This is a genomic window from Streptomyces populi (assembly GCF_002911015.1).
Lineage (GTDB): Bacteria > Actinomycetota > Actinomycetes > Streptomycetales > Streptomycetaceae > Streptomyces > Streptomyces populi.
In genome coordinates this window covers 1-43,286 of record NZ_KZ626913.1, presented here as the reverse complement: position 1 = coordinate 43,286, position 43,286 = coordinate 1, and the positions used below count along the sequence as shown (strand labels likewise).

The 43,286-nt window shown below is 72.6% G+C and carries 40 protein-coding genes and 1 tRNA gene; 19 read left to right on the top strand and 22 right to left on the bottom strand.

Going from position 1 to position 43,286, the window contains the following annotated elements:
- On the bottom strand, nt 1-876 hold an 876-nt coding region (locus CW362_RS29595), incomplete at its 3' end, for a methyltransferase domain-containing protein (protein ID WP_103552672.1).
- Between the two features lie 131 nt (nt 877-1,007).
- On the opposite strand from CW362_RS29595, the gene CW362_RS29590 reads away from it, so the two are divergent.
- Nucleotides 1,008-1,412, top strand: a complete 405-nt coding sequence (locus CW362_RS29590) for a globin (RefSeq protein WP_037618889.1) — start codon at nt 1,008-1,010, stop codon at nt 1,410-1,412.
- A gap of 57 nt (nt 1,413-1,469) precedes the next feature.
- Here CW362_RS29590 and CW362_RS29585 read toward each other — a convergent pair whose 3' ends face one another.
- The 3 genes from CW362_RS29585 to ettA are packed head-to-tail and all read right to left on the bottom strand — an operon-like array spanning nt 1,470 to nt 4,291.
- Entirely contained in the window at nt 1,470-2,213 is a 744-nt protein-coding gene (locus CW362_RS29585) for a DUF8010 domain-containing protein (RefSeq protein WP_103552671.1), read from the bottom strand.
- Nucleotides 2,210-2,620 carry an acyl-CoA thioesterase gene (locus CW362_RS29580; protein ID WP_103552670.1) on the bottom strand — a complete coding sequence of 137 codons (411 nt, stop codon included), beginning with the start codon at nt 2,618-2,620 and terminating at the stop codon, nt 2,210-2,212. Before CW362_RS29580 ends, CW362_RS29585 begins: the two co-directional genes overlap by 4 nt.
- Nucleotides 2,621-2,626: 6 nt before the next feature.
- The gene (ettA, locus tag CW362_RS29575; RefSeq protein ID WP_103552669.1) at nt 2,627-4,291 is read right to left on the bottom strand and encodes an energy-dependent translational throttle protein EttA; all 1,665 of its coding nucleotides are present in this window, start codon (nt 4,289-4,291) and stop codon (nt 2,627-2,629) included.
- A gap of 284 nt (nt 4,292-4,575) precedes the next feature.
- Here ettA and CW362_RS29570 point away from each other — a divergent pair, with 284 nt between their 5' ends.
- Nucleotides 4,576-5,253: a DUF6928 family protein gene (locus CW362_RS29570; protein ID WP_103552668.1), complete on the top strand. Its 678-nt coding sequence runs from the start codon at nt 4,576-4,578 to the stop codon at nt 5,251-5,253.
- A gap of 672 nt (nt 5,254-5,925) precedes the next feature.
- Here the strand turns inward: CW362_RS29570 and CW362_RS29565 are convergent.
- Nucleotides 5,926-6,462, bottom strand: coding sequence for a hypothetical protein (locus CW362_RS29565; protein ID WP_103552667.1), 537 nt, complete (start codon nt 6,460-6,462; stop codon nt 5,926-5,928).
- 219 nt (nt 6,463-6,681) lie between these two features.
- Between CW362_RS29565 and CW362_RS29560 the strand changes: the two genes are divergently transcribed.
- Together CW362_RS29560 and gcvH are read left to right on the top strand one after the other, a co-directional pair.
- Nucleotides 6,682-6,966: a DUF1876 domain-containing protein gene (locus tag CW362_RS29560; protein WP_103552675.1), complete on the top strand. Its 285-nt coding sequence runs from the start codon at nt 6,682-6,684 to the stop codon at nt 6,964-6,966.
- Nucleotides 6,967-7,325: 359 nt separating this feature from the next.
- Nucleotides 7,326-7,709 (top strand): glycine cleavage system protein GcvH, encoded by a 384-nt coding sequence (gcvH, locus tag CW362_RS29555; protein ID WP_103552674.1) that lies wholly within the window; start codon nt 7,326-7,328, stop codon nt 7,707-7,709.
- A 365-nt stretch (nt 7,710-8,074) separates the two neighbouring features.
- Here gcvH and CW362_RS29550 read toward each other — a convergent pair.
- Nucleotides 8,075-8,150 (bottom strand) — tRNA-Arg (locus CW362_RS29550).
- Nucleotides 8,151-8,460: 310 nt separating this feature from the next.
- Here CW362_RS29550 and CW362_RS29545 point away from each other — a divergent pair.
- The 4 genes from CW362_RS29545 to CW362_RS29530 all read left to right on the top strand — a co-directional run bounded on the left by CW362_RS29545 (nt 8,461) and on the right by CW362_RS29530 (nt 14,517).
- Nucleotides 8,461-10,068, top strand: coding sequence for a dynamin family protein (locus CW362_RS29545; RefSeq protein ID WP_103552666.1), 1,608 nt, complete (start codon nt 8,461-8,463; stop codon nt 10,066-10,068).
- Nucleotides 10,065-12,251 (top strand): YfjP family GTPase, encoded by a 2,187-nt coding sequence (locus tag CW362_RS29540; protein WP_103552665.1) that lies wholly within the window; start codon nt 10,065-10,067, stop codon nt 12,249-12,251. The genes CW362_RS29545 and CW362_RS29540 overlap by 4 nt, the downstream gene beginning before the upstream one ends.
- A gap of 132 nt (nt 12,252-12,383) precedes the next feature.
- Nucleotides 12,384-12,851 carry a single-stranded DNA-binding protein gene (locus CW362_RS29535; RefSeq protein WP_103552664.1) on the top strand — a complete coding sequence of 156 codons (468 nt, stop codon included), beginning with the start codon at nt 12,384-12,386 and terminating at the stop codon, nt 12,849-12,851.
- 259 nt (nt 12,852-13,110) lie between these two features.
- Complete coding sequence (locus tag CW362_RS29530) at nt 13,111-14,517, top strand: Cys-Gln thioester bond-forming surface protein (protein ID WP_240658102.1); 1,407 nt, start codon at nt 13,111-13,113, stop codon at nt 14,515-14,517.
- A 185-nt stretch (nt 14,518-14,702) separates the two neighbouring features.
- On the opposite strand, the gene CW362_RS29525 is transcribed toward CW362_RS29530, so the two are convergent.
- Nucleotides 14,703-15,482, bottom strand: coding sequence for a YcnI family protein (locus CW362_RS29525; RefSeq protein WP_103552662.1), 780 nt, complete (start codon nt 15,480-15,482; stop codon nt 14,703-14,705).
- Between the two features lie 30 nt (nt 15,483-15,512).
- Nucleotides 15,513-16,100, bottom strand: coding sequence for a hypothetical protein (locus CW362_RS29520; RefSeq protein WP_103552661.1), 588 nt, complete (start codon nt 16,098-16,100; stop codon nt 15,513-15,515).
- A 236-nt stretch (nt 16,101-16,336) separates the two neighbouring features.
- On the opposite strand from CW362_RS29520, the gene CW362_RS29515 reads away from it, so the two are divergent.
- A complete protein-coding gene (locus tag CW362_RS29515; RefSeq protein WP_103552660.1) occupies nt 16,337-16,684 on the top strand; it encodes a chaplin in 348 nt (115 codons plus the stop codon).
- A gap of 69 nt (nt 16,685-16,753) precedes the next feature.
- Here the strand turns inward: CW362_RS29515 and CW362_RS29510 are convergent, their stop codons facing one another.
- From CW362_RS29510 to CW362_RS29485, 6 genes are all read right to left on the bottom strand, one after another.
- A complete protein-coding gene (locus CW362_RS29510) occupies nt 16,754-17,620 on the bottom strand; it encodes a tyrosinase family protein (protein ID WP_103552659.1) in 867 nt (288 codons plus the stop codon).
- Complete coding sequence (locus CW362_RS29505; RefSeq protein WP_103552658.1) at nt 17,604-18,062, bottom strand: tyrosinase cofactor; 459 nt, start codon at nt 18,060-18,062, stop codon at nt 17,604-17,606. The genes CW362_RS29510 and CW362_RS29505 overlap by 17 nt, the downstream gene beginning before the upstream one ends.
- A 429-nt stretch (nt 18,063-18,491) precedes the next feature.
- Nucleotides 18,492-19,121: a vitamin K epoxide reductase family protein gene (locus CW362_RS29500; RefSeq protein WP_103552657.1), complete on the bottom strand. Its 630-nt coding sequence runs from the start codon at nt 19,119-19,121 to the stop codon at nt 18,492-18,494.
- Nucleotides 19,121-19,618: a DUF5949 family protein gene (locus tag CW362_RS29495; RefSeq protein WP_103552656.1), complete on the bottom strand. Its 498-nt coding sequence runs from the start codon at nt 19,616-19,618 to the stop codon at nt 19,121-19,123. The genes CW362_RS29500 and CW362_RS29495 overlap by 1 nt, the downstream gene beginning before the upstream one ends.
- A 307-nt stretch (nt 19,619-19,925) precedes the next feature.
- Entirely contained in the window at nt 19,926-20,228 is a 303-nt protein-coding gene (locus tag CW362_RS29490) for a hypothetical protein (protein ID WP_103552655.1), read from the bottom strand.
- 249 nt (nt 20,229-20,477) lie between these two features.
- Nucleotides 20,478-20,717 carry a chaplin gene (locus tag CW362_RS29485; protein WP_103552654.1) on the bottom strand — a complete coding sequence of 80 codons (240 nt, stop codon included), beginning with the start codon at nt 20,715-20,717 and terminating at the stop codon, nt 20,478-20,480.
- A gap of 315 nt (nt 20,718-21,032) precedes the next feature.
- On the opposite strand from CW362_RS29485, the gene CW362_RS44855 reads away from it, so the two are divergent.
- From CW362_RS44855 to CW362_RS29440, 9 genes are read left to right on the top strand one after another with little or no spacing between them, the layout of a single operon-like run.
- Nucleotides 21,033-21,401, top strand: a complete 369-nt coding sequence (locus tag CW362_RS44855; RefSeq protein ID WP_240658101.1) for a hypothetical protein — start codon at nt 21,033-21,035, stop codon at nt 21,399-21,401.
- A 40-nt stretch (nt 21,402-21,441) separates the two neighbouring features.
- Nucleotides 21,442-22,641, top strand: coding sequence for a glycosyltransferase family 4 protein (locus CW362_RS29475; RefSeq protein WP_103552653.1), 1,200 nt, complete (start codon nt 21,442-21,444; stop codon nt 22,639-22,641).
- On the top strand, nt 22,638-24,074 hold the full coding sequence (locus CW362_RS29470; RefSeq protein ID WP_103552652.1) for a sugar transferase: 1,437 nt from the start codon (nt 22,638-22,640) through the stop codon (nt 24,072-24,074). The genes CW362_RS29475 and CW362_RS29470 overlap by 4 nt, the downstream gene beginning before the upstream one ends.
- Nucleotides 24,075-24,078: 4 nt before the next feature.
- Nucleotides 24,079-25,491 (top strand): O-antigen ligase family protein, encoded by a 1,413-nt coding sequence (locus CW362_RS29465; protein ID WP_376450502.1) that lies wholly within the window; start codon nt 24,079-24,081, stop codon nt 25,489-25,491.
- Nucleotides 25,488-27,443 (top strand): murein biosynthesis integral membrane protein MurJ, encoded by a 1,956-nt coding sequence (gene murJ, locus CW362_RS29460; protein WP_103552651.1) that lies wholly within the window; start codon nt 25,488-25,490, stop codon nt 27,441-27,443. The genes CW362_RS29465 and murJ overlap by 4 nt, the downstream gene beginning before the upstream one ends.
- The gene (locus CW362_RS29455) at nt 27,427-28,191 is read left to right on the top strand and encodes a polysaccharide deacetylase family protein (RefSeq protein WP_240658100.1); all 765 of its coding nucleotides are present in this window, start codon (nt 27,427-27,429) and stop codon (nt 28,189-28,191) included. Before murJ ends, CW362_RS29455 begins: the two co-directional genes overlap by 17 nt.
- Nucleotides 28,188-29,285, top strand: coding sequence for a glycosyltransferase (locus tag CW362_RS29450; protein WP_103552649.1), 1,098 nt, complete (start codon nt 28,188-28,190; stop codon nt 29,283-29,285). Before CW362_RS29455 ends, CW362_RS29450 begins: the two co-directional genes overlap by 4 nt.
- A gap of 16 nt (nt 29,286-29,301) precedes the next feature.
- The gene (locus CW362_RS29445) at nt 29,302-29,958 is read left to right on the top strand and encodes a YveK family protein (RefSeq protein ID WP_103552648.1); all 657 of its coding nucleotides are present in this window, start codon (nt 29,302-29,304) and stop codon (nt 29,956-29,958) included.
- A complete protein-coding gene (locus CW362_RS29440; protein WP_103552647.1) occupies nt 29,955-31,082 on the top strand; it encodes a GNAT family N-acetyltransferase in 1,128 nt (375 codons plus the stop codon). Before CW362_RS29445 ends, CW362_RS29440 begins: the two co-directional genes overlap by 4 nt.
- Nucleotides 31,083-31,106: 24 nt before the next feature.
- On the opposite strand, the gene CW362_RS29430 is transcribed toward CW362_RS29440, so the two are convergent.
- From CW362_RS29430 to CW362_RS29405, 6 genes are all read right to left on the bottom strand, one after another.
- A complete protein-coding gene (locus CW362_RS29430) occupies nt 31,107-32,711 on the bottom strand; it encodes a glycoside hydrolase family 26 protein (RefSeq protein ID WP_206301088.1) in 1,605 nt (534 codons plus the stop codon).
- A 456-nt stretch (nt 32,712-33,167) separates the two neighbouring features.
- Nucleotides 33,168-34,052 (bottom strand): chaplin, encoded by an 885-nt coding sequence (locus tag CW362_RS29425; protein WP_103552646.1) that lies wholly within the window; start codon nt 34,050-34,052, stop codon nt 33,168-33,170.
- 106 nt (nt 34,053-34,158) lie between these two features.
- The gene (locus CW362_RS29420; RefSeq protein ID WP_162684262.1) at nt 34,159-34,416 is read right to left on the bottom strand and encodes a chaplin; all 258 of its coding nucleotides are present in this window, start codon (nt 34,414-34,416) and stop codon (nt 34,159-34,161) included.
- A 411-nt stretch (nt 34,417-34,827) separates the two neighbouring features.
- Nucleotides 34,828-36,453: a vWA domain-containing protein gene (locus CW362_RS29415; protein WP_103552644.1), complete on the bottom strand. Its 1,626-nt coding sequence runs from the start codon at nt 36,451-36,453 to the stop codon at nt 34,828-34,830.
- A gap of 265 nt (nt 36,454-36,718) precedes the next feature.
- Entirely contained in the window at nt 36,719-37,582 is an 864-nt protein-coding gene (locus CW362_RS29410) for an ABC transporter permease (RefSeq protein ID WP_103552643.1), read from the bottom strand.
- On the bottom strand, nt 37,579-40,254 hold the full coding sequence (locus tag CW362_RS29405) for an alpha/beta fold hydrolase (RefSeq protein ID WP_103552642.1): 2,676 nt from the start codon (nt 40,252-40,254) through the stop codon (nt 37,579-37,581). The genes CW362_RS29410 and CW362_RS29405 overlap by 4 nt, the downstream gene beginning before the upstream one ends.
- A 116-nt stretch (nt 40,255-40,370) precedes the next feature.
- On the opposite strand from CW362_RS29405, the gene CW362_RS29400 reads away from it, so the two are divergent.
- Nucleotides 40,371-40,781, top strand: a complete 411-nt coding sequence (locus tag CW362_RS29400; RefSeq protein WP_103552641.1) for a GNAT family N-acetyltransferase — start codon at nt 40,371-40,373, stop codon at nt 40,779-40,781.
- Between the two features lie 53 nt (nt 40,782-40,834).
- On the opposite strand, the gene CW362_RS29395 is transcribed toward CW362_RS29400, so the two are convergent.
- Nucleotides 40,835-42,244, bottom strand: a complete 1,410-nt coding sequence (locus CW362_RS29395) for an APC family permease (RefSeq protein ID WP_103552640.1) — start codon at nt 42,242-42,244, stop codon at nt 40,835-40,837.
- A 387-nt stretch (nt 42,245-42,631) separates the two neighbouring features.
- The coding region (locus CW362_RS29390; protein ID WP_162684261.1) for an aldehyde dehydrogenase family protein at nt 42,632-43,286 on the bottom strand (655 nt) is incomplete at its 5' end.

The following is a 43,286-nucleotide window of genomic DNA, read 5'->3' as shown; positions in this document are numbered from 1 at the left end:
CGTGTAGGCGTCGTGCGGATCCAGGCGGTCCGCCGTCAGGGCGAGCAGGAAGCGGAACAGGTCGTCGCTCCGGGCCCGGCGCGGCACCCCGCCGGTCCGGACCGGCTCCGGCCCCGGTCCGGACCGGGTGGAACCCCGCAGCGGCACGAAGAAGGCCGAGGTGTGCAGGAAGTGCCCCTCGGCGTGATCGGGGCCCCGGACCTCCAGCGCGATCAGACCGGTGGCCAGCGGCGCCAGGACACGGGCTCCGGGAGCGCATTGGGCGAGCCAGGGGCGGGGGATCGTGGTCAGCGTGCAGGTGGCGATGATCCGGTCGAAGGGGGCCCGCTCGGGAACCCCGCGGGCCCCGTCGCCGGTGACGACGGTCGGGTGGTACCCGGCGGCGGCCAGGTGCTGCCGAGCGGCCTCGGTGATCTCCGGCTCGAGGTCGACGGTGGTCACCAGGCCGTCGCCGAGGCGGTACGCGAGCAGGGCCGCGTTGTAGCCGGTCCCGGCGCCGATCTCCAGGACGGCGTCCCCGTCCCGCACCTCCAGCTCGGCCAGCATCGTCGCCATCAGCGACGGCTGGCTGCTGGAGGAGACCAGTTCCCCGTCCTTCACCCGGGTCGCCAGCGGGGTATCCGCGTACGCGCCGCGCAGCCAGCGGTCCCTGGCCCGGGGGTCCGGGTCCTCGCCCCACAGGCGCTCGTAACCGCCGACGGCGCCGATGTAGTAGTACGGCACGAACAGGTGGCGCGGGACGGCCTCGAAGGCCTCCCGCCAGACGGGATCGCTCGCCCAGGCCCCGCTCCGGTCGATCTGGCGCACCAGGGACGCCCGCGCCAGTTCGGCGGGGTCCCCGGATCCGGGACCGGTTTCGAGAGCGTGCGCGCCCATACCTCCACTGTGCTGCCGAACGGGCCGCGAGGCGAGTGCCGGACCGGCCGGTCCGGAGCCACCGCTTCCGGGTCCGCGTGAGTGGACCCAAGCCTTGAGTCCTAGGTCGCCCCGTCTGAGAACATGGGTGCGTGAAAGAGATTCGGCGCGGCACCCTTCAGGAGCAGACCTTCTACGAGCAGGTCGGCGGCGAGGAGACCTTCCGGCGCCTCGTGCACCGTTTCTACGAGGGTGTCGCCGGGGATCCGCTGCTGAAGCCCATGTATCCCGAGGAGGACCTGGGCCCGGCCGAGGAACGCCTCACGCTGTTCCTGATCCAGTACTGGGGCGGCCCGACGACGTACAGCGAGAACCGCGGCCACCCCCGGCTGCGGATGCGGCACGCCCCCTTCAAGGTCGACCAGGCCGCGCACGACGCCTGGCTGAAGCACATGCGGGTCGCCGTGGACGAGCTCGGCCTCTCCGAGGAGCACGAGCACACGCTGTGGAACTACCTGACGTACGCGGCCGCCTCGATGGTGAACACCGCGGGCTGACCACCGGTCCCGGCGCCGGGCACCGTGCACCGGCGACCGGCGACCGGCGCACGAGGATCAGTGAACGCTGACGCCCAGCGCGCCGAGTCCCGCCCGGCGGACGGCGATCGCCCCGAACGGGGTCCGCAGGCGCAGCCAGGCTCCGGACGAGTACAGCGCCAACGGGCTGTCGTCCGGCGCCCCGGCGCCCGACGGGCTCCCGCCGGAGAGGGCCTGTCCCGCGGCGGACACCGCCGCGGACGGGACGGGCCGCAGGAATCCCAGGGACTGCGCGGCGTGCGCGGCCCGCACGGGAAGCCCGGTGTCACCGATCGACCGGGACCATATCTCCCGCCCGATCCGGTCGAGTTCGGCACGGGTCCGCAGCTCGGGGGCCAACTCCTCGGTGCGCGAACGGAATTCGGCCACCGCGGCGGCGACCATCGCCCGTACGGCGTCCGGGGCGGGCAGCCCCGGCTCCTGCCGCCAGCCGCCGCGGGGCGGCAGGACCCCGGCCCACGGGGGCCCGGTGACGGCGGCCGGGACACCGGCGGTGGCCGCGGACTCCTCGACGGACTCCAGGAGTTCACCGGCGGAGACGGTCACGTCGAGGGTGACGTCGGAGCCGTTCCCGTACGGCCCGGCGAGCCGCGCCGTACGGATCGCGAGGACCTCGAACGACGGCGGCCGGCCGAAGACCGCGAGCGTGGTGCCGCCCGCCTTGAGGCGCACGGCGGCCGCGCGGTCGTAGTGGACGAGCCGCGAGAGGAAGGCGGCCAGATCGGCCGCCTCCCCCGCGTCGGCGAGGTGCAGGACGGTCATGCCGCGACGGCCTCGTCCTCGTCGTCGCGGTACGACTCCAGGAAGTCGCGCTCCTCGGCCGTGATCCGGCGAGGACGCTGCTGCTCGAAGTCGAACGGCACGATCACCGTCGAGGCGGTGACGTAGACCTGGTCGGGGTCCTTGACCTCGTAGGTGATCGTGAAGGACGCCGCCCGGATCTGCGTCACCCAGAGCTCGATGTCCACCGGCGCGTGCCGGTGGACGAGCTGCCTCTTGTAGTCGATCTCGTGGCGCGCCACCACGGACCCCTGCTTGAAGTCCTTCTCCGGGCGGAACAGGAAGTCGATACGGGCTTCCTCCAGGTACCGGAGGAACACCACGTTGTTGACGTGGCCGTACGCGTCCATGTCCGCCCAGCGCAGCGGGCAGCGGTAGATGTGCCGCAAGATCGATCAGCCCCGGGTCAGCTTCTTGTAGGTGGCACGGTGCGGGCGCGCGGCCTCGGCGCCGAGCCGCTCGATCTTGTTCTTCTCGTACGACTCGAAGTTGCCCTCGAACCAGAACCACTTGGACTCACCCTCGTACGCGAGGATGTGGGTCGCGACCCGGTCCAGGAACCAGCGGTCGTGGGAGACGACCACGGCCGCCCCCGGGAACTCCAGCAGCGCGTTCTCGAGCGAGGACAGCGTCTCGACGTCGAGGTCGTTGGTGGGCTCGTCGAGGAGCAGGAGGTTGCCGCCCTGCTTGAGGGTCAGCGCGAGGTTGAGGCGGTTGCGCTCACCACCGGAGAGGACGCCGGCCGGCTTCTGCTGGTCGGGGCCCTTGAAGCCGAACGCGGAGACGTAGGCGCGGGAGGGCATCTCGACCTGGCCGACGTTGATGTAGTCGAGCTCGTCGGAGACGACGGCCCACAGCGTCTTCTTCGGGTCGATGTTCTCGCGGCTCTGGTCGACGTACGAGATCTTGACGGTCTCGCCGACCTTGATCGAGCCGGAGTCCGGGGTCTCCAGACCCTGGATCATCTTGAAGAGCGTGGTCTTGCCGGCGCCGTTCGGGCCGATGACACCGACGATGCCGTTGCGCGGCAGGGTGAAGCTGAGGTCGTCGATGAGGACCTTGTCGCCGAAGGCCTTGGAGAGGTTGTTGACCTCGACGACGACGGAGCCCAGGCGCGGGCCCGGCGGGATCTGGATCTCCTCGAAGTCCAGCTTCCGCATCTTGTCGGCCTCGGCCGCCATCTCCTCGTAGCGCGCGAGACGGGCCTTGGACTTGGCCTGACGCCCCTTGGCGTTGGACCGCACCCACTCCAGCTCTTCCTTGAGCCGCTTGGCGCGCTTGGCGTCCTTCTGGCCCTCGACCTTCAAGCGGGAGGCCTTGTTGTCGAGGTACGTGGAGTAGTTGCCCTCGTACGGGATGGCGCGGCCGCGGTCCAGCTCCAGGATCCACTGGGCGACGTTGTCGAGGAAGTACCGGTCGTGGGTGACGGCGACGACGGTGCCGGGGTACTTCGCGAGGTGCTGCTCCAGCCACTGCACGGACTCGGCGTCCAGGTGGTTGGTGGGCTCGTCGAGGAGCAGCAGGTCGGGGGCTTCCAGGAGCAGCTTGCACAGCGCGACGCGACGGCGCTCACCACCGGAGAGGTTGGTGACGGGCCAGTCGCCGGGCGGGCAGCCGAGGGCGTCCATGGCCTGCTCCAGCTGGGTGTCCAGGTCCCACGCGTTGGCGTGGTCCAGGTCCTCCTGGAGCTTGCCCATCTCGTCCATGAGGGCGTCGGAGTAGTCGGTCGCCATCAGCTCGGCGACCTCGTTGAAGCGGTTCAGCTTGCCCATGATCTCGGCGGCGCCGTCCTGGACGTTCTGCAGAACGGTCTTGGACTCGTCGAGCGGGGGCTCCTGGAGCAGCATGCCGACGCTGAAGCCGGGCGACAGGAACGCGTCACCGTTCGACGGCTGCTCGAGGCCCGCCATGATCTTGAGAACGGTGGACTTACCGGCACCGTTGGGACCGACCACACCGATCTTGGCGCCAGGCAGGAAGCTCAAGGTGACGTCGTCGAGGATCACCTTGTCGCCGTGCGCCTTGCGCGTCTTGCGCATGGTGTAAATGTACTCAGCCAAGAGAAACCGTCCGGACGCTTGAAATCGGCAGTGGGCAGATACACCCCATCTTGCCTGACGGCTACCCCTCGGGGGAAACCCGTTCGGCGGGGGGCCTCTGACCTGCGGTTCCGCCGCTGACCTCTGTGGATCACCTGTCACTGTCGGTCGCCATCGGTCGTCCTCGGCGCCCCTCGGACGGCCCAGGGACGGCCCGGCCGGACCCGCGCGGACGAGCCACCTCCGTTGTCAGTGGGCGCGGCTACGGTTCCCCACCAGCGAGGGCAACATCCGGGGGAGGGGCTGTGGGAGCCAAGACGGGCTTTCTGGTGTACGCCGACGGCGACGTGCCGGGGCTGCTGCGAGAAGTGGGCACGGCGGACCTCGAACGGACGGCCGGCATGATGCGGCGGCTCTACCCGGGCTGGGAGATCGAGGAGAGCAAGGGCTCGAATCTCTGGAGCGGCGTGTATCCCCCCGAGGGGACGGCGTACGCGGCGAGCTGGCCCGGCGTGGAGGTCGTCGGTGATCAGAGGGTGATGATCGATGCCCCCTCCGAACTCCCGGAGCACCTGGTGGCGGCGAGCGCCGGCCGACGGCTCGTGCTGCACGCCATGCACAGCGTCGTGGACTGGCTCGCGTTCGCCGTGTGGGAGGACGGCCGGCTCGTCCGATCCCTGAGCCTGTCCCCCGACAGCGGCGTCATCGAGAACATCGGCGAACCCCTCCCCTTCGAACTGCCCTACTGGGCCGGAGACCGCCCGGCCGACGTCATCCCCTGGCCGGACGAGGACGAAGAGCCGTACCCCCTGCCGTTCCACCCCCTGGAACTGGGCGAAGACGCGCTGAGAGCGCTCTGTGGTTTCGTCCGGGAGGGCCGCCCCGAGCCCGACGACATCGACGCGGGCACCATCCGGCTGCACGGCTTCCGGGTCCGGGACCCGCACGGCCCTGATCCCGCGGAGCGGGAAGCGGCCCTGTGAAGGACCGTGGAAGCCCTGGGTCGCCGCGTTTCTCACCTGCTCCGACGGTCGACGGACGTCCACGCCGGTCCGCCGCCACCTCGACCGGGAGGTACCGGCCCTGCTCCACCGGGGCGCCCGTGCGGTCGGCCGGCTTGGCGCTGCGGCGCAGCGGCGTGATCCAGTTCTGTCCGCCGAGGGTGGTGAAGCGCCAGGCGAAGCCCTGGTCGTCGGTGAGCAGGCCCGTGCATCCGTCGCCGCCGTGCACCGCGTGGACGTCACCGACCTGGCGTCCGTCCACCGACTGCACGGTGTGCACCGACGCCGTCTCCAGCGCCTTGTCCACACGGGCGGAGATGCGGTCCACCCACTGTCCCTGGATACCGTTGGGCTTGCCGTCCGAACCGTCGCGGCCGGACTTGCCGCCGGCGTCGTCACCGCCCGACGAGCAGCCGACCGCCAGGGCAAGGGCGGCCGGACCGGCCCCGAGCCCGCACAACACCCGTCCGCCGCGCCTCGCCCCGGTCAAAGCACCACCATCCCCATGAGTCTCGTACGACGTTCACGGAGATCACTGGAGCCCCCGTTCCGAAAACGCCCACGCGGGCCGCGGCCGAGCCGGGAACGCGAGGGTTCACCGGGGCCACGCCCCGGGTTCCCCTCTGCTCCCCTCGCGGCCCGTGAGCGCTCGGCTCACCGGTAGTCCTCCGGGTGGCCCTGCATCCAGGCATTGATCTTGTCCCGCGTTCCGATGAGCAGGTCCTGGTGCTTCTTGAGGTTCTCGAAGGATCTGTCGCCGCCCAGTCCGGTCCGGAGGTCCGCGATCCACGCACGGGGCTCCTTGAAATGTCCAGGACCTTGGGGATCCGCTTCCATCGCCTTGTCGAGGGTGCCGAGTTCGTCGAACACGCGCCCGAGGAAGTACTCGCAGTTCCCCGGAGTCGTGCACCCGTCGTTGTAGGTGGCCTGGAGCCGGGCGAACACGTCGCGGACCTTCTCGACATCGGCTCCCGGCGCCGGTTGCGCCGTGCTCGGGGCGGGCACCCCCTCGGTCGCGGGGGCCGCTGCCGACTCACGGGAGGCCGATGCCGTCTTGCGGACCTCCCGGACGGGGGACTCCCCGTCGCCCGGGGGCGCGCCCTGGCCGCCGGAGCAGGCGAGCGCCGAAGACGCGAGGAGCACCACGAGCGAGGAAGCGCCGAAGACGTGCCGTACACGTATGCCGATCATGCTCCCTACGACGCCTCGGACGGCTCACCGGTTGTACCGCCCGCCGGAGTCTCGCCACGCCCTCCCCCACGCGGGCACATCATCGCCTTCGAGCGCCCGTGGCACGCCCGTGAACCGGTTCCACGCTCTCGCCTCGTGCCGGGACGGACGAAGGAGCACACTTCTTGTTAGGGGCTTCACCGGGGGGCGGCTGCTTCGGAGGTGATCGCTATGACACAGATGACAGCGATGCAGGCACGGACCACGGTCGGCTGGCACGTCGAGATGGAATTCCAGGAGGACGACCACCGCACCCGTGCGGCAGCCCTGCTGCGGCTCCCCGACGGAAACGAGGTGCGCGCCCACGGGTACGCCAGCCGTCACCCCTCGGACGCGAACCAGCCCAGGGTCGGCGAGGAGGTCGCGGGCGCGAGGGCCCTGAACGAACTCGCCATGCAGTTGCTGACCAAGGCCCACGACGAGATCGACGCCGCCTCGGGCAGGACGTCACACCCGCTGAGGTGACTCGGGCGCCGTTCACCGGAGGCTCGTCCTCCGCTCCGCCGGAGCCGTTGCGCGAGCACGCCTGAATCACGAGCTGTCCGCTTCAGGCCCCTGGATCCGTCCGGGGGCCTTCGCGACGGCCAGGACCGCCCGGGGCGGACGCCTCGACGACACCCCGGAAGGACTCCGCGCCCCGGCCCCCGCGAGACCCCGTTCGTTCCGGCGCGAGAGAAGCACGGTCCGAGGGCTGCACCGACTCCTGGTGCGAAGTGTGAACATACAGACAGTTTCTAGTTCATACAGGCCAAGTCGCCCCTAAAGCACTCCGCCCTCCGGGCATGATGAAGGCGTTGATCACCCACCGCTTCGAGGGAGCGCGCGTGTCGTACATTCCTGATGATCTGCGGTTCGCCGAATCGCACGAATGGGCCCGTCCGGAATCAGACGGCACGGTCACGGTCGGCATCAGCGACCACGCCCAGAAGGCGCTCGGCGATGTCGTGTTCGTGGACCTGCCCAAGGTCGGCAGAGTCCTCGCGGCCGGGGATCCGGTCGGCGTCGTGGAGTCGGTCAAGGCGGCGTCGGACCTGTACGCGCCGGTCGGTGGCGAAGTACTGGCCGTCAATGAGGAGTTGATCGACACCCCGGAGTTGCTCAATGAGGAGCCCTACGACTCCTGGATCCTCAAGCTCAAGCCGTCGAAGCGTGCCGAGTTCGACGGCCTCCTTGACGCGGCCGGCTACAAGGCCGCGATCGGCGAGTGACCCGTAGCGGCGCGCCCAGCACGTCGGCTCGCCCAGCGCGTCGGCGCGACCGGAGACCGGCGGAGTCTCGCTGAACACATCAAGCCACGCAGTCCTGAAAACCGCCGTGGCACGAGTCGCCGCGGGTTCGATTCCCACACCCGCCGCAGCGGCCGAAAGCCTCCGCCCAGCCGAATCGGCCCGGGGCTTCCACTGCTCCCGCTCCCCGTGACCGATCTTCGACATGGCCACCGGCGAAACCTCGGCGCCGGCCGGACGGCCCCGGACCCTTCCCTTGATCACCGGGGAAGCGTCCGGGGCTTCGTCGCGTCGAGCGAAACATGCTCCGACCAGCAAAAAGCCCTCCCGAAGGGGAGGGCGGAGACTGGCGCCCCCGGCAGGACTCGAACCTGCGGCCAAGCGCTTAGAAGGCGCCTGCTCTATCCACTGAGCTACGGGGGCCGGGTGTGTCGGCCTGTGTCCTGGTGCCCGGGTACGGGCGGATCCGTGACCTTGCCGGGGACAAGGATAGGGCTCCCGCATCCATGTCCCTCGTGCTTCGCCTCCGTGGCTCGATGTGGAGGTTCGGTGAAGCGGTCCTGATAATCGCAGGCAGGTACGAATCGTGCACCATTTTTGGCGTCTCGCGCATCGGGTGTTGTGCACTCGTTATGCCTGCACCCCGGTCACCCCTTCCGCCCCGTGCAGCCTATCGGCGCGCAGACGCACCCATATGCTTCAGAAAGACTCCAAAATTGGGCATTCTTCACATGTGGTGACCTTGGAGGTACGGCCTCAGCTGCTCGACGCACTTTCCGCCCTGCGCGACTGTGTCGCCGCCGCACGTTTTCCGCTGCCCCTGACAGGGGCTCCACGCGCGCGTGCCAACCGCGACGAACTGCTCGCACAGCTCGACGACTATTTGGTGCCCCGGTTGAGGGAACCCGAAGCGCCCCTTCTCGCCGTCGTCGGAGGATCCACCGGCGCCGGCAAGTCGACCCTCGTCAACTCCCTTGTGGGGCGCCGGGTCAGCGAAGCCGGCGTGCTGCGCCCGACGACCCGTACACCGGTGCTGGTCTGCCATCCGGAGGACCATCACTGGTTCAGCGGCATGCGCGTACTGCCCCAGCTCACGCGCGTGTGGATGCCCCATCGGGAACCCGGCGACGATCTTCCCGTCCTCGCCGACCACGGCGAGCGGGTGCTGCGCATCGAGACCGCCGACACGCTCCCCCGTGGCCTCGCCCTCCTCGACGCGCCCGACGTCGACTCCCTGGTGGCCGACAACCGGGTGCTGGCCGCCGAGCTGATCTGCGCCGCCGACATCTGGGTGATGGTCACGACGGCCGCGCGGTACGCCGACGCCGTGCCGTGGCATCTGCTGCGTACCGCCAAGGAACAGAAGGCGACCCTGGTGACGGTCCTGGACCGGGTACCGCACCAGGTGGTGTCCGAGGTCTCGCGGCAGTACGGCGCGCTGCTCACCAAGGCGGGACTCGGTGAGGCGCCCCGCTTCACCGTGCCCGAACTTCCCGAGTCCGCCTGGGGCGGCGGCCTGCTGCCCGCCACGGCCGTCGCACCGCTGCGCACGTGGCTCACGTACCAGGCCCAGGACCCGGGGGCCCGTCACTGGGCCATGGCCCGTACGGCGCACGGCGTCCTCGACTCCCTGAAGGCGCGGATGCCCGAACTGGCCAGTGCCACCGCCGCGCAGTACGCCGCCGCGGCACGGCTCACCATGGCCGTCGACGGGGCGTACGACAGCGAGCACGCGCGCGCGAAGGGGCGCCTGCAAGCCGGGGCCGTGCTCTCCGGGGACGCCCTCAAGCGCTGGCGCGCCTATCCCCTCGACTGCACCGCCCAGGAACTGCTGGACGCGCTCGTGGAAAGCCTGTCCGCCCTGCTGCTGTGCTCCGTGACGGCCGCGGACGAACGCGTGGACAACGCCTGGCGCCGCGAACCGGCCTCGGGCGCACCCGGGCTGACGGACCGTGATCCGGCGCTGGAGAGCGCCGAGCACCGGATCGGTATGGCCGTACGGCGCTGGCGGCGCGTCCTGGAGGAGCACGCCGAGGACGAGGTGCGCGACCTCGACAAGAGTGTCGCGCCGGACCCCACGGTGGTGGCCGCGCTGGTCGCCACCGCGCTCCTGGGTGGCCGCAGGGCGCGCAGCGCGGGTGAGGGGCTGGCCGAGCGGATCGGGGCGCGCGGCGCGCTGCGGCTGCGCGACAAGGGCGGCCGGCTGCTCACGGACCTCGTCGACAGGACGCTGCGGACCGAACGCGAGCGCCGTCTCGCCCCCCTCGAAGCCCTCGACGTCCATCCGGAACCCCAGGCCGAACTCATCGCCGCGCTGTCCGTACTGCAGAAGGAGAGGTGACCGCGGTGACTGCCGTCACTGACCACACGGATCAGGACGACCGTCCCGGAGACGGACGTTCCGGAGACGGACGTTCCGGAGACGGAGGACCCGAGAGTGGTCGTCCCGAGGAGGGCCGTCCCGCGGGCGGCCGCTCCACGGACGGCCGTCCCGCGACGGACCGCTCCGAAGGCGGCGCCCGCGAAAACGCCCCTTCCGGTACGGGCACCTCGGACACCCGGCGCGCCGAGCACGACGGCCGCGCCGGGGCGGCCGGGGCCGCCAGGAGCGCTCCGGACAGCCGCCCGGAGGGTCCGCCCGGTGCGGCACGTCCCGGGGCGTGGGCCCCGCAGGACACGGGGAAGGGCGGAGAGGGGGGTGAGAGGGACGGCGGCGGAGGCGCGGCCGGAAAGCGCCCCTCGCGGGACACGCCCGAAGCGGAGTCCCGCGCGCGGGGGGAGGGCGACGACCCGGCACACGCGGAGGAGGGTCCCGTCTGGGACGACGGCCTCATCGCGCGGCGCGTGACCGAGGCGGCGCCCGGCCGGTACCAGACGTCGTCGGCGGAGGCCAGGGCCGCCGTCCCGGCGGTGCCGTCCCCCCTCGTGTACGACGTGCCGCTGCGCTCGCGCCTGGACGCGCTCCGCGAACTGGTGGGCCTCTCCCGCGCCCGGCTCGACAGCGGAACGCTCGCCGAGGCGGGCCGGGTGCTGGACGAGGCGGCGGCCCGCCGCAGGCTCTCCGGGGAACACACCGTCGTCGCCATCGCCGGAGCCACGGGCAGCGGCAAGTCGCAGCTCTTCAACGCGCTCGCGGGCGTGGCCATCTCGGAGACCGGCGTGCGCAGGCCGACCACCTCGGCACCCATCGCCTGCACCTGGAGCGACGGCGCGGCCACCCTCGTCGACCGGCTCGGCATTCCCGGTCGGCTGCGCAGGCGTCCGTTGCAGAGCCCGGAGGCGGAGGCGCAGCTGCACGGCCTGGTCCTGGTCGACCTGCCCGACCACGACTCGGCGGCCGTCCAGCACCGCGAACAGGTGGACCGTGTCCTCGCGCTCGTCGACGCGGTCATCTGGGTGGTGGATCCGGAGAAGTACGCGGACGCCGTCCTCCACGAGCGCTATCTGCGGCCGCTGGCCGGGCACGCGGAGGTCACCTTCGTGGTCCTCAACCAGGTGGACCGGCTCCCGGGTGAAGCCGCCGACCAGGTGCTCGACGACCTGCGGCGGCTGCTCGACGAGGACGGCATCGCGCTCGGCGAGTACGGCGAGCCGGGCGCGACCGTGCTGTCGCTGTCCGCGCTCACCGGGGCCGGGGTCCCCGAACTGCGGGAGTGCCTCGGTCAGTTCGTGGCGGAGCGCGGCGCCGCCGCACGGCGGATCTCGGCCGATCTCGACGCGGCCGCCGCGCGGCTGCGGCCCGTCTACGCGACGGGGCGGCGGGTCGGGCTCAGCGAGGAGGCGCGCGACGAGTTCGCGGACCGGCTCGCGGACGCGGTCGGTGCCGTGGCGACCGGCGAGGCCGCCGAGCGGGCCTGGATCCGCAACGCCAACCGCGCTTGCGGCACCCCCTGGCTGCGACTGTGGCGCTGGTACCTGGACCAGCGCGAACCACCGGCCGGGCGCGTGCCCGTGCGCCCTCCCGCGGACGACGAGGTCACCGCGCGCCAGCGCGTGGAGCAGGCGGTGCGGACGGTCGCGGACCGGGCCGCGTACGGGCTTCCCGCGCCCTGGGCGCAGGCGGTGCGCGAGGCCGCCGTACGGGGCGCGCAGGGGCTGCCCGAGGCGCTGGACGACATGGCGGCGCGCGCGACGGCACCGGCGGGACGGCCGCCGAGGCCCGGCTGGTGGCCCGTCGCGGTACTGGCGCAGGCCGCGATGACGATCGTCCAGGTCATCGGCGGACTCTGGCTGGTGGGTCAGATCATCGGGGTCATGTCTCCGAACCTGGGGGTTCCGGTGCTGCTGATGGTGTCGGGCATCGTCGGAGGCCCGGCCGTCGAGTGGTGCAGCAGGATGGCGGCCCGCGGGCCGGCCCGGCGCTACGGCCTGGAGGCGGAGAGACGGCTGCGCGAGGCGGCCGCCGGATGCGGCAGGGCCCGGGTGCTGGATCCCGTGGCCGCGGAGCTGCTGCGGTACCGCGAGGTGCGGGAGCAGTACGGGCGGGTCATGGGGACGGCGACGGTGGGTGCCCCGGCCGGGTGACGCGGTTTTCCACAACCGGCCGGCCGTGCACAGCTCCGAGCGGGTCCGGCCCGGCGGAGGCAGTCTGATCCCGCGGCGATCGCAGCGCATGCGACCGCCGCGGCAGACGCATCCGCACGGGAGGGATTCACGATGAACGAGACGATGGTGTGCGCGGTGGGCAACGTGGCGACACGGCCCGTCTACCGGGACCTGGCGAACGGCGCATCGGCGCGGTTCCGGCTGGCGGTGACCTCGCGGTACTGGGACCGCGAGAAGAACGGGTGGACGGACGGGCACACCAACTTCTTCACGGTGTGGGCCAATCGCGCGCTCGCCACGAACGTGGGGGCCTCGGTGTCGGTGGGCGATCCCGTCATCGTGCAGGGGAGGCTGAAGGTGCGCACCGAGACGCGCGACGGGCAGAGCTGGACGTCGGCGGACATCGACGCGGTGGCGATCGGCCACGACCTCTCCCGCGGCACGTCGGCCTTCCGGCGTCCGTCCAAGGAGGGTGAGCCGGCTTCGGCGCAGCGCCCCGAGCCCAGTTGGGAATCGGACCCGGACGCCCTGCCCGAGGGCGCGTCCCAACCACGTCCCGAACCGGCCGGGGTGACGTGATGTCAGGGAGCGCCACGTTCTGACCGAACTGCGGCTTATCGACAAATACACGGCGAACCGCCCTCGTGGATTTGTCGATAGGCGCAGCTCACGAACGTGATCGCGATAACGATTCCGAGTCAGATCGGTTATCGGAAGACATGACCCGGGGGGAGCGATGCGGCGCTTCTTTAGGATGCCGAACACAGCTATCGGGGCTTCTGATTCTGCCGGCGGGACCGTCCCCCATGTCAAAGGGTCCTGCGCGAAGGGGAATTCTGTGTCTTCTGCGTTCTCTGTGTTGTCCGCGCGCGGGCGAGGGGCAGCCCGTCTCGCCGCCGCGGCCTTGGTGTGGGGGCTCGCCGCCACGGGGACCGTCGCCGCGGCCGGTACGGCCGCGGCCGACGAGATCCCGCAGAACCAGGGCGGAGCGACCGCCACCATAGGGGACCTGAAAACCTACGGGTCGGCGGTCGTCCATGAGAACGGCGAGGACTCCTGGGTCTCGGCCGGCCTGTTCGAGATGACCGTCGAGAACGGCGGCATGCTGCAGACCTACTGCATCGACCTCCGCAACCCGACGCAGCGGGACGCCCGATACCAGGAGACCTCCTGGAGCGGCACGTCACTGAGCGGCAACAAGGACGCGGGCAGGATCCGCTGGATCCTCGAGAACTCCTATCCGCAGGTGAACGACCTGGCGGCGCTGGCTCAGAAGGCCGGTGTCAGCAGCCTCACCGAGCAGGACGCGGCGGCCGGCACCCAGGTCGCGATCTGGCGGTACTCGGACAGCGCCGACGTGGACGCCGCGGACCCGCGGGCGGAGAAGCTCGCGGACTACCTGCAGAAGAACGCGCAGGACCTGCCTGAGCCCGCGGCCTCGCTGACGCTCTCCCCGGCCGCGGTGTCCGGCCACCCCGGCGAGCGGCTCGGCCCGGTCACGGTGCACACCAACGCGGGCAGCGTGACGGTGACCCCGCCCACGGACATCGCCGCGGGCGGAGTGAAGGTGGTCGACGCGGACGGCAAGCCGGTCACCTCCGCGGTGGACGGCAGCCGCCTCTTCTTCGACGTGCCGAAGGACAGCGCGGACGGTTCCACCTCCCTCGCCGTGCAGGCCTCCACGACCGTGCCGGTCGGCCGTGCCTTCACCTCGGAGACCCGCAGCCAGACGCAGATCCTCGCGGGCTCCAGCGAGTCCACCGTCTCCGCCACCGCGACCGCGAACTGGGCGGTGAAGGGCGCGATACCCGCGCTGTCCGCCCAGAAGGACTGCGCCAAGAGCGGTGTGGACATCACCGCCGCGAACAAGGGCGACGAGGCGTTCACGTTCGAGCTGATGGGTGCCGAGCACACCGTCGCGCCGGGCATATCCGAGACGCTCACCATCCCGCTTCAGGAGGACCAGGCGTACGACTTCACGATCGGTGGTCCGGCGGGCGGCGGGAAGCGGTTCAAGGGGGTGCTGGACTGCAGGACCCAGGGCGGTACGAGCGACATCTCGACCCAGACGCTCAGCGAACCGAGCCCGGCGTCGGTGGGAGGCTCCGGCGGGGGCACCGACCTCGCCGAGACCGGCGGCTCCGGAGTGACTCCGTTCATCGCGGGCGCGGCCATCGCCCTCGTCGTGATCGGCGGGGCCGTGGTGGTCCTCGTCGGCAGGAAGCAGACACCGCCGCAGGTCTGACAGCACGACGCCTCGGCCGACGGACCTGGTGCCCCTCCCGTCGGCCACCCGGTCGCCCGGCCGCCCAGCCGCCCGGGGCCCGTCGCTCGACCGCCGAGCCCCGGGACACCGGGACACCGTGTGCGTCCGTGGGGACCAGCCGCCCCGCCGACGGAGGCCGAACGGGGCGGTGGTCGCGGCAGAGGCTAGGAGCGGGCGTTCCGGACGCGCACGAGGGCGAACGCGGCCGCGATCAGGCCGAGGACACCGACGATCAGGCCCGCGGTGCCCAGGGTGCGCGCGGTGGAGTCGCTGCTGCTGTCGCTCGCGGCCGATTCCCCGGCGGCCGATTTCTCCGCGGCCGAGGACGAGGAGGACGCGTCGGAGTCGGAACCGGAGGCCCCGGTGCCGGTCCCGGCCGAAGCGGGCTCTTCTCCCGCGCCCTTGGCGGTGAGCGCGAGCACGGGAGCCGGGCTCTCCGGCTCCTCGGCGCCCTTCTGCGCCTGCTCGATCCAGCGGGCCACCTTGCCGTCCGAGTAGGTCTGGAGCGTCTTGAAGGTCAACTGGTCGGTGTCGTCCGGGAGCTGGCCGAAGGCGACCTGGAAGTCCTGGAACTCGCCGTGGCGGATCCTGCCCCCGGTCCAGGTGATCTCGGAGACGGCGTCGGTGATCGTGCCGTCGTCCGTCTTGACCGGCTTCTTCAGCTTGACGGTCGTCGCCCTCGCGGTCCAGCCGGCCTGCGGGGTGACCAGGACACCCAGGACCGGGTGATCGGTGGGCAGGAAGATCTGCACCTTGGTGGTGCTGGCGGTGTCCTCCTCGTTGGGGACACGGAAGCTGAGGAGACCGTCCGTGGCTCCCTTGGCGTAGCTCTCGGGGTGGACCGTCACATGCGCGAAGGCCGCGCCCGCGGCGGCCAGGACCCCCGCGGTGGCGAGGGCGACGACGGTGCCGGTGCGGCGCAGGGTGGTGCTGACAGGAGACATCTGGGAACTCCGTACTGAGGGGGAACGTGGTCAGGGCGTGTGCACGAGCCCTGCCGGCGGTCCCCTGCGCGAGACCGCGTGACGCAACGGGGTCCGGCCGAACGGCCACGGCCCGGCCGGTGCCCGGCCCCCGGCGTCCCGGTGCGGCCGTACCGGAGGCGGTCCCGTCCTCGTCCTCCACCACGCGACGAGCCCCGGCACGAACGCCACGGCCCGGCGCAGCAGGGACCACAGCGCGGCCTCGCCGCGTCGCAGCCACCACGTCGCCAGCAGAGCGGCGGCGACGTGCGCGGCCGTGGCATGGGGGGTCAGGGCGTGTGCGGACGGGTGCGTCATGTGCATCCCGTGCATGTTCATCGCCGTGCGCGACCGGGCGGCCCCGAAGCCGAGGTGGAGTCCGGCCTGCGCGACCAGCATGGCGCCGCCTATCCCGGACAGGGACCGTTCGCGGCCGCCCAGCGGGCAGCCGGCGGCGAAGACGGCGAGGAACCCCGCGCCGTCCGCCCAGAGCGGTGGCGCCTGCCCGATGGCGAGCACGTGCCCCCCGGCGGCCAGCAGCACGCACAGTACGGCGAACACGGCCGCGCGCAGACTCCGTACCGCCGGCGACGCACTCATAGTGCCCAGATACTGCCATGGGGCCCGGGCGGGCGTCGCGGCTCCCCCCGCGGCACTCCGTCACGGTCCGCCGGGAACGCCCGCCGCCCGAACCGGACGAACGACCGCCCGTCCGGACCCTGTTCGAAGAGCAATCCCCTAATAGAACGCCCGTGACCAGGTGTGGGTGGACGCGTTGAAGGGGAAGTGCGGTCGCGTCCGAGCCATCGCACTCATCGAGTCTTAAGGAGAACGTGATGTCTCGCATCGCGAAGGCCGCCGCAGTCGTCGTGGGCACGGGTGCCGTGGCGCTCAGCGGGGCCGGTATGGCCATGGCTGACGCCGGCGCCCAGGGTGCGGCCTCCAACTCGCCCGGCGTTCTGTCGGGCAATGTCGTCCAGGTCCCGATCCACGTGCCGGTCAACGTGTGCGGCAACACGATCAACGTCGTCGGTCTGCTGAACCCGGCCTTCGGCAACACCTGCGTGAACGGTGACGGCGAGGTCAAGCAGAGCAAGGCCGCCAAGAAGCACCACACCACCAAGAAGCACCACACCGCCAAGAAGCACCTCACCACCAAGGAGCACCGCGGCTACGGCAACTGAGCCCGGCACGCGCACGGGCCCCCGGCGGGAAGTCGTCGCCGGGGGCTTCGCCGTTCCCGGTGCGCGTGACTACGCGTACCGGTAGATGTGGCTGTGGTCCTCCATCGAGGCCGGCGTCACGCCCCACGGGGGCATCTTCTCGTGGCGGGCGACGATGCGCCGGTACTGGGAATCGCGTGAACCCGGGGGCCGCTCGGGCAGATAGCGGGCACCCTTGTGCTTCCGCTGCCAGCGGGTCCACTGGAGGTCGACGAAGGCGTGGTGCAGCCAGAAGGCGGGGTCGTTGACGGAGGCGCCGCCCAGCATGTGGCCGCCGACCCAGCGGTGGACGCGGTTGTGGTTCTCCCAGGTGGCGTTCCCCGTCCCGTGCCCCCAGCCCTCCAGCCGGTTCCGGAAACCGCGTGTGGTCGTCGAGTCGTAGGGGGCCGTGTCGTAGACGGGGTCCTCCAGGGCCGCCTTCAGCTCGGCCCGTGTGGGCAGTTGGATCGGCTTGCGCGGGCGGCCGAACTCCCGCATGAGGAAGTCCCCGTCGGTCACCCCCTCCTTGATCCTCCACTTGCCCTGCGCGTAGGCGAAGGGCCCGGTCATGACCTGCCGGTCCGAACTCCGTCCGTCGCCGCCGAGCAGGTCCTTGGTCCATGGCGCGGAGGTCCGCGTGCGGTCCCGCGTCCAGTCCCAGTAGGGCACGCTCACCCCGGGGTCCACGCGCTGCAGCGCCTGTTCCAGGTCCAGCAGGAAGCACCGGTGCCAGGGCAGGAACGAGGGCGCCATGTGGGCCGTGCGCAGCCCGCCGTCGCCGTCGGAGACGTAGTAGTCGATGTGTCTGCGGACGAACTCGTCGTACTCTCCGCGGCGTTTGACCTCCAGCATCGCGGTGACGAAGCGGCGCCGCTCCGCGCTCGTGAGGGTGCTGACGTCCTTACGGGTGTACACCATGGTGGTGGCCGCCCCCTTCCGTACCGTTCCTCCGCGTGCCGGTCCCCCGCCCGCCGTCCGCCCCGCCGTCCATGGCCCTGAGCTGTTCCGCCGGGCCCAGTTCGTCGACGGCCGCGCGTGCCGCCTCCAGCGGTGTCGGGTACGACTCGTAGTGGTCCACCATGCTGAGGTAGCTGCCGTCCGCGCGGCGCATCAGATGCAGCGGCCGGCCGTCCACCGTGACCTGCCACGCACCGCCGGTGAACGCGGCCCGTCCGTCCGAACCGCTCTTCGTGCCGAAGATGTGCCGGCCGCGGTACACCTCGTCGAAGGAGAGGTCCCGGGGGTGGCGCCGGCCCGACGGACGTGAGGCCGCGACGACGGGGGCCAGCGCCATGCCGACGACCGACACGAGCAGTCCCCGCATCACGCCGCGCCGCGTCAACGCCAGTCCACCCGCCATGCGTTCCGTCCTACGGCGGCGCGCCGGGCCGGCCGGCAACCGGCTCCGCCCGCGCCTCGATGCCCTGCCCGGCATCCAGCTGGCGAACATGTTTCTCTCCTCCACGGATTCAGGCTGTCCCGGCCGGCTTCGCGCGGGCCGGCGACAGCGGCTGGCTCTGGGCGCCTTCGGACCGGGGGACCGCTCGACACCGGTCGGCGGCACCGGGACGGGGGCCGTGCCGGCCGCGACGACCGGGGCCTTCGCGGCACCGGCCGCCATCGCCCCACCGGCCATGACGGCGGCGGGAGTTCCTCGTGGGTCCGGCTTCATCTCAGGTACGGTCCCTTTCAGAATTCGGGGCCAGGCGTCCGTACCGCGTAACGATTCCGGGAACGTCATCAGCTCAAGATTCCCTCGGCGGACCCATTAGTCGTCCGATAGAGAGGATCAGCTCGTCCAGAAATCCCACCAGCGGGTGAGGATCAGCATGCCGATGACGCCGATGTGCAGCGCCGGAACGACCCAGGTGAACTCCGCGAGGAACGCCTTCAGCCATTTCGGTGCGGGCAGGAAACCGTTCCGCACGTTGAAGGACGTGACGTACCAGAACATGATGATCGTGGCGGCCCAGGCCAGACAGCACCACAGACACAGCGCGTTGATCCGGTAGAGCGACTGGAACTGGAGCCAGCTGACGAATCCGACGCCGAACAACGTGCCCGCGTCGAAGGTCAGCCAGTACCAGCGCGGGAACCCCGCACCGGTCAGCAGGCTCACGCCCACGCAGATCACCACGCTGTACGTCACCAGGCCCAGCATCGGGTTGGGGAACCCGAAGACCGACGCCTGTTCGCTCTTCATGACGCTTCCGCAGGAGACCACCGGGTTCAGGCTGCATCCCGGAACGAAGTTCGGGTTCTCCAGCAGCTTGAACTTGTCGATCGTGATGACCCACGCGGCGAGGAGACCGGCCGCCCCCGTGACCACCAGCAGCAGGGCGAAGGCACGGCCGCCGCCTGCGGTGCGCCCGGGTACGGCACCCCCGCCGCTCGTCCCCCGCTCCGCGGCGGCGCTCATCAGCCGCGTGGGCTGCGCGCGGGCAGCAGCACGTGCGACGCGCTGAGCAGGGTCTCCTCGTCGCCCGCGAAGACCGTCAGGTCCTCGGGCGCGACGGGTTTTCCGGGCTCGGCCACCGGCCAGGCCCGGGTGGCGAACAGGAAGTAGGCGTAGCCGCGTTTCCCCACCGCCGCGAGCCACTCCGGCGGAGCTGCGCACTGGGCGTTGAGGTGCGGCATGCCGACGACGGCCCGGCCGGTCTCGATGCTCAGGGTGAGCGGCAGGTCCGGCTTCCGGGAACCGTCGACGAGTGTCTCGCCCACGGGCATTCCGTTGTCGATCAGCAGTTGCCGGATGGCGGCCGCGGATCCCTCGGGCCCCCTGTCGCCGTCGCCCAGCGAATAGGCGAGGAGATAGGGCATGTCACCGTCGGGGGCTTCACCGCTGAATGCCATGACGGCGAGCGTGCCGAGATCGGCGACCCGAAGAGGGCTCGTTCCGCTTGAGGTTGAGGTCACCGCGGAACCTTATCGACGCGTCCGTTCGGGTTCTGTCCCGATATCACCCGACCGAGCGATGTCCATGAGCATGACCACACGAACGAGGTATGCGGATCGAACAGCGCGAAGGGCTGACTCCGCGCCCTCCGCACCGCCGTCCGCGGCGAAACTCCCGGCGGTGGAGTCCCTGGGCGTTCCGGTGGCGGAGAGAACAGGGACGGCCTTCCCTGAAACGCCCGTCGCCGGCCCTCTCGTCGGGGTTTCCCCCGGAGCCCGGGGGAACGCCTGAGGGAATCACGGAAAGCCACGCGCGTGCTGGATACGACTACTTCCGCAGGGGAAGCCCGCCGAGGAGCTGTGCGGGTTCGCTCGCCGAATTGATCTTCTTCGTCGTCCCGTTCACCCCGTTCAGCACCGAGCCCTTGTTCTCGGTGTCGAGCGCGTTCGACTGGTCCTGGAGGGGAAGGACGTCCTGCGCATTGAGCGAACGCTGGCTGGTGACGTTCTCCAGGGCGCCGTTGAGGCCGGAGGGCGTGAGGCCGGAGGCCCCGGCGGCGAACGCGGGCGCGGCGGCACCGGCGACGGCCATCGAACCGGCGACCACGGCGGCGGCCTTGAGGAACTTCATGGTGTTTCCTTTCTTCGGCGACCGATGTCACCGGAGGGGATTCCTCTTCGGGCTGCCTAACGAGCCCCGAACGCGACGGAAACTCCGCGTGCCGAAAATTCCCGCACCCGCCCGGAGGCGGGGCGCTCTTCGCCGTACGGCCGATCCCCGGCCGGGTCTTCGCGCGAACGGCCGTCGTCGCACACGACCATGCGGACCGGCCGCCCTCCGCTTCGGGAGGACGGCCGGCCGAAAGGGTCCGCGACGACGTCAGTCGTTGACGCAGACGTTCCCGACCGCGGAGTTCAGCGCACCGATGACGGTGACCGTGTTGCCGCAGACGTTGACCGGAACGTGGACGGGGGCCTGGATGACGTTGCCCGACAGGACACCCGGGGAGTGGGCGGCCGCGCCGTGCGCGCCGCTGTCGGCGGCGGCGATGCCGGCAGTACCGGCCATGGCGGCGGCGGCGACGGAGGTCAGGGCGAGGCCCTTCGCGATACGCGACATGGAGAAGTGCTCCTTGGAATTCGACACGACATGCGGGCGGGGTGCCCGACTCCGGGTTCAACGCGCGGCGCACACGCGGGTTGTGCCTCCAAAGGGGTGATCTCCTGGACGGTCGGACTTCACGATTCCGACACACATCACAGCTTTCGATGACAAAGGGGGACACCAGCTAGAATCAGGCTCTCCGAGGGCGCCTGGAAGCGGGCGTCGAGGGGCGCCGGGGGCTCGCGGGGAGCCGACGCGCACGTGTCTGATTCTCGGATTGCCGTCCGTCCGCTGGTCCAGAACCTTTTCCCCGAAAGGGCACCGCCGGTCATGCGTACTTCCCCGGCCCTGCTGCCGCGCCGTGCGATCGTGGGCCGCTCCGCCCTCGCCGTCTTCCGGACGCCGGCCGGCCCCGCGTCCGCGCAGGCGCCCGCCGGCAGACCGCCCCTCGCGCGGGCCGAGGCGCCCGCGTCCACGCGGCGGCACCGCGCGCTCCGGCACGGCGGAGGCACGCGGGCCGGCAAATCCTGCTTCGGTCACCGGAGTTCCGCGAGGCCCGTCCCGCCCCACGGCTCGGAGGTCCTCGAGCCCGGCAACGAAATCCGTGGCGGGGGTGACCAGTTGGCCTTTCGGATCGTTTCGCAGCGGGACGCGGCCAGGGTCGAAGCACTGTTCGCCGCCGTCGACGCGAAACAGTGACGCGCGCCCCGGCGCGCCGCCCGTCAGCGAGGAACCGCGCATGCATCAGCCAACAGACCCTCCGCCGCGGGTCCTTCATGTCACGCAGCCGGTCGACGGCGGTGTCGCCCGGGTGGTCGCCGACCTCGTCGGGGCACAGCTCGCCACCGGAACGCGGGTGACCGTCGCCTGCCCGGACGGCAACGGCTTCGCCCGGGAGGTGCGGGCGCTCGGCGCGGACGTGCGGCCCTGGCACGCGACGCGGGCGCCGGGGCCGCGGCTGGCCCAGGAGGTACGGCGGCTCGGCCGGGTCCTGGCGCGGGTGCGGCCCGACGTGGTGCACGCGCACAGTGCCAAGGCGGGGCTCGCGGTCCGGCTCGCGCTGCGCGGACGGGTGCCGACGGTGTTCCAGCCGCACGCCTGGTCGTTCGAGGCCGTCGACGGCGCCGCCGCGGCGCTCGCGCTGCGGTGGGAGCGGTGGGGGGCGCGCTGGGCGTCCCGGGTGGTGTGCGTCAGCGAGGCGGAGCGCGTGACCGGCGCGCGAGCCGGAGTGCGCGCCCCCTGGAGGGTGATCCCCAACGGCGTCGATCCCGAGCGGTTCCACCCCGCCTCCGCGGACACCGTACGAGCCGGGATGCCGCTGCTCGCGGGGGTCGGTCCCACGGCTCCGCTGGTGGTGTGCGTGGGACGGCTGTGCCGGCAGAAGGGGCAGGACGTCCTGCTCGAGGCGTGGCCCTCGGTGCTGCGGCGGGTGCCGACGGCACGGCTCGTGCTCGTCGGGGACGGGCCGGACGCCGCGCGGCTGCGCGCCGGAGCGCCGCGTGACGTGCTGTTCGCCGGGGCCGCCGCCGACCCGGTGCCCTGGTACCAGGCCGCCGATCTGGTCGTGCTGCCGTCCCGCTGGGAAGGCATGGCGCTGGCTCCGCTGGAGGCCATGGCCTGTGGGCGTCCGGTCGTCATGACGGACGTGGACGGGGCCCGCGAGAGCCTGCCGCCGGGACACGACGCCCGCTGTCTGGTGGCCGCGCCGGAACCGGCGCCGCTGGCGGAGTCGATCGGCGCACTGCTGTCCGACCCCCTGCTGCGCGAGTCGCTCGGCCACCAGGGACGCCGCCACGTACTGAACACGCACGACGTACGTCTCACGGCCGACGCGGTCGCGGGGGTGTACCGAGAACTGCTGACCGGGCGACAGCCGCAGCACGTCGGGGGCGTCATGTGCGCGGACCATACCGAGTGCAGGGAGTCCATCCACTCGTGACTGCGGAAAGCACCGTTCCCTCCCCCGGCGGACAGCCCCGGGAGTACGGATCCTCGTCCGTCTCGGTCATGCCTTCGCCCGAGGCCTACGGCGGTTTCAGATTCCCGGCCGGGCGGCGGCCCCCGGCCCGGCCCACCTCCTGGCTGCCACTGGCGGCCATGGACGCCGTCGCGGCGCTGGTGGCCGGACGGACGCTCACGGAGATCCAGCGACATCCGCTGCTGACCGCCGCCCTGCTGTTCGGCGTGCTCGCTCTGAACGCGCGGGCGTCCCTGTACCGGCCGCCGCCGTTGCCCGCGCTGCTCGACGAACTGCCCGTCGTCTGCGCGCGGATCGCGGTCACCTGGTGCGCGCTGGCCGCCGTCTGCGCCGCGTTCACCCCGGAAGAAGCGCTGTCGGCCCGGACCCTGGTCCTGGGGTGCGCCGTCCAGTCGGCGATCAGCTGCGCGGGCCGCGGAACGGTGCACTGGCGGCGTCGGCGGGCCCTCGCGCGCCACCCCGGTGCCGCCCTGGTGATCGGTCCCGCCGGGACCGCGCAGCGGGTGGCCGCGGCCTTCCTGCGCCGTCCGGACTGCGGGGTACGGCCGGTCGGCGTCGTCTCCGACCGGCCGGCCGGCCCCGACGGGCTGCCGGTGCTCGCCACCGGCGAGGAAGTGCAGCGGGCGCTCATCCAGAACGGCGTGCGGGCCGTGCTGGTGGTGGAGCCGCCGAGCCGGCGCGGGCCGATGCTGCGGGCGCTGGCCCTCGCGGGCTGCGAGCTGTGGGAGGTCGACCCGGACTCCCCGTCGTACGACCGTGAGGGCCGGTCCACGCTGGCCGGTTTCGCCTGCCGCCCCCTGTCGGTCGGCGTGCGGCGCGCCGGCTTCGGGAAGCGGTTCCTCGACGTCGCCGTCTCCGGCACGCTGCTGCTGCTGGTCAGTCCGCTGCTGCTGGCGTTCGCCGCCGTCCTGCGGCTGACCGACGGGCCCGGCGTGGTGTTCCGGCAGGAGCGCATCGGCAAGGACGGACGGCCGTTCACGCTGCTGAAGTTCCGCACCCACCGCCCGGCCGACGCGCACGAGGCCGCGACCCGCTGGAGCGTGGCGGGCGAGCAGGAGATGAGCCGCTTCTGCCACTTCCTCAGGCGCACCTCGCTCGACGAGCTGCTCCAGTTGCTGAACGTCCTGTGGGGCGACATGAGCCTGGTCGGGCCCCGTCCCGAACGGCCCTACTTCGTGGCCAAGTTCAGCCAGGCCTATCCCGGTTACGCGGCCCGGCACCGGATGCAGACCGGCATCACCGGACTCGCCCAGGTGCACGGGCTGCGCGGCGACACCTCGATCGAGGACCGCTGCCGGTTCGACAACGCGTACATCGACAACTGGTCGATGTGGCAGGACATCTGCATCCTGCTGCGCACGGCCGCGGCGCTGGTGCGCCCGACGGGGAGCTGAGCCGGTGAGCCAGGTCCTGCCCGTCACTCCCCTGGACACCCTGATCGCCGCCCTGCGGCGCGCGCTGCCGGTGCTGCCCGTCGTCGCGGTGATCGCGCTGCTCGGGCTGCCGGCCGCGTCGGGCGGCGAGGGCGGCCCGAACGTCGCGGACGCCGTGTCCGGCCTCGTGGTGCTCTGCTGCGCGGTCCATCTCCTGCGGACCCGTCGGCGCCCGCTGTCGGCGACCGCCGCCCTGGTCCTCGGGCTCCCGGTGGTCGGCATCTCGGTCGCGGCGGCCGGAGCCGCGGACGCGGGGACGGGGCTCACGGGCCTCACCCGCTATCTGCAGATCTTCGTGCTGGTGCCGGCCGCGGTCCTGCTGCTCGTCCGCGACCGGCGCGACCTGCGGCTGCTGGCCTGGTCGTTCGTCGCGCTGGCGCTGTGGCAGGGGGCGCTCGGCGTACGGCAGTACGTCACCGGGACCGGTGCCTCGTACCAGGGCGAGGACGTCCGGGCGGTCGGCACCTTCGGGGCGAGCGACGTGATGGGCATGGCGACGGTGGTCGCGTTCGGGGTGGTGTGCGCGGTGGCGCTGGCCCTCGGGACGACCGGGGCGCGGCAGCGCTCCGTCGCCGTGCTGTGCGCGCTGGTCCTGCTGGGGCCGCTGGCCCTCTCGTTCAGCCGGGGCGCGTGGATCGCCACCGCCGTGGCCTGCGGCGCGCAGCTGGTGCTGGCGGGGCCCCGGCGCGCGGTGAAGGTGGTCGCGGCGCTGGCTGCGGCCGGGACGATCCTGGTGGGCGGGCTGGGCTTCGGCAGCGCGATGCTCCAGGAGCGCGTCACCAGCATCACGCAGGTCACCGACGCGCCGGACCAGTCGGTGACCGACCGGTACACGATGTGGGCGGCGGCCACCGACATGTGGCGCGAACACCCGCTGACGGGCGTCGGGCTGAAGGGCTTCCCCGACCACCGGGACTCCCACGCCTCGCTCGCGCTCTCCTCGGGCAGCGACATCGCGGGCGCGGGCGCCGCCTACCACAAGCAGGCGCTGCTCTCGCCGCACAACATGTACCTCCTCGTGCTCGGCGAGCAGGGCCTCGTCGGACTGGTGGCCCTGGCGGGCAGCTGGTTCGCGCTGCTGGTGTGCGCGCTGCGCGGGCTCGTCCGCGTACGCCGCGGGGCACGGGACGCCCCGGGGCCCGGTCCCGCCGGGGGTCGTGCCCCGCACGGCACGGACTGCGCGCTCGTCGCGTGCGGGCTGCTCGTCTGGCAGCTGGTCGACTTCGTCTACGCGGACATCGGCGGCCCCTCCACGGTCCTGACGGGCGTCGTCTTCGGCGTCGTCGGCTGGTGGGCGCTGATGGATCCGTCGTCGGAGCCCGGCACCGGCGCGGTGGCACCCGCCGCCGCCGTACGGGAGGAGGCCGCGGCGCGATGACGGTGACACCTCCCCGGGCGGGGGAAGACCCGGACGCCGCCCCGGGCCTCGGGACGGGTACGGGTACGGAGACGAGCACGGGGACCGTCACGGGTCCGGGGACGAGCACGAGGACCGGAGCGGGCCCGGGGACAGGCACGGGCTCGGGGGGCCCGGGGCCGAGTGCGGACACCGGCGCGGGCGCGGACGCGGAAACGGGAAGCGGCGCGCGGGCCGGGGCGACCTCCCGGACGGAGCCCGGCCCGGGTGCGTCGGGCACGGGGGCCGGCACCGGCGCGGGACGCGGTGCCGTCGAGGAGAGCCGCGCCGAGCCGTCCCTCCCGCTGCCCTCCGCCCGGGCCGCCGGCTCCACCGCCCCGCGGTCCCCCGGCCCCCGGAAGGGAGCGGACCGGCCCGAAGCCGCCTCCAACCGGTTCCTCGCCAAGGCCGCTCTCGTCACCATCGCCCTCTCGATCGCCGGAGCCCTGCTGGGCCTCGGCCGGGACCAGGCGCTGGCGCACCTGTTCGGCGCCGGGTCGGACACGGACGCCTTCCTCGTCGCGTGGACGGTGCCGGAGTTCGCGGCGACGCTGCTGATCGAGGACGGACTGGCCTTCGTGCTGATCCCGGCGTTCAGCGTGGCCGTGGCCCGGCGCGCCCGGGGAGCCGCCGGTGATCCCGTGCGCGCCCTGGTCGCCGCCACCCTGCCCCGGCTGACGCTCGCCTTCGCGGCCGTCGGCGCGCTGCTGATCGCGGGGGCGCCGTACCTGGTCGAGGCGCTCGCGCCCGGCCTGCCCGATCCCCGGCTCGCGGTGGACTGCACCCGGCTGACCGCGACCTGCGCGTTCTCCTTCGGGCTCGCCGGGTACTGCAGCGCGGCCCTGCGCGCGCACCGGCGTTTCGTGGCACCGGCGGCGATCTACATGGCGTACAACGCCGGGATCATCACGGTGATGTTCGTCCTCGGCGCGCGCTGGGGCGTACGGTCGGCGGCGCTCGGTGTCGCGGTCGGCGGCGCGCTCATGGTGGCGGCGCAGGCACCGTCGCTGTGGCGGCAGCTGCGGCGCGGGGGACCGGCGACCGGGACCCCGGACGAGGAGCCGGCCCGCCCGATGGACCTGACCCTCGTCGGCACGGTCCTGCTCTTCGCGTTGTGCCGGCAGTCCCAGGTCCTCGTCGAACGCTTCCTGGCCTCCTCGCTGCCCGCCGGGGCCATCTCGCATCTGAACTACGCCCAGAAGGTGGCCCAGATGCCGATGGTGCTCTCCCTGATGCTGTGCACGGTCACCTTCCCCGTGGTCGCGCAGGCCATCGCCGAGGGCGACACCGAGCGGGCCCGCGACCGGGTGGAGCGCGATCTGACGCTCGTCGCCTGCACGGTGCTCCTCGGCACGGCCGTGGTCGTGGCCTGCGCCCCGCAGATCATCCAACTGCTTTTCCAGCGAGGCGCGTTCACCGCCCAGGACACGACGGCGACAGCGGCGGTCATGCGGGTGTACGCCCTCGGGCTGCTCGGTCACACCCTGGTCGGCGCGCTGGTGCGCTCGTACTTCTCCTCGGCCCGGCCGACCTGGTACCCGCTGTTCGCGATGACCGCCGGGATCGTCGCGACCTGCGTGACGGGCGCCCTGGCCGTCGGGCCCTGGGGGGTTCGCGGGATCGCCGTCGCCAACGCGGCCGGCATCACCCTCACGGCCGTGCTCCTGCTGCACGGCACGGGTCCGCGCAGCGTGCCGATCCGCACCCGCAAGGTGGTGGCCGAGATCGGCAAACCGCTGCGGGCCGCCCTGACCGCGGCGGCGACCGGCGGTCTGTGCGCGAGCGGCGTGGACTCCCCCCTGCTCGGACTCGTCGTCGGCGGCACGGTCGTGACCGCCGTCTTCGCTCTGCTGGCCTGGGCCTTCCGGGTCGAGGGGTTCGTCCCCGCACTCCGTTCCGTCACACGAAGGGTTTCGCATGCCCGTTTCCGCTGACAGCAGCAGACGTACCGGTACGAGTTCCCTCGACGCGCCGCCCTGGGTGGCGATGTACCACTCCGTCGGGGACTGTTCCGACGACCCGTACCGCGTCACGGTCTCCCCGGAGCGCCTCGACCGGCAGCTGGGCTGGCTGCGCCGGCACGGCCTGCGCGGGGTGTGCGTGCGGGACCTGCTCGCGGCCCGCGCCCGCGGCCAGGGGCGGGACCTGGTGGGCCTGACCTTCGACGACGGGTACGCCGACTTCGTCGAGGCCGCCCTCCCCCTGCTGCGGCACCACGGATTCGGCGCCACCCTCTTCGTCCTGCCCGGCCGGCTCGGCGGCGACAACGCCTGGGATCCGCGGGGCCCCCGCAAGCCGCTGCTGGACGAGCGGGGCATCCGGACCGCCGCCGCCTGCGAGGGCGTGGAGGTCGGCTCGCACGGACTCACCCACGTCGACCTGACGAAGGCCGACGACACCGTGCTGCACGCCGAGGTCGCGAAGAGCAGAGCGGTGCTCTCGGAGCTGATCGGCGCTCACGTCGACGGCTTCTGCTATCCGTACGGGACCGTCGACCGCCGGGTCGCCGACGCCGTCCGCGACGCCGGGTACGGCTACGGCTGCGCGATCGACCCCGGCCCGCTGACCGGCCCGTACGCCCTCCCCCGCCTGCATGTCGGCGAGAGGGACACCTCCGTGCGCCTGTTCCTGAAGCACAAGCTGCACCGGCTGCGCCGCCGTCCGGTCGAGGCGGTCCGGTGAAGGCGCTGCACGTCATCACCGGTCTGGGCGTCGGCGGCGCCGAGCAGCAACTGCGGCTGCTGCTGCGGCACCTGCCCGTCCCCTGCGACGTCGTGACGCTCACCGCCCCCGGGGCCGTCGCCGAGGGACTGGCCGACGACGGTGTGCGCGTGATCCACCTCGGCATGTCCGGCAACCGCGACCTCACCGCGCTCCCCCGCCTGGTGAAGGTGATCCGCGCGGGCCGCTACGACCTCGTGCACACCCACCTCTTCCGGGCCTGCGTGTACGGAAGGCTCGCCGCCCGGCTGGCCGGGGTGAGGGCGGTCGTGGCCACCGAGCACTCGCTCGGCGACTCGCAGATGGAGGGCCGCCGGCTCAGCGCGGGGGTACGCGGCCTGTACCTGGCCAGCGAGCGGCTCGGCCGCACCACCATCGCCGTCTCGCCCACCGTCGCCGAACGGCTGCGCCGCTGGGGCGTGCCCGGACCGCGCATCGAGGTCGTGCCCAACGGCGTCGACCTCGCCCGCTTCCGCTTCGACCCCCTCCTGCGCGGACGCACCCGTCGCCGGCTCGGACTCCCGGAGGACGCCTACGTCGTCGGCGGCGTCGGCAGGCTCGCGCCGGGCAAACGGTTCGACGTCCTGGTCCACGCGCTGGCCGGACTTCCCCGCGACTGCCGGCTGCTGCTGGTCGGCGGCGGCACGGAGGAGGGCCCGCTGCGGCGCGCGGCGCACGACGCGGGGGTCGCGGACCGGGTCCTGTTCACCGGCGAGCGCCCCGCCGACGACCTGCCGTCACTGCTGGGAGCCATGGACGTCCTCGCCTCGCCCAGCCCCGAGGAGGCGTTCGGGCTGGCCGTCGTGGAGGCGCTGGCGGCCGGACTGCCGGTGCTGTACGTCTCCTGCCCGGCCGTCGAGGACCTGCCGCCCGACGCGGCCCGCGGGGCCGTCCGCATACGGGGCGGCGCGGACTCCTTCGCCCGCGCGCTGACCGGCGTCCGCGCCCGGGGTCCCGCCCCCCGCCCGGCCGCCGAGGCGGCCCACCACTACTGCATCACCCGCAGCGCCGCACGGCTCATGGACGTGTACGCGGCCGCTGTCCCGCGCACCTGACTGGAGTGAGTTCCCCATGTCCGAAAACCTCACCAGGGGCTCCCGCCCCCCGCGTCCGGCCCGCTCCCGGGCGAGGACCATGCCGCCGTGGTCGCTGCTCGCCGTCACGGCCGTGCTCGGCGGCGTGCTCGGCGGCGCGTACGGCGTGGTGAAGCCCCCGGTCTACACGGCCACGAGCTATGTCATCGCCGTACCGACGGACAAGGGCGACCCGGCGGCCGCGCTCGGCTTCGCCCAGGCCTACGGCCGGGTCGCCACACAGCTCGCGGTGCTCGGGGACGCGCAGGTGTGGGCCGGTGTGCCGGTGAGGACGCTGGAGTCGAGCGTGCGGGCGGCGACCTCCCCGGACGCCCCGATGGTCGCCGTCTCCGCCACCTCCTCACGGCCCGGCCTGGCGGCCGACATGGCCAACGCGGTCACCCGCTCACTGACCCAGCACGCCAACGAGAGCAAGCAGAGCACCCACGTCGAGCTCCTGTCGTTCTCCCGCGCCATGAAGCCGACGTCGGCGTCCTCGGCGTCCCCGACGGTGACGGGCCTGGTCGGCGCGAGCGCGGGCGGACTGCTCGGCGCTCTCGTGCTGCTGGTCCGTCCCCGGCGGTCCACCGACCCGGCCCGACCGGCCTCGGTGCCGAGCCCGGCCACCGCGGCCGATGTGCACGGCCAGCTGTGAGCGGGACGCTCCAGACCGGTGCGCGGGGCACCGTACGGGCAGAACTCGTCACCGACGAGAGGGAGTTCACCGCACTCGCGGCGTCCTGGGGGCGCCTGTACCGCCGGTGCGGCGCCGCCACCGCGTTCCAGAGCCACGCCTGGCTGCACTCCTGGTGGCTGTCGTACGGGACGCCGGGGCGACTGCGCCTGGTGGTCGTGCGCGAGGGGGGTGAACTGCTCGCGGTCGCGCCCCTGATGCGGGCCCGCCGGGGGCTGCCGATGCTCGTGCCGCTCGGCGGGCCGATCTCCGACTACGCGGACGTGCTCCTCGACGACGAGCACGCCGACCGGGCGGCGGCGGCGCTCGCCGAGGGGCTGTCGGCCGCGGCCCGCACCGCGCTGATCGACTTCCGCGAGGTCCGTCCCGGCAGCGCGGTGGAGCGGGTCTACGAGCGCTGGGACGGGCCGCGCCGCCAGGTCGGGGACTCCCTGTGCCTGGAGCTTCCGGCCGGCTCGATGGACGAGCTGATCGGCCGCCTCCCCTCCGCCAAGGCCCAGCGCGTCCGGGCCAAGCTGCGCAAACTCACCGCGCTCGGGGTCGAACGGCGGGTGGTGGGCCACGACGAGGTGGACACGGCCCTCGGCCGGCTGCTCGAACTGCACCGGTTGCAGTGGGAGGGCCGGAAGGTGACGTCCGAGCACCTCCACGAACGGTTCTCGGAACATCTGGTCCGCTCGGTGGGCCCGATGGTGCGGTCCGGGGACGCGGTGGTCACCGAGTTCCGGCTCGACGGCACCGTGATGGCCGTGGACCTCACCATGCTGTCGCGGCGCCTGGCGGGCGGCTACCTGTACGGCGCCCATCCGCGGCTGCGCGAACGCAAGGCGGACGTGGCGGTGATACTGCTCGACGCCTGCTCCCGGCACACCGCGGGCGGTGACCACGGGACGCTGAGCCTGCTGCGCGGCGACGAACCCTACAAGCACCACTGGCGCCCGGACCCGGTCGTCAACCGGCGGCTGCTCCTCGCCCGCCGGCGCACGGCACCGCTGATGTCGGTGGTCGTCTGCGACGTCGCCGCGCGCCGATGGGGCAAGGAGCTGCTGCGGAGCTGGAGGGAACGCGGTGGCGGCAGGCCCTGATGGGCCCGCCGCCGTCCGGGGTCGTCAGTCGCCCGACCACCAGTCGCCGGACGCCCAGTCCGACGACGGCCAGTCCGACGACGGCCAGTCACGTGACGCCCCGTCTCGTGACGACCAGTCGAGAGGCACGCACAGTTTCTCGCCGAGCCAGTACTCCACCCAGTCACCGAGTTCCAGCGGCATACAGGTGGCCTGGTCCGGTGTCGCCGGCTCGGCGGGCTCGATCGACGGGGTCGGGGCGGGCTCGGACGTCTCGGTCTTGGCCGGGGGCGGCGTGGAGACGGGGGTCTTGGCCGGGGTCGGGACCGGCTCGGGCGTCGATGCCGGTTCAGGCGTCGGCACGGGTGTCGGCGTCGGTTCGGACGCCGGGGTCGGGGCCGGCGCCGGGGTCGGGGTCGGGGTCGGTTCCGGCGCCGGGCCGGTGGAGCGGGACAGCGCCGCCCGGTAGGCCTTCGCCGCCAGCGGATTGTCCTCGCACTGCCACACGCCGTGCGGGCAGTAGTCGGTGAGCGTGTTGTACAGCGGCTTGTGCTCGTCGATCCACGCGAGCATGTCCTTCATGTACGCCACGTTGTCGCCGTTGCGGTAGAGGCCCCATTCGGGATAGGAGACGGCCTTGCCGTGGGCCTTCGCGAAGTCCACCTGGTCCTGGAGCCCGTACGGCTCTCTGACCTGCTCGTCGAACGAGAGTCCCGACGGCTGGTCGTAGGCGTCCATGCCGATGATGTCGACCGTGGCGTCCCCCGGATAGCACTGGGTCCAGGGAACGGCGTCCCGGCCGCGGTTCGGGGCGAAGTCGAACCGGAACCTCTGTCCCGGCACCGACCGCATGGCGGTGACGATCCTGTTCCAGTACCTCTTCCATGCCTCCGGGTCGGGACCGCAGCGATGGGTGTACGTGGTGCCGTTCATCTCCCAGCCGAGCACGATGACGGTGTCGGGCGCCTTCAGTCCGACCAGCCGCTCGGCGAGCGCGCGGAAGTGGTGGTCGAAGGCCCCGCTCTCGGCCTCGCGCAGCAGTCGGCGGACCTGGCCGTCGGAGAGCCCTTCCTCGTTGCGCTCCATCATCGGGACGTTGAGGACGAGCATCCGGTCGTCCCGCCGGCGGCGCCAGTCGGCCCAGGCGTCCAGGAATCCGGGCGCGCCCTCGATGTTGCTCCACCGGTCGCCGGGCAGATACGTGTGTCCGACCCGCAGTTCGGTACCGCCCAGCCAGCGGCTGAGCTCTCCGATGCGGGCGATGCCCTCGGCGCCGTAGTCGAGGTAGGCGCCGAACGCCGGCGGCCCGGCGGCGCCCTGTCCGGCGGACCGGGCGGACTTCGCGCCGTCCGCGACGGGCCTGGCGGGTACGGCCGCGGTCGCGGTGGGCGCCCCGGTGGGCACCGGAGCCGACGACACGGCCGCGCTCGCCGTCGGGGTCGCGCCCACCACTGGAGCCGAAACGTTTCTGCTGGCCGAGGGGTTCGCGGACGGTTTCGCCACCGTGGGGGTCGGAGCCGGCGGGTCGCCCACCCGCACCACCCCGGCGCCCACCGCGTACACCGGACCGGACGCGAGAGCCACCGACGTGACGATGCCGGCCGTGACGAACGCCAGCCTTCCGCTCCGGGGCCGCTGCTGTGGGGCCATGCCTGCTCCTCTCCCTCTTGGTCCTCGGATTTTCGTTTCCGATTGCTGACACTCAGTCATACGAATGCCGACTCGGCCAACCGAGGCTCCGGTCTCGCGTTCCGGCGACCACTCGCACGGGTGACCCGCCCGGTCGCCGGTGCCGGGGCAAGTCCCGCCCGCGGATCACGTTTCGTGAGCGGGGCGCACCCTCCGCCCTCCTGCCGGTTCGTCCGTCGCGGGCATCGCCGCGGTATTGCGCCAAGTGGCCGCCCGGGTTTCCCGGCCCGCCCTACTGGTCCCGTCGGATGACGGCGGAGCCGTCCGCGGCCGGTCCGTGGCCGGAGCGCCGGACCGGCGGGCGCCCGGTGGGTACGCGACCGCCCCGGGTGCCGGACACGTCACCGCGCCCGGGACCCGGGGCGGGAACGTGTCCGGGACCCGGGGCGGAACATGTCCGCCACCCGGGGCGGAGCGTCACGGACGGGCCGCGACCCGGCCTCGCCGGTACAGCAGGGCGCCGCCCACCAGCAGGGCGGCACTGATCGCCGAGGCGGCGAACAGGCCCTCGCTGCCGGTCTCCGCCAGCGTCGGGGGCGGGGTGTACTGCCGGTGCACCGTGACGGGCGGCGTGTACGGGGTCTTCGTCGGCGGCTGCTCGTGGACCGTCGGCGGAGGCGTGTGCCGGACCGGCGGCGGGGGTGTCACGGGAGAGTGGTGGTTGTCGCATTCGTTGCCGTAGGCGGAGTTGCCGAGGCCGAGCACGTTCACGGAGTTGCCGCAGAGGTTCAGCGGGATGTCCACCGGTACCTGGATGCTGTTGCCCGACAGGACACCCGGCGAGCCGTGCGTCTCGCCGTACGCCGAGGAGCCGTCCCCACCGCCGTGGCGGTCGCCCGAGTCGCGGTACCCCGGGCTTCCGTGCCGGGAGTCCCCGTTGCCGGAGTCGCCGTACCCGGAACCGCCGTCGTAGCCACGGTGTTCGTCCCCGTTGCCACCGCGCGCGCCGTGCCCGCCGGCCGAGCGGCCGGTGCCGCGGTGACCTGCGTCGCGTCCCAGGACGTCCCCGGATCCCTGGCGGGCGTCGTGGTGCCGCGTGGCGTGCCGGTCGTGCGAACCGGAGCCGTTGACACAGGAGTTGCCGAAAGCGGGGTTGAGCGCGGCGACGACGTCGACCGTGTTGCCGCAGAGGTTCAGCGGCACGTTCACCGGGACCTGGATGGTGTTGCCCGACGCCACGCCGGGTGAGTCCGAGGCGGTCGCGGCCGCGTTCGAGTCCGCCAGGGCCGGACTGGCGTAGAGGGACATGATGCCTGTCGCGGCCGCGGCCACGACCGCTCCCCTGCTCAGGTTCTGTCGCACTTTCGTTGTCTTCCTGCTGGTAGAAGTGAGGAGGCCGGCCTCGGGACCGGATAGACGGTCCCGAGCCGGCCGTGGCACAGCCGGAGGCGGCTGGAGCGCCGAGGTGTCAGTCGTTGACACAGACGTTGTCGGCCGCGGCGTTCAGCGCGGCGATCACGTTGACCGAGTTGCCGCACACGTTGACGGGAACGTGGACGGGGGCCTGGACCACGTTGCCCGAGAGGACACCGGGGGAACGGACGGCGGCGCCCTCGGCACCCGCGTCCGCGAAGGCCGGGGCGGCCATGCCCAGGGCCATGAGCGTGCCGGCGACGAGAGCGGCGCTCTTCTTGTGCTTCATGTGCTTTCCCTTCTCAGCGGTCATGCTCCTTCTGCCGGCCGAAGCCGAGCGAGCACCACCTGAACGGCTCGCACCATGACCTGCAGGCTGTGAACGAGGGACGGACGGCCCAAGAAACTGCGGAGCACGGGTGACTTGGGGATTCACCCGAATCGCCCTGTGCCGGATCGGCGCGGAAGCCGGGCTGCGGGCGAAACGCTCCTTGCGAAGAAGCGTTTCGCCCGGGAGGGGACGTCAACGCGGCGGAAACGGAATTCACACCCGTGGCAGAAGCCCGGGGCGAAACCCGCGTCAGGACCCGCAGGACCCGGCCGTGCGCCCGGACGCGGTGTACGTGTACGTCTCCGTCTGCCCGGACGGACAGACGGATGGACAGGTGGATGGACAGATGGACGGACGGATGGACGCGGCTTACGTCCCCGGCCGTGCGGTCGGCTACCGCGCGCAGTCGCCGGAGCAGACGTCCAGGTCGCGGGCCTGGCCGATCGCGGTGGCGAGCGCCGACACGTCCTCGTCCTCGGTCAGGTTCGCCAGGGCGCGGGCCCGCGAGGCGAGTTCGCCGGGGGGCGGGACACCGGGCAGGGAGTTCCACCGGGCGTCCCCGGAGCGCAGGGCGTCGGCGAAGTAGGCGGCCACGGCCGTGACCTGGAAGGAGGACGGTGAGTCCCAGACGCCGCCGTGCAGGTCGCCGGTCTCCAGGCTGCCGGACTCCTCGTGCGGGGCGCGGGAGGCGGGGTCGAGCCAGCGGACGGTCGCGGTGGCCAGGTGGCCGGAGGCGCCGGGGCGGGTGCGGACGGCGTAGAGGGCGGTGACCGTGTGGCCGGGGCCCACCTCCCCGCCGTCCACCCGGTCGTCGCGGAAGTCCTCGTCGGCGACCTTCCGGTCGTCGTAGCCGATCAGCCGGAACTGTTCGACCGTCTCGGGGTCGAAGGCGACCTGCGCCTTGGCGTCGCGCGCGGTGAGGTCGATGTTCTGCGGGAGCTGGTCGCAGAAGACGGTGAGGGCGTCGTCGCGGCCGGCGACGTACGTCGTGTGTCCGTCGCCCTTGTCGGCGAGGCGTTCCATGAGGGCGTCGCCGTAGTCGCTGCCGACGCCCACGCCGAAGAGGGTGATGCCGTGCTCGCGGCGGGCGGACGAGATCCGTTCGAGGATGGTGTCCGCGTCCGTGTCGCCGGTGTTGGCGAGGCCGTCGGAGATGAGCACGACCCGGTTGGTGGCCCCCTCGCGCAGCCCGTGGACGGCGGTCGCGTACCCGGTCCGCACGCCCGCGCCGAGGTTGGTCGAGTCGTCCGGCTCCAGCGCCGCGATCGCCCGGTGGACGCGGGCGCGGTGGTCGCCGAGCCGGGTCATCGGCAGCACGGTCTCCGCTTCGTCGCTGAAGGTGACCAGGGCGACCGAGTCGTCGTCGCGCAGCCGGTCCGTCATCGTGCCGAGGGACTCGCGGGCCAGGTCGAGGCGGCCCGGCTCCGCCATGGAGCCCGAGATGTCGATGACGAAGGTGAGGGCGGCGGGCGGGCGTTCGCGCTCGCTGTCGGCGGGCCGGGTGGCGAGCCCCACCCGGACGAGGGACCAGCGTCCGTCGTCCGTGCGGGCTCCGTCGACGGACACCGAGAAGCCGTTGCCGTCGGGGCGCGGGTAGTCCTGGCGGAAGCTGTTGACGAACTCCTCGGGGCGGACCGTCGAGGGGTCGGGGAGACGACCGCCCGCGAGAGTGCGGCGGGCGTAGCCGTACGAGGCGGTGTCGACGTCGAGGGCGAAGGTGGAGAGGTAGTCGGCCGACGGCGTGGCCTCGGGGGCGTCCGACTGCTCGCCCTGTTTCTCGCCCTCGGCCGCGCCGCCCGTCGGCTGGCGGGGGGCCGGCAGCGGGAGGTTGCGGCCGCCGGACTTGTCCGCCCCGTCGGAGGAGTTGCCGCCGCTTCCCGCTCCGCATCCGGTGAGCAGCACCGCGCCCGCCACCGTCAGGGCGAGCAGCGGTCCGCCGAGCACCCGCCGCGTCACAGCCCGCGCGCTTCCGCGGGGGCGGCTCGTCCCCGCCGCGGTCCGTGTGTGGTTCTTCCCCATCAGTACCCCCTCGGCGTACGGCCCTTGTGCGGGCCGACCTGTGTGACTGTGACGGCCGAGGGGGCCGGGACGAGCGCTCGGAAGCGTTGCGGAAGGATTGCGAAGCGGCCACGGCGGGGGCCCTTCGAGACCGGTGGGTGATCTTCCGGAGACCTGGAGGTGCCGTCCGGCCCGGCGCGGGCCCGGTCCGGGCCCGGACCGGTCCGGGTCGGCGCTGGATCGGCGCCGGGTCGGTCCGGGCACGGGCCGGTCCGGACGACGGTCCCTACGACACGACGTCCTTGTGCCGGAAGCCGCGGAAGGCGAGGGCGAACAGGACGAGCGCGTACGTCACCGAGACGGCCGCCCCCTGGATCATCCCTCCCCACTCCGGCGTCGGCTGGATGACGTCGGCCCAGGCGAACTGCCAGTGGGCGGGCAGGAAGTCGCGCCAGTGGCCGAGGGCGGTGACCGCGTCGAGGACGTTGCCCACGATGGTCAGGCCGACCGCGCCGCCGACCGCGCCGAGCGGGGCGTCCGTCTTCGTCGACAGCCAGAACGCGAGCCCCGCGGTGACCAGCTGGGACACGAAGATGTACGCGATCACCGCGAGCAGCCGCTGGGCGGCGGTGCCCGCGGGGAGCGCGCCGCCGGTGGGGATCTCCAGGGGGCCCCAGCCGTAGGCGGCGGTGCCCACGGCGAGCGCGACGACCGGCAGCAGGACCATCGCCGCGAGGCTGAGCCCGAGCGCGACGGTGAGCTTGGACCACAGCAGCCGGGCCCTGGGCACGGGGGCCGCCAGCAGGTAGCGCAGGGAGGACCAGCTCGCCTCGGAGGCGACGGTGTCGCCGCAGAACAGCGCCACCGGGATCACCAGGAGGAAGCCCGCCGAGACGAACAGGTTCACCGCGGCGAAGTTGGCGCCGGACGCGGTGGCCGTGTCCATCAGGGTGATCCGGTCGTTGCGCCCGCCGGGCTGTCCGCCGATCGCGAAGGCGACGAGCAGGACGAAGGGCAGGGCCGCGAGGACCGCCCCCATCACCAGGGTGCGGCGGCGCTTGAGCTGGCGGACGAGCTCGACGCGCAGCGGCAGGGTGCGGCTCGCCCGGTACCCGTCGGCCGTCCCGGTCCGCTCCAGGAGCGTGCTCATGCGGAGCCTCCGATCAGGGTGAGGAACGCGTCTTCCAGACGGCGGTGGGGTCCCACCGACGCCACCGGCACTTCGAGGCGTACGAGTTCCACGACCAGGCGTTGGGCGCTGCCGCCGGTGTCGAGGCGGACCAGCAGTCCGTCCTCGGTCGCGACGGCCGAGAGCACGCCCGGCAGCGCGCCGACCTTCTCCACGACCGGCGCCTCGACGGGTGCCCCGGTGCCGACGAGCAGGGTGTCGCCGGAGCCGATGATCTCGGACACCGGTCCGGCCTGGACGAGCCGGCCGCGGTCCATGACCACGAGGTGGGTGCAGGTCTGCTCGACCTCGGCGAGGAGATGGCTGGAGACGATGACCGTGCGGCCCGCGGCGGCGTAGCGGATCATCACCTCGCGCATCTCGCGGATCTGCGGCGGGTCGAGGCCGTTGGTCGGTTCGTCCAGGATCAGCAGGTCCGGGAGGCCGAGCATGGCCTGGGCGATGGCGAGGCGCTGGCGCATGCCCTGGGAGTAGGTGCGCACCGCGCGGGCCAGGGCGTCGCCGAGTCCGGCGATCTCCAGGGCCTCCTCCATGTGGGCGTCCTCGGCGGGACGGCCGGTGGCCCGCCAGTACAGCTCCAGGTTCTCGCGGCCGGACAGGTGCGGGAGGAAGCCCGCGCCCTCGACGAACGCTCCGACGCGGGAGAGGACCGGCGCGCCGGGGCGGATGGCGTGCCCGAAGACGTGGATCTCGCCGTCGTCGGGCTTGATGAGGCCCATGAGCATGCGCAGGGTGGTGGTCTTGCCCGCGCCGTTCGGCCCGAGCAGTCCGAGGACCTGTCCCTTCTCCACGCGGAACGACAGGTCCCGTACCGCGTACCGGTCGGCGGACCCGGCGTAGCGCTTGCCGAGGCCGGTGATCTGGAGCGGGACGTCGGCGAGGCCAGGGTCGGGCGCCGGGGCGCCGGTGCGGCGGCGGCCGGTCAGCAGCAGCGCCAGGGCGGCGAGCACTCCGGCGAGCGGCAGCCACCACACCCAGGAGGGCAGCGGCGCGGCGGCGGTCCTCACCGCGGGGGCCGTGGGCACCTGGAGGGCGCTCTCGAGGGACACGGTGTACGTGGCCGGGGCCGCCGGGGAGGCGTAGCCGAGGTCGGTCGAGGAGAGGGCCAGGCGCAGCCGGTGGCCCTTCTGGACGGCGTGGTCGATCGCGGGCAGCGTGAGGGTCACGTCCCGGCCGTTCCTCGCGCCCTCGACACGGACCGGGGTGACCAGCTGGGAGGGCAGCACCTGCCGGCTGCCGCCGGGGCCGACGTCGTAGACCTTCGCGAAGAGGACCGCGTCGTCGGTGGTGGAGCGGACGTGCACGGTGACGGTCGGCGAGCCGGTGATCCGCAGGTCGTCCCGCAGCGGAGCGGACTCGAAGCGGGCGTACTGGCCGGGGAAGTCCAGGGAGATCCCGATGCCGAGGCTCGACAGCTGGGAGAGGCCGCCGGAGCCGCCGAGTCCGGGCAGGGCCGAGACGGAGGGCGGGCTCGCGCCGGCCGGGTTCTCGAAGCGCTGCTCGCGGCCGGTCAGCGCGACGGCGCGGCGGCCGGCGTCCAGTCCGGGGTAGGTGTCCGAGCTCGCGCCGCGCAGCAGGGCGGCGCCGTCGGTGGAGTCGACGCCTCCGGTGCGGGTGACGCGGAAGGCGGGGCCGGTGGCGGCGCTCCTGTCGCCCTTCAGGTAGCGGTCGAACCAGGCGACGACGCGGGAGGTGACGCGGTCGGCCTCCAGGTCGCCGCCGTCGTGTCCGCCCGCGATCCAGTCGACGTCGACGGGGGCGCCGTTGGCCTTGATCGCCTTGGCCATGGCGTCGGCCTGGCCGAGGGTGAACAGGGAGTCGGACTGGCCCTGGGTGATGAGGGTGGGCACCTTGATGCGGTCGCCGACGGCGGAGGGGCTGCGCTCCTGGAGCAGTTTCACCGCCGCCGCGTCGGGCCTGCCGGACTCGGCGACCCGGTCGTACATCGCGCACAGCTCGGGTTCGAAGGCCGCGCAGCCGCCGCCGGAGTTGAGGAAGACGCCCGCCCAGAGCTTCTTGAACACGCCGTTGGGGAAGAGGGCGTCGGCGAGGTTCCAGTAGGTGATCGAGGGGGCGACGGCGTCGACGCGGGGGTCGTTCGCGGCGGCCAGCAGGGAGATCGCCCCGCCGTAGGAAGCGCCGGCGACGCCCACGCGGGGGTCGCCGCCCTTGTCGAGCCGGACCTCGGGGCGGCGGGCGAGCCAGTCGACGAGCCGGGAGACGTCGGCGACCTCGGCCTTGGGGTCGTTCAGCCCGATCTTTCCGGTGGACCGGCCGAAGCCGCGGGCCGACCAGGTCAGGACCGCGTATCCGTCGCGGGCGAGCTTCTCCGCCTCGTCGCGGACGTCCGCCTTGCTGCCGCCGAAGCCGTGCGCGAGGAGGACGGCGGGGCGGCGCCGCGAGGAGGGGCCCTCGGTGAAGTACGAGGTGTCGAGCCGCACCCCGCCGGCCATGGTCATGACGCGGTCGGTGCGGTGCACGGGGGGCGTGTCGTCGGAGGCGACGGCCGTCCAGGTGCCCGCGCCGGCGAGCACCACGAGGGCCGCGGCGGCGGCCGGCCATCTCCCGCGGGCCCGCGCCGTCGTGCCGGCGGCGGGTCGCCACCGGCGCGGCCGGGGCAGTCGAAGATCCATGGCTCAACGGTACGGGCGCCCGTCGGCGGCGGGGACAGCCACCGGGTTGAACCGGCACCCCTCCCGGGGAAGTACGGCGGGGGCGGCGTGTACCGCGTCCGTGGTACGAACGGGCCATGGAGCTGCGCCGTGCCGCCACCGCCTCGGAACTGACCGCCGCCGGACACCTCTTCGACCACCCGGTGCGTCCCGAGTGGGCCCGGCGGTTCCTGGAGGCGGGGGGCCACCACCTGTTCCTGGCCTACGAGGGCGGGGTGCCGGTCGGCTTCGTCAGCGGCGTCGAGACGGTCCACCCGGACAAGGGCACCGAGATGTTCCTGTACGAGCTGGGGGTGGCGGAGCCGTTCCGGCGGCGGGGCGTCGGGCGGGCGCTGGTCCGGGCACTCGCGGCCCTGGCGAGGGAGCGCGGCTGTCACGGGATGTGGGTGGGCGTGGACGCCGGGAACGACGTCGCCCTCGCCACGTACCGCAGCGCGGGTGGCGAGGACGACGGGACGTGCACGGTGGTGGCGTGGGACCTCGGCTGAGGCTCCCGTGAGGGGCGGGGCCCGGCGGGGGAGCGCCGGGCGGACCGCCGCGGTCACGCCTGCGTGTCCTCCGGGATCGACACCAGCCAGCGGGTGTCGCGGCGCGGGCGCAGGTAGAAGGCCCAGTACAGGGTGGCGACGGCGGTGATGCCGCCGGTCCACAGCAGGTACTCGGTCTCCTGCTGGGTGAGGACGTAGGCGAGGACGACGATCAGCAGGACCGGCACCGCGGGCCACAGCGGCATCCGCCAGGCGGGGGTGTGCTTGTGGTGGCCGCGGCGGGCGAGCAGGGCGGCGACCGCGACGAGCAGGTACATCGCGGTCACCGACACTCCGGTGACGCCGTACAGGGTGTCCAGGTTGACGAAGCAGAGGGCGGCGCCGGGGACGCCCACCAGCAGGGTGGCGACCCAGGGGGAGCCGAACCGGCCGAGCCTGGACAGGCCGTTGTTGACCGGCTCGGGCCACGCCTTGTCACGGGCCGAGGCGAACAGGACGCGCGAGTTCTGGATGACCATGACGATGCCCGCGTTGATGATCGCGAGGGCGACGCAGAGGCTGACGAAGGTGCCGACGGCCGAGTTGGACCAGGCGGTGACCATGCTGCTGATGTCGCCGCCGGTGAGCTCCTGGATGTCGGAGGCGCCCATGGTGATGGCGACGACCGGGACGAGGATGACGACGGTGGAGATGGCGAGGGTGGCCAGCACCGTGCGGGCGACGTTGCGCCGCGGGTTCTCCAGCTCCTCGGAGAGGTAGACGGCGGTCGAGAAGCCCTGGGTGGCGAAGAGGGCGATGGCGAGCCCGGAGATGACGAGCATGGCCGTGACGGCGTCGGTGTGGCCGCCGGTCCCGGCGACCTGCATCGAGGTGAGGCTGCCGAGTCCGCGGTGGCTGTGCGTGAAGCCGAGCAGGGCCACCACACCGGCGGCGACGACCTCGAGGACCAGGAAGATGCCGGTGATCCAGGCGTTGGCGCGCAGGTCGAGCAGTCCGGCGAGGGTGGCCAGCAGCATCACGCCGGCGCCGGTCATCGCCGGGTCGAGGTGCACGACGGGGGCGAGGTAGTCGGCGGTGCCGATGGCGATCACCGGCGGGACGATCATGACCACCAGCAGGGACATCACGAAGACGAGCCAGCCCGCGAGCCGTCCGGCCATCGTCGAGACCATGGCGTACTCGCCGCCCGCGCTGGGGATGAGGGTGCCCAGCTCCGAGTAGCAGAACGCCACGGCTATGCAGAGCAGGGAGCCGATCGCGATCGTGAGGGCGGTCGCGGTGCCGAGCGAGCCGAAGAGGTCGGGTATGACCACGAACAGTGTCGAGGCCGGTGTCACGCAGGACAGCGTCAGCAGGGTGCCGCCGACGACACCGATGGAACGCTTGAGCGTCTTGGGACTCCCGGTCGCCGTCGGGGCGGCGTCCAGGACGGCGGTCTCGACGGGGCGGAGCGTGTCGGTCATGAAGCGGTTCCGATCGACTCGTGCATCAGATGTTCGGGCGGGAGCGATATCGCCTCCGGCGGCTCGCGTCGTACTTCGTTCTCGTCCGCTCCCGCGCCGATGGAACCTTGACGGAAACCGTTGCGTCAATAGCCGTTTACCTACGGAATCCGCAAGAGCAGAGCGACCCACATCACATTGTTTTCCCAGGCAAAGAAGCCCTGATGCTGCAATCTTTACGATATTGCCAATATTGACCTTGCTTTCAAAGGTAATACTGACTGGTGACCTGCATCACCCGGTTAATCCCGATGAACGGGAATCGTTGCGAGGGCGTCAAAAAAACATCAAGCCGTCCGCATAGCGGACGGCTTGACGGGGTGGGTCAGGAGGTGGTCCGGACGGGCCTCAGTGGTTGCGCGGGAAGCCCAGGTCGACGCCCGCCGGGGCCTCCGACGGGTCCGGCCAGCGGGTGGTGACGACCTTGCCGCGGGTGTAGAAGTGCGTGCCGTCGTTGCCGTAGATGTGGTGGTCCCCGAACAGGGAGTCCTTCCAGCCGCCGAAGGAGTGGTAGCCGACGGGCACCGGGATCGGCACGTTCACGCCGACCATGCCCGCCTCGATCTCCAGCTGGAAGCGGCGGGCGGCGCCGCCGTCCCGGGTGAAGATCGCGGTGCCGTTGCCGAAGGGGGACGCGTTGATCAGCGCCACGCCCTCCTCATAGGTGTCCACGCGCAGCACGCACAGCACCGGGCCGAAGATCTCGTCCTTGTACGCGTCCGCCGTCACCGGCACCCGGTCCAGGAGCGAGAGGCCGATCCAGTGGCCGTCCTCGTAGCCCTCGACCGTGTAGCCCGTGCCGTCGAGGACGACCTCGCAGCCCTGGTCGGCGGCGCCCTTCACGTAGGAGGCCACCTTGTCGCGGTGGACGGCCGTGATGAGCGGGCCCATCTCGGAGGCCGGGTCGTCGCCGGGACCGATCTTGATCTTCTCGGCGCGCTCCCGGATCTTGGCCACCAGCTCGTCGCCGACGGAGCCGACCGCCACGACGGCGGAGATCGCC

Excerpts from the sequence above, each read along its gene's own strand:
- murJ (WP_103552651.1), top strand. The coding sequence starts at position 25,488 with ATGACGGTGACACCTCCCCGGGCGGGGGAAGACCCGGACGCCGCCCCG.
- CW362_RS29395 (WP_103552640.1), bottom strand. The coding sequence starts at position 42,244 with ATGACCGACACGCTCCGCCCCGTCGAGACCGCCGTCCTGGACGCCGCC.
- CW362_RS29520 (WP_103552661.1), bottom strand. The coding sequence starts at position 16,100 with ATGAGTGCGTCGCCGGCGGTACGGAGTCTGCGCGCGGCCGTGTTCGCC.
- CW362_RS29535 (WP_103552664.1), top strand. The coding sequence starts at position 12,384 with ATGAACGAGACGATGGTGTGCGCGGTGGGCAACGTGGCGACACGGCCC.
- CW362_RS29585 (WP_103552671.1), bottom strand. The coding sequence starts at position 2,213 with ATGACCGTCCTGCACCTCGCCGACGCGGGGGAGGCGGCCGATCTGGCC.
- CW362_RS29475 (WP_103552653.1), top strand. The coding sequence starts at position 21,442 with ATGCATCAGCCAACAGACCCTCCGCCGCGGGTCCTTCATGTCACGCAG.
- CW362_RS29455 (WP_240658100.1), top strand. The coding sequence starts at position 27,427 with ATGCCCGTTTCCGCTGACAGCAGCAGACGTACCGGTACGAGTTCCCTC.
- CW362_RS44855 (WP_240658101.1), top strand. The coding sequence starts at position 21,033 with ATGCGTACTTCCCCGGCCCTGCTGCCGCGCCGTGCGATCGTGGGCCGC.
- CW362_RS29405 (WP_103552642.1), bottom strand. The coding sequence starts at position 40,254 with ATGGATCTTCGACTGCCCCGGCCGCGCCGGTGGCGACCCGCCGCCGGC.
- CW362_RS29445 (WP_103552648.1), top strand. The coding sequence starts at position 29,302 with ATGTCCGAAAACCTCACCAGGGGCTCCCGCCCCCCGCGTCCGGCCCGC.
- CW362_RS29410 (WP_103552643.1), bottom strand. The coding sequence starts at position 37,582 with ATGAGCACGCTCCTGGAGCGGACCGGGACGGCCGACGGGTACCGGGCG.
- CW362_RS29400 (WP_103552641.1), top strand. The coding sequence starts at position 40,371 with ATGGAGCTGCGCCGTGCCGCCACCGCCTCGGAACTGACCGCCGCCGGA.
- CW362_RS29500 (WP_103552657.1), bottom strand. The coding sequence starts at position 19,121 with ATGAGCGCCGCCGCGGAGCGGGGGACGAGCGGCGGGGGTGCCGTACCC.
- CW362_RS29430 (WP_206301088.1), bottom strand. The coding sequence starts at position 32,711 with ATGGCCCCACAGCAGCGGCCCCGGAGCGGAAGGCTGGCGTTCGTCACG.
- CW362_RS29485 (WP_103552654.1), bottom strand. The coding sequence starts at position 20,717 with ATGTCGCGTATCGCGAAGGGCCTCGCCCTGACCTCCGTCGCCGCCGCC.
- CW362_RS29565 (WP_103552667.1), bottom strand. The coding sequence starts at position 6,462 with ATGATCGGCATACGTGTACGGCACGTCTTCGGCGCTTCCTCGCTCGTG.
- CW362_RS29525 (WP_103552662.1), bottom strand. The coding sequence starts at position 15,482 with ATGTCTCCTGTCAGCACCACCCTGCGCCGCACCGGCACCGTCGTCGCC.
- CW362_RS29515 (WP_103552660.1), top strand. The coding sequence starts at position 16,337 with ATGTCTCGCATCGCGAAGGCCGCCGCAGTCGTCGTGGGCACGGGTGCC.
- CW362_RS29420 (WP_162684262.1), bottom strand. The coding sequence starts at position 34,416 with ATGACCGCTGAGAAGGGAAAGCACATGAAGCACAAGAAGAGCGCCGCT.
- CW362_RS29560 (WP_103552675.1), top strand. The coding sequence starts at position 6,682 with ATGACAGCGATGCAGGCACGGACCACGGTCGGCTGGCACGTCGAGATG.
- CW362_RS29510 (WP_103552659.1), bottom strand. The coding sequence starts at position 17,620 with ATGGTGTACACCCGTAAGGACGTCAGCACCCTCACGAGCGCGGAGCGG.
- CW362_RS29490 (WP_103552655.1), bottom strand. The coding sequence starts at position 20,228 with ATGAAGTTCCTCAAGGCCGCCGCCGTGGTCGCCGGTTCGATGGCCGTC.
- CW362_RS29415 (WP_103552644.1), bottom strand. The coding sequence starts at position 36,453 with ATGGGGAAGAACCACACACGGACCGCGGCGGGGACGAGCCGCCCCCGC.
- CW362_RS29505 (WP_103552658.1), bottom strand. The coding sequence starts at position 18,062 with ATGGCGGGTGGACTGGCGTTGACGCGGCGCGGCGTGATGCGGGGACTG.